The organism is Sandarakinorhabdus cyanobacteriorum (assembly GCF_002251755.1).
GTDB classification, from domain to species: Bacteria; Pseudomonadota; Alphaproteobacteria; order Sphingomonadales; family Sphingomonadaceae; genus Sandarakinorhabdus; species Sandarakinorhabdus cyanobacteriorum.
The window spans coordinates 1-54,950 of sequence record NZ_NOXT01000113.1; the positions used below are offsets into that span (position 1 = coordinate 1).

Here is a 54,950-nt window from a genome sequence, read left to right on the forward strand (position 1 = left end):
ACCCGAAATCACCCGGCCGGTGAATAATCCGGGCTAGACGGCGTCCCGATCCGTAACTGGGGGTCCGCTTTCGGGAGGTCGGCGGGGTTACGCTAATGGCCGAGTTTAGGGCGCTATCCCGCCACCCAGCGCTCCCGAAAACAAACGGGTGCAGGGTCCGCGACCTTGCCCGCCGGAGGCATTTTCTACCGCTGTCTTCTTCCAACCCCCTTCTACAGCCGCCCGCGCCGTACCCCCGGTAGCACGCGGGATTTGTCGGGTCTTGGGGTGAAGCCGCGGGGGCGGTTTTGGCGGGGGGTGGGGGCGGCGCCGCCTTCGGGGAATTCGTAGCGCAGGGCGCCGGTGATGGGGTTGGCGTCGGCGAGGCGCAGTTCGGGGCGGTGGCCGATTGCGGCGTGGGTGCCGGCGCGGGGCATGAGGCTTTGGCAATGGATGCTGCACTGCGACATAATGTGCTTGCTCCGCGGGCCGTCCGGGGCAAACATGGCGGCATGATCGAGACTTATCGCCAGCGCCTGGGTGAGTTGCACGCCCGCACCGCCGAAACGCCCTTGTTCAACCCGGTGTTCCAGTTGGGGCTGGAGATTTCCCGCGCGTTGGAGGCGGGCGAGGTGACGCTGGCCGGGTTGGCCGGGGTGATTGCCGAGCTGGGGCGGGAGGGGCTGCAGGCCCGGGCTGATCGGTTGGCCGGGTTGCTGGCGCCGATCGATGATGGGGCCAATCTGGCCGGGTTCCGCGCGCAGGTGGAGGCGAGTGCGGCGCAAGCAAAGGCGGCGGGGGATTTTGCGGCGTTCCGGGCGCGGTGGGAGGCGCCGCTGCTGCACATCGTGTTCACTGCCCACCCGACCTTTTTGTTGACGCCGGCCGAGTATGGCGCGGTGGCGGGCAGCGCAGTGACTGGGGTGCCGGTGGCGCTGGCCACGACGGTGGAGCGGCCGTCGCCTGCCCTGGAGGATGAGCATGGCGCCGTGCTGGCGGCGATCACCCGGGCGATGGCGGCGCGGGATCGGCTGCATGCCGTGGTGCTGGAGGTGGCGGCGGCGGCCTTTCCTGATCAGTGGCGCGATCTGACGCCCTGTCTGTTCCGGCTGGCGACCTGGGTTGGCTATGACATGGATGGCCGCACCGATATCGGCTGGGCCACCAGTCTGCGCTTCCGGGCCGAGGAAAAGGCGGTGCGGCTGGGCCATTATGCTGAGGCGGCGGCGGCCTTGGGCGAGGCGGCGCTGGCGCAGCGGCTGCGCCAAGCGGCGACGCAGGCGGCGGGCGTGGCGGCGCTGCTGGCTGGCGACACCGATGATCCGGCGGCGCTGTCGGCCATCGCCAACCGGGTGACGGCCGGCGATGCTGATGCCCTGACCAGCCTGACGCCGATCATCGCCGACTTGCGGACGCGCGGCCATCTGGGCCTGGCGGCGGCGATGGCGGCCGATGGGCTGGGCATGGGCCATATCCATTTCCGGGTGAACGCGGCGCAGCTCCACAACGCCATCCGCCGCCGCATCGATGGCGATGGCGGGCTGGATAGCGGGCTGGATTTGGGCAGTGGCCAGGCGCTGATCCGGCTGCGCCGCCTGCTGGCCGAGGTGAAGCCGCTGAGGAGCAATTTTGCCGCGCTGGCGGTGGAGAGCACCACGGCGGTGCGCCAGTTCCTCGCCATGGCGGCGATGCTGAAGCATATCGATGAAGATGCGCCGATCCGCCTGCTGATCGCCGAGTGCGAGCAGCCGCAGACGGTGCTGGCCGCGCTTTATTTCGCGCGGCTGTTCGGCATTGATCACAAGGTGGACGTGTCCCCGCTGTTCGAGACGGAGACAGCGCTGGAGCATGGCGGGCGGTTCCTGGACGCGCTGCTGGCCGAGCCGGCCTATCGGGCGCATGCCCGGCTGCGCGGGCGGGTGGCAATCCAGACCGGCTTTTCCGATGCTGGGCGCTTCGTGGGCCAGATCCCGGCGGCATTGGCCATCGAGCGGCTGCAGGGACGGCTGGCGCGCGCCATGAAGGCCAATGGCCTGGCCGATGTGGCGGCGCTGATCTTCAACACGCATGGCGAATCGATGGGCCGCGGCGCGCATCCGGCGAGCTTCACCGATCGGCTGGCCTGGCCCTTGAGCCGCTGGGCGCGGGCGCAATTTGCCGCCGCCGGCATCAGGGTGGAGGCCGAAGCCAGTTTCCAGGGCGGCGATGGCTTTCTGTTCTTTGGCGCCGATGCGTTGGCGCTGGCCACGTTGACCCGCATTGCCGACATCACGCCGGGGCTGGCGGAAGGCGGGGCGGCGGACGAATTTTATACCCGCACCGATCTTTCCCTCGATTATTACCGCATGATCCGCCGCCACCAGCGCGGCCTGTTCGAAGCGCGGCCCTATGCCCGCGCCATCACCGCCTTTGGCCTGGGCCTGATCCCCACGACGGGTTCGCGCCGGTTGAAGCGGCAATCCGATCTGGGCCGCGACCGGGATGCCAGCCTGCGATCGATCCGGGCGATCCCGCACAACGCGATTTTGCAGCAGCTGGGCTATCCGGTGAATGTGCTGGCCGGGGTGGGCACGGCGGCGGCCGGCGCGCAGGAAGGGCTGGGCGCGTTGATGAGCGGATCGGCGCGCGGGCGGCAGATTTTGGGCCTGGTGGGCGCGGCCAACGCCATCGCCAGCATCAAGACGCTGGCGGCCTATGGCGAGTTGTTCAACAGCGCCTATTGGGCGACCCGCCCCTATCGCGGCACCGAAATGGCGCTGGCGCGGCCGTGCCTGGCGCTGGCCGAACGGCTGGTGGAGGATGACCGCTCGGGCCAGTTCCGTCGCCTGGCATCGATGTTGCGCGTGGACAATATCAAGCTGCGCCAGCTGCTTGCCCATGTGCCGGAAGAAGCCGTTGCAGCGCCGGCCGCCGAGGCGACGCGGCGCACGCTGGGCGTGTTGCATGCGGTGCGGCTGGGCCTGATGCAGCACATGTTCCTGCGCGTGGTGGAGGTGCCGGCCTTTTCGGCGCGCAACGACATCAGCCGCGATGACGTGATCGAGATGATCCTGAGCCTGCGCGTGGACGAGGCGCTGGCGCAATTGCGCCGGGCCTTTCCGGTGTCAGCGCCCGATCTGGCCGATTATGCCATGGCCGAGCCGAGCGACTGGCCGGATGGCGACCCGGCGGCCTATGCCGGGATCCAGCGCCGCTTCATCGCGCCGATTGCCGAGGCGGCGCGGCTGATCCCGCTGACCAGCATCGCCATTGCCAATCATTTTGGCGCGCACGGTTAGTCGTCGCCCACCTCGGCGATGATCTGCCTGCGCGCGCGGGCGATGCGCAGTTCCACCGCCTTGCGGGTGATGCCCAGCACGGCGGCGGCCTCGCCATGGCTCATCCCTTCGATGCTGGTCAGCAATAGCGGGGCCGACAGGCTGGCGGGCAGGCGGGCGATGGCGGCAGCCACCGCACCCAGGCGCTGGCGGTCGGCGGCGCTGGCATCGGGCAACGGGGCGGGATCAGGCGGATCGGGGGCATCGGCCAGCGGCAGCCAGCCGGCCACCAGCTGGCGCACGCGTTGACGCCGCCGCCAATCGCGCACGCGGTTGATGGCGGCCCGCGTCGCCCAGGCGCCAAAATTGTGGCGATCATCATAGCCGGCGCGGGCGCGCCACAGATTGGCAAACACATCCTGCAGCAGGTCGATGGCGACATCGTCGCTGCCGGTCATGCGGCGGATGATCTGGAACAGGCGGCCCTTGTGCAGCCCCACCAGCCGGGTGAAGGCAGCGGTGTCGCCGCCCGCTGCCGCGCGGGCCAGCGCCTGCTCGTCGGCCGGGATCATCGCGCGGGCTGGTCGGTCAGGCTTTCGGCGATGATGCGATCAAATTTGGTCTGTTGGGCCGGATCGAGCACGGCGCGCATGGCGAACATGTGATCGATGCTGGCCTTTTGCAGCGCACCCATGGCGCTGTGAACATGATCAACCGCGGCCACAACGCCGGGGCCATAGCGGCCTTCGCGCACCATCGCGGCGGCCAGCCGGGCATCGGCGGCACGGATGGCGGCTTCGTGGCGGGTGCGGGTGGCAGCAAAGGCCACTTCCAGTTGGTGGATGCGTTTTTCTTGCCCGGCATTCAGTGCCAGCGCGTCATGCAGCCGATCGTGCATGGCCGGCGTGGAGTGGGGGGCGGCCAGGCGCTGCCCGGCAATGGCCCCGCCCAGCCCGGCCAGCAGCGAAAGCAGCACCGGGGCGATCCAGCTGCGCGACATCATGGCCGGGCCGACAGCAGCAGGGTGGAAGGCAGCAGCGCTGACCGGCTGCTGAAGGCATCGATTGGGGCCGTGCCGGGCCCGGCGGCCAGGCTGCCGGTGCCGCCCATGGCGAGGCCGATCGTCAGGCAGGCTGCGGCCAGCGCACCGCGCGCGGGCCAGCCCAGCCCCGGATCGGACCAATCGAGCCTGGCCCAGAGCGCAGTTTCGAGCCCGGCAAGTGCCGGTGGCACCGGGGCCGTCGCCAAGCGGGCCAGATCCTGATCGAGCGGGTCCATCATCATGCTCCTGTCTGCCGTTACGCAGGGTCGGGGCGCCGCCCTCAGCTGGGGGAGGGGGGCTGCGCGGCCGTGCGTAACATTGTGGGAGCCCAAATGCACCTTTCCCGGAGATGAGATGATGCGCCGTCACCTGATTGCCCTGTTTACCCTGGTTGCGGCGCAGGGCACGGCGGTTGCCCACCCGCGCCTGCTGTCGGCGGTGCCGGCGCAGGGCAGCACGGTCGCCCCGCTGCGCGAGATCAGCCTGGGTTTCAGCGAGGCGATGGTGCCGGCGATGACCAGCGTGACCCTGTCGCCGGCGGATGGCGGCGCGGCGCTGGCCGGCACGTTGCGCATGGCGGGTGATGGCCGCAGCCTGACCTATCGCCTGGCGGCGCCGTTGCCGCCCGGGCGGTACCGCCTGGTGTGGAAGGCGGTGGGCGCCGACACGCACAAGGTGTCGGGCCAACATGAATTTGCCGTTCGCTGATGTGGCACCACTGGCGGCGGCGCGCCTGGCGTTGCTGGCCAGCCTGGCCCCGGCCTTTGGCCTGATCCTGTTCCGGCCGGCGGCGCGGCGCTGGATCGTGGTGCTGGTATCGGCGGCGCTGGCGGCCAATCTGGCGCTGTTGCTGGCGATGGCCGCATCCTATGCCGAACGCCCGCCCTGGGCGTTGCGCACTGATGACGCGATGCTGGTGCTGGCCATGCCGCTGGCCGGGCCGGCCTTTGTGGCGCGCGCCGGCTTGATTCTGATCGTGCTGCTGGTGCCGGCGCGTCGGGTGCAATGGCCGGCGGCGGCGCTGGCGCTGGCCAGTCTTGCGCTCGCCGGCCATGCGGCGGCGGCGGCCCCGTGGCGGCTGGCGGCGGCGATGCTGCATCTGCTGGCGGCCGGGGCCTGGGCGGGGGGCATCATTGCCCTGTGGCTGGGCCTGCGCCGGGGGGAGGGCGATGCCGGCGCGCGCGCGGCGGCCTTCGCCGGGCCGGGGCTGGCCATCGTGCTGCTCCTTGCAGTCACGGGCGCTGTGGCGGCCGTGGCGCTGGCGCCCGGCCCGGCTGCGGCGCTTGGCACGGCCTGGGGGCGGCTGCTGGCGGCAAAGCTGCTGCTGGTGCTGGCCATGCTGGCGTTGGCCTGGCGGCACCGTGACCAACTGGTGCCCATGGTGCTGGCCGGCCGGGCCGGGGCACCGCGGCGGCTGATGGCCAGCCTGCGCATGGAAGGCGGACTGTGGCTGGCGGTGGCGGCGCTGGTGGCGCTGGCAGGCCTGATGGACCCGGCCGGCGGCTGACCATCAATGGCAGCCATGGCCGGTGAAGGTGGCGATGATCGGGCAGGGGCCGTCATCGCCTTCGGCACATTCGCGCAGCAGGGCGGCCAGCGCCGTGCGGGCAGCAGCCAGTTCGGCCAGACGGGCATCGATGGCGGCGATGCGTTCCCCGGTCAGGGCGCGCACCCGGGCCCGGTCGCGCCCGGCATCCAGCGCCAGCAGCTCGGCAATTTCCTTCAGGCTGAAACCGGCGGCCTGGGCCGTGCGGATGAAGGCGAGGCGGCTGACATCGGGATCACCATAATGACGCACCGCGCCACTGGCGGCGGGCACCGGCAACAGGCCCTTGCGCTGATAGAAGCGGATGGTTTCGACCCCGACCCCGGCGGTGGCGGCAAGACGGGCGATGGTGAGCGGGCGGGCCATGGCTTGACTCTGTACCATGATACGGAGGCTATGAACAGGCGACTCGATGGAATCGCAACAAGGACAAGACGACGATGGATGCCCAATTGCCCCGCACCGCCCTGCTGGTTCGCATGGCCCTGCCGGATCATGTCTGCTCCTGGGGGCTGAAGGCGCGCCACCTGCTGCGCATGGCCGGCTTCCGGTTCGAGGAACGGCTGCTGACCAGCCGGGCCGAGGTGGAGGCGTTCAAGGCCGCGCATGGCGTGAAGACCACCCCGCAGGTGTGGATCGCCGGCCAGCGCATCGGCGGCCATGATGATCTGCGCCAGTTCCTGGGCCTGAAGCTGCACGATCCCAAGGCGTTGACCTATCGCCCGGTGATCGCGCTGTTTGCCATGGCCGGCGCCATGGCGATGGCCTTCAGCCAGGCCAGCATGGGCAGCCCGTTCACCCTGCATGCCGTGGAATGGGCGGCGGCGCTGGCGATGTGCTTGCTGGCCTTTCTGAAGCTGAAGGATATCGAGGGCTTTGTGACCGGATTCCTGGGCTATGATCTGTTGGCCCGGGCCTGGCTGCCTTATGCCCATGTCTATGCCTGGGCCGAGGCGGCGGCAGGGCTGCTGATGCTGTCGGGCCAGCTGGTGTGGCTGGGCAGCGCCATCGCGCTGTTCATCGGCAGCATCGGCGCGGTTTCGGTGATCAAGGCTGTCTATATCGAGCGGCGCAGCCTGACCTGCGCCTGTGTGGGCGGTGGCAGCAATGTGCCGCTGGGTTTCGTGTCGCTGCTGGAAAATCTGATGATGCTGGCCATGGCCGGCTGGATGCTGGCGGCATGAGGGCGACGATGTTGCACGTGCGTAATGCGTGGCGTGGCCGTAAGGGCTGGTGGATGGTGATGATGAACTCCGTGCGTTTCTGGTTGCTGATGCTGGGCCTGCTGCTGCCGGTGGCGGTGCAGGCGGCGACGCATGACCTGGTGGTGGAACGCCGGGCGATGCAGATCGTGCCCGGCCGCACCGATCAGGTGATTGCCATCAACGGCAGCGTGCCCGGCCCCGTGTTGCGCTTTCGCGAGGGCGAAGAGGCGGTGGTGCGGGTGACGAACCGCCTCGATCGGCCGACCTCCATCCACTGGCATGGTCTGTTGGTGGATGGGCCCTTTGACGGCGCGCCGGGCTTCAACGGCTTCAAGGGCATCGCGCCGGGCGAGACCTACACCTATCGGATCCGCATCCGGCAGAGCGGCACCTATTGGTATCACGCCCATTCGGAAGGCCAGGAACAGGCCGGGCAATATGGCGCGCTGATCATCGATCCGGCCGGTGACGACCCCATCAAAGCCGATGCCGCGCAGGTGATATTGTTTTCCGACCACACGCGCGAAGAGCCTGGCCAGGTGATGAGGAATCTGAAGGCCGACAGCGGTTATTACAACTGGAACAAGCGCACGCTGCCCGATCTGCTGCGCGACGCGAAGAAGTTCGGGATGAAGGCGACGCTGGCCGAGCGCCGGGCCTGGGGCCAGATGCGCATGGATGCGACCGACATCGCCGATGTAACGGGATACGCGCTGCTGGCCAATGGCCAGCCGACGGCGGCGCGGCCGGTGGTGCGGTTCGTGCCGGGCCAGCGGCTGCGGCTGCGCCTGATCAACGGCAGCGCGATGAGCTTCATCGACGTGCGGATCCCCGGCGTGACGATGACGGTGGTGGCCGCCGATGGCCGGCCGGTTCAACCGGTGCTGGTGGATGAGCTGCGCATCGGGGTGGCTGAAACCTGGGATGTTATCGTGGAGCCGCAAGCCGGCGCCCATGCCCTTTGGGTGGAAACGCTGGACCGGCGGGCGAGTGTGCTGGCCGCCCTGACCAGCGATCCCGCCCTGCCGGTGACGGCACCGGCGCCGCGGCCAAAGCAGGTGCTGTTGCTGGCCGAGATGGGCCACAGCATGCCGGCCCCGGGCGAGGCCTGCTCGGCCGAACATGCCGCCATGGGCCATTGCCAGCCGGCCGGGGCCCAGCCGGCCGCTGCCGCTGACCCCGACTGCCCGCCCGAGCATGCCGCGATGGGGCATTGCACGCCGAAGGCGCCTGCGGTGGCGGCGGCAAGCGATCCGGACTGCCCGCCCGAACATGCCGCGATGGGGCACTGCACGCCGAAGGCGCCGGCAGTGGCGGCGGCAAGCGATCCCGATTGCCCGCCCGAACATGCCGCCATGGGCCATTGCACCCCCAGAATGGCGCCGCGCGTGGGCACGGCGGTGGCCCAGGCCAGCCGGCCTGAGGGCGGCACCCCCTATCCGGTGGTGGATTATGGCTTTGGCCGCGATCCGATGGCCGGCATGGACCACAGCAAGATGAAGGGCATGCACATGCCGGTGCTGGGCCGCGAAGGCGACACCGACGGCAGCGGCCGGGTGTTTGGCTGGGCCACCGGTGCCCCCTATGGCGCGCGGGTGCTCTCCATCCGCGATCTGGCGGCGCTGACGCCGAAGGACCAGCCGCCGCCGACGCGTGAGATCGTGCTGCGTCTGCAGGGCAATATGGAACGCTATATCTGGACGCTGAACGGCCAGAAGTTCGGCGAAGGGCCGCCGATCATGGTGAAATTCGGCGAACGGGTGCGCATCACCTTCATCAACGAGACGATGATGGCACACCCGATGCACCTGCACGGCATGTTCTTCGAGGTGGAGAATGGCCAGCCGGCTGGCCTGATGCCGGAAAAGAATGTGATCGCGGTGGCGCCGGGGCGCACGCAATCGATCGTCTTCACCGCCAACGAGGCCGGCGAATGGCCGCTGCACTGCCACCTGCTCTATCACATGAACAGCGGCATGATGGCCAAGCTGGTGGTGGCGCGGGCCGATGGCAGCCTGCCGGCAGGGCACGTGCATTGATGCGCGCATTGCTGATCGCGGCCGTGCTGGCAGCGCCGGCTGTGGCGAAGGAAGGCCATGGCCATGGCGATGCCATCAACAATTTCACCCTGGTGGAGGAGGCCGATCTCACCCGCTTTGACGGCAAGCTGGTCGCCAATTGGGAGGCGCAGGGCTGGATCGGCGGGGACATCAACAAATTCTGGTGGCGCACCGAAGGTGAGACCAAGGGGCCCAGATTGGAGCAGAGCGAGTTCCAGGCGCTGTACAGCCGCAACATCGCCATGTTCTTCGATCTGCAGGCCGGTGTGCGCCACGATATCCAGCCCGATGCCCGCACCTATGCGGTGCTGGGGGTGCAGGGGCTGGCGCCGCTGTTCTTTGAAACCGAAGCCCATATGTTCGTTGGCCTGAAGGCCGATGTGCTGTTTCGCCTGCGCCAGAGTTTCGACCTCAGGCTGACCAACCGGCTGGTGGTGCAGCCGCTGTTCGAGACCGACATTTACGCCACGCGGGTGCCGGAACGGCTGATCGCGCCCGGCCCGGCCATTGTCGAGGCCGGGGTGCTGACGCGATATGAGGTGACGCGGCGGGTGGCCCCCTATGTTGCGGTGATGTTTGAACGGCGACTGGGCGAATCGAGCCGGCTGGCGCGCGCGGCCGGCGAAAATCCCGGCGGCTGGTCGGTGCGAACGGGCGTGCGCTTCTGGCTGTGATCAGGCGGGTTGGGCCACGCGGCGCGGGCGCTTGCCGGCACGCCAGCCGAGCCAGCCCGCGGCCGCCCCGGCGGCGATGCCGATCGCGGCGGTGAGACCCAGCGGCAGGCTGGCATAGGCGCCAAAGGCCGGGCCCAGCTGCGGCACGAACGGCGCATACCACATGGCGATGGCCTAGGCCGCCATGAAGCCGGCGGCGACCAGCCACGGCGTGCCGTGCCGGCGGTTGGCGGCATAAAGGCCGAGCGCGAAGATCACGGCAATGCCGTCAGACAAGGCGATGGTGTCCAGCACCTCTTGCGGGCCGCTGCTGCCGATGATGTTCATCCACGGTGCGAACATGGCCATCACGCGGGAAAAGGGCGATTCGAACAGGATCAGCGGCGTGGCCAGCATGTATCCGGCGTGCAGATGCACGGTGCGGCGGTGGCGCAGCGCCTGGAAGAACAGCGTGAGATAGGCGGCGATGGCCAGCGCCATGCCGATCCCGAACGAGGGCCCGAGATAGACGCTGAAGGGGCTGCTGCCCTTGGCAAAGGCCTGCGCCGAGACGTTGATGATCATCGTGAAGCCGAGGATCAGCAGCGGAAACAGCGCGAAGCTGGCCCAGCCCAACTGCCGGTGCAGGCCGTTCTGGCGGCGGTGGATAGCGAGGTGCTGGACGATCAGCAGCAGCAGCCAGGCCGAAGCGCTGAGCGCGTGGACATGGAAGGCCAGCGGCACTGCCGCGGCGGTGAAATAGCTGAACCAGAAACCGGCGAGGATGACGAGCAGCACGCCGCCCACGAACCAGTGCGCCTGACGATATGGCATGGTGCAATCCCCCCGAAATGCACGAACAGGGAAGCACCCTATCACGCCGGGCGGGGACACTGCAAATTGCGCTTACTGCGGTGGGTCGGGCGGCGGCAATTGCTGTTCCAGCCGGCGGGCGAAGGCTTCGGCGCGATCAAGATCAAGGCGGACATCGATATCCTGATCGCCGATGCGGGTGGTGAGCACGGCCTCGCCATCTTCCAGCCGCAGCTCGGCATCGGGGCCGAGATCGAAGGCGGCATCGGGCGGATCGGCCGCATCCGGTTCGTCGGCCTCGTCATCATCGGCTGAGGGCGGCGGTATGGCGCGCCGCATGAAATCACGCCAGATCCGCGCCGGCAGGCCGCCGCCGGTGATGTTGCCCAGCGGCTGGTTGTCATCCCGGCCCACCCACACGCCGACCACCAGATCGCCGGCATGGCCGACGAACAGGGCATCGCGATTGTCTTGCGTGGTGCCGGTCTTGCCAAAGGCCGGGCGACCGGGATTGGCGGCGCGGCCGGTGCCGCGGGTGATGACGGCGCGCAGCATGGAGGCCATGTCGTCGTGCACGCCATCGGGCAGGGCGGCGGGGGCGTTGAACAGCCGGTCCCACAGGCTGGGCGGGGTCACCGGCAGGGCGGTGGGGCGCACCGGGAAGGCGTTGCCGGCAAAACCGGCATAGGCGCTGGTGAGCTCGATGAGGGTGAGGCCGGTGGTGCCGAGCGCCAGGCTGGGATCGCCGGCCGGCAGCGGCGTGCGCACGCCCATCCGCCGCGCCAGCGCGATCACCTTGCCGTCGCCCACCGCGTTCATCAGGCGGACGCTGGCGACATTGCTCGATTGGGCAAAGGCCTGGGCGAGGGAGAGGCTGTCGCTGTAGCGGTCGCCGGAATTGCGCGGGCGGTAACTGCCTTCGGTGATCGGCGTGTTGGCGATGCGGTCATCGGGTGACCAGCCGTTCTGCAGGGCAGCGAGATAGACGAACAGCTTGAAGGTGGAGCCGGGCTGGCGGCGGGCCTGGGTGGCGCGGTTGAAGGGGGAGGCGGCATAATCGCGCCCGCCCAGCATGGCCACCACCTCGCCATTGGGGCGCATGGCGACCAGCGCGACCTGGGCCCCCCTGGGCGCGACACCGGCCACGGCGCGGCGGGCGGCGCGCTGCAACCGGGCATCCAGCGTGGTGGTGACGGTGCGGCTGGCATAGGCGTTGTCGTCATCATCCTCCACTTCGGCCATGGCCCAATCGGCGAACCAGGTGCCGCTGGGCAGATCGGCCTCGCGCTGCACATCCAGGCGCGGCGCGCGGGTGCGGCGGGCGGTGGCGGCGCTGATCACGCCGGTATCGGCCATGGCGGCCAGCACCAGCTTCATGCGCGCTCGGGCGCCGGCATAATTGCGGGTGGGGGTGAGGCGCGAGGGCGCCTGCAGCAGCCCGGCCAGCATGGCGGCCTGGGCGCGGGTGAGGCGTTCGGGCTGGCGGTTGAAATAATGCAGCGCGGCGGCCCGCAGGCCATAGCAATTGTCACCGAAATAGGCGTTGGACAGATAGCGTTCGAGGATCTGGTCCTTGGTCAGCCAGGCTTCCAGCCACAGCGCGATCAGCGCTTCGCGCGCCTTGCGGGTGAGGCTGCGTTCGGGCGTGAGGAAGGTGAATTTCGCCAGCTGCTGGGTGATGGTGCTGCCGCCCTGGGTGCGGCCGGTGGTGATGTTGCTCCACACCGCACGGGCGATGGCCACCGGATCAAGGCCAAGATGCTGGCGGAAGCGGCGATCCTCGATGGCAATCACGGCGCCCGGCACATGGGCGGGCAGGGCGGCGATGCGCACCGGGGCTTCGATGCGGGCGCCCTTGCGGGCAATGGGGCTGCCATCGGCGGCGAGCAGGGTGATTTGTGGCCGGGCGATGGGCGCCAGCGATTTCGACAGTGGCGCGGTGATGGCCAGCCAGGCGAGCAGCGCCGCGATGAGTGCGAGCAGGCCCAAAGCGATGCGCCGGGCCCAGCGTCGGCGCGGGCGCACTGGGGCAGCAACCGGGGCCGCCACGGCCGGCGACAGCCCAAGGCCGGTGGCATAGGCATCGGCAAACGGACGGTCCAGCCGGTCCATGCGGTGCGCGTCTCCCCCCGGACGCGGCGTCATGCCCGATCCGGCTGCCGGCCGATGTGGGCGCGCTGTATCAATCTTGCAATACGGCAGTTGACGATTACATGCGTAATCAGTATGACGATTACAGACGTAGCCGAATCGGGTAGGCGGGAATGAGCGAGCGGATCAGCGAAGCCGAGTGGCAGGTGATGGAGGTGCTGTGGCACACCAGCCCGCTGACGGCGCAGGATGTGGCGGCCCGGCTGGTGGAAACCGGCTGGAGCCTGCCGACGGTGAAGACCCTGTTGTCACGGCTGGCGGCCAAGGGCGCGCTGGCGACGACCGAGGATGGCCGGCGTTATCTGTATGAACCGGCGGTGGAGCGGGCGGCGGTGGCCGCCGGGGAATCGCGGCGGCTGGTGGACCGGCTGTTTGGCGGCCGGGCAACGCCGCTGGTGGCGCATCTCGCTGAACGTGGCGAGCTTTCGCCTGCCGATATTGCCGAACTGGAAGCCTTGATCCGGGAGCTGAAGCAATGATGCATTGGCTGAACAGCGAGTGGCTGGTGGAGGCGCTGATTGGCGCCAGCCTGTTGATGCTGCTGGTGCTGGCGGTGCGCCGCACCGTGGCGCGGCTGTGGGGCGCTCATCTGGCCTATGCGCTGTGGGCGCTGCCGGCGCTGCGCATGGCGATGCCGGCGATCCCCGGCTGGCAGTCCCTGTATGTGCCGGTGGCGCAGACGAAACCCGATGGCGACATGGCATTGGCGCTGATGCGACCGGCCGATGCCGCGCTTTACACCCAGCCGCTGCCGGCGCCGGTGGTGCAGGCCGGGCCCGAACTTGGCCTGGTACCGGATTGGCCGACGCTGCTGCTGTGTCTGTGGGCGGCGGGGGCGGTTGCATTTCTGGCGGTGCAGTGGACCCGTCATGCCCGCTTCATCGGCAAGGCGGTGCGCGAGGGCGAATTGCTGACCCGGCTGGTCGGGGTGGACGTGATCGTCTCTGCCCATGTGCCGGGCCCGATGGCGGCCGGCATCATCAAGCGGCGCGTGCTGCTGCCGGCGGATTTCCTGAAGCGCTATTCGCCGGCCGAGCGCCGCATGGCCCTGTTGCACGAAGGCGCGCACCACGACCGTTTTGATCTGCTGGCCAACCTGGCCGGGCTGGTGGTGCTGGCCGCCCACTGGTGGAACCCCATCGCCCATGCCGCCTGGGCCGCCTTCCGGTCGGATCAGGAACTTGCCTGTGATGCCACGGTGCTGGCCGGCAGCGATGGCGAAACCCGTGCCGCCTATGGCCAGGCGGTGCTGAAATCGGCCTGCGTCGCGACCCCCATCGCGGGCTGCGCCATGAACCACAAGAGCCAGTTGAAGGACCGTATTGCCATGATGAAGGATCGCAAATTCGGGCTGTCGCGCCGCGTGCTGGGGGCCCTGACCGTTTCCGGCCTGGCCGTTGGCGGCCTGATCGCCACCGCTTCGGGTGCACAACCGGCCCCGCCCGCCCCGCCTGCGCCGCCGGCCCCGGTGTCGCCCGTTGCGCCCCCGGCCCCGCCGGCCCCGGCTGCGCCGCCGGCCGCCGTCTCGCCGCCGGCCCCGCCGGCTGCCCCCGATGCGCCCGATGCGCCGCGCGTGATGGTCTTCACCCACAAGATCGACGAAAAGGGCGACAAGGGTGCCAAGGGCGACAAGGGTACCAAGACCGTGATGCGAACCGTCATCATGAAGGATGGCAAGGTCATCACCAACGATGTCGCCGGTGGTGAACCTGGGCCGCACGTGATGATGTTTGGTGCCGATGCCAAGGCTGGCGCGCCGGGCGACGCCGATGTGCAGGTGACGACCTCCGCCGATGGCCGCAAGATGGTGATGGTGCGCCGGATGGAGATGGCGGCCGGGGCCCACAAGGCGGCTCAGGAGCATATGGCGGCGATGAAGGCCGACATGCGCGCGCGCTGCGAGAAGGAGGGCGTGAAGCTGCCTGCCGACGCCGATTTCCCGCAACTTGCCACCTGCGGCATGCAATTGCAGAAGATCCAGCGCGACGCCATGGCCTCGGCCCGCGCCGCCATCGAGGCATCGCGCGACCTGACCCCGGAACAGCGAGCCCAGGCCCTGAAGGGCATTGATGCCGCGATGGCCAACACCCGCCAGGAGTTCGTGGTGAAACTCAACAAATGATCTGACGCGGGCGCTGTCGGTCCTGGCCCCTTTGGGCTGGCAGCGCCCCGTTCAGACCAGTTGGCTGGCGGCCAGCAAGAGCCCCGCTGCCGCTTCCAGCCCGGCCCGGTCGTCTTCATCGAAGCGGCCGGGTTTCGGGCTGTCGAGATCAAGCACGCCGATCAGCCGGCCATCGGCGATCAACGGCACGACAATTTCGGAGCGGCTGTCGGCATCGCAGGCGATGTGGCCGGGAAAGGCGTGGACATCAGGCACGACCTGGGTGACGCGCGTTGCTGCCGCCTTGCCGCAGACGCCCTTGCCAAGCGGAATGCGGATGCAGGCCGGCTTGCCCTGGAACGGACCCAGCACCAGCTCCCCATCCTTCATCAGATAGAATCCGGCCCAGTTGAGATCGGCCAGCTGGTGAAAGAGCAGCGCGGCCATGTTGGCCATGTTGGCGGTGAAATCGCGCTCATCGCCGATCAGCAGGCCGATCTGCTGGTTCAGCTGGGCATATTGATCGGCTTTGGCGCCGGTGAGGGGCGGGGCAAAGAAGGACATGGCCGCCGGTTACCGCCGCGCGGCCGGAAACGCAAACGCCGCCGGCACAGGGCCAGCGGCGTTCAATGTCGCACGGCCGGTGGCCGTTACTTCGGCGCGATCACCATCAGCATCTGGCGGCCTTCCAGGCGGGGCAGCTGCTCCACCTTGGCGACATCGGCGGTTTCGTCGCGCACGCGCTCCAGCAGCTTAAGGCCAAGCTCGCCATGGGACAGCTCGCGGCCGCGGAAGCGCAGGGTGAGCTTCACCTTGTCGCCTTCCTCGAGGAAGCGCGCGATGGCCTTCATCTTGGTCTGATAATCATGCTCATCGATGTTGGGACGCATCTTGATCTCCTTGATCTCCTGCGTCTTCTGGTTCTTGCGTGCGGCAGCGGCCTTTTTCTGGGCCTCGTACTTGAACTTGCCGACATCGAGGATCTTGCACACCGGCGGGTCTGCGCCGGGAGAGACTTCCACCAGGTTGAGACCTGCTTCCTGGGCCATGGCAATGGCTTCGCGGGTGTAGAGGACGCCCAGATTCTCCCCGTCCTGATCGATCACGCGGACCTTGGGAGACTTGATGAACTCATCATAAAGCGGGCCGGAAATCGGGGCCGGCGTGCTCATGAAGCGGCGAGGGGGCGGTGGTATGGCGGTCTCTCCTGAGGTTGTTGTGCGCGCCTCATAGCGCGGTGGTGGGGGCAGCGGCAAGAGGCGGAGCGTTGCCGCCACCGGCCGCTGCGCCCCAGGCTATTTTTTCGCGGCCGCAGCTTCCAGCGCGGCCACGCCGGCCGCCGCAATCAGCCCGTCTTCCTGGCTGGTCGCGCCCGACACGCCGACCGCGCCCACGGTGCGGCCATTCAGCTTGACCGGTATGCCGCCTTCGGAGGCGACCATGGCGCCGGGGAAGGTGAGATAGCGCAGCTGGCCTTCCTTCTGCAGCCGTTGTTCGAACACGGCGGTGGGGTTGCCGAAGCGGGCGGCCGTTTGCGCCTTGCCGGTGGCGATTTCCGGGCCCGGTGCCGGGGCATCGTCCATCCGCCGCAGCGCGATGGGCACGCCGGCCGGGTCAACCACCACGATCGTGACCTTCAGGCCGCGCTTTTCGGCCTCGGCCTGGGCGGCTTCGGTGATGATGCGGGCGCCGGCCAGGGTGAGGGCCGGCCGATCCTGCACCAGCTTGTCCTGCACCAGTTGGGCGGCGGCCGGAGCCGCCAGCGCCAACAGGGTCACAAGCGCAAGGCCGCGCATCAGGCCGGCATCCGGTGCAGCGCGCACAGCTTGTTGCCGGCCGGATCGCGCAGATAGGCAAGATAGAGCGCGCCCATGCCGCCGGCGCGCACGCCGGGCGGATCCTCGATGGCGGTGCCGCCATTGGCGAGGCCGGCGGCGTGCCAGGCATCGGCCATCGCCGGGCTTTCCATGGCAAAGCCGATGGTGCTGCCGTTGCCACAGGTGGCGGGCTGGCCATCGATGGGCGGGGTGATGGCGAAGATGCCGGTGGGGGTCATCCAGAACACCCGGCCCTTGTCGTCGGCAAAGCCGGGCGCGATGCCCATGGCGGCGAAGGTGGCATCATAAAAGGCCTTGGATGCGGCGGTGTCATTGGCACCAACCATTATGTGGCTGAACATGGATCGTCTCCCCTGAATGGACCAGGCAATGGAAGCATGGCAGCGCGTGCGTGTCGAGCCGGTGGCGGGCCAGTCTGGTGCAAATGCGAGTATGTCCGTTCTGGCGCTATCTTGACTTCTCCAGACTGTTAGGAGGGTGTTAACCATTGCACCGGGTCAAGTGAGGGAAACAGCCGTGTATATTGCCAATGACGTGCCCAGCCGGCACGCCGGCTGCCACGAGGTGCGCAGTGTCTGGATTGATCTGCCGCCTGGGGATGAGCGCGACAAGCTGTGGTTGATGTTCGAGATCCTGGGATGGCAGGTGAGCGGACCGGCAGCAGCCGGGGGGCATGACAAGCCGGCGCAGGATTGCCGGCTGCAGCTGTGCAGCCGTGGCCGGGTGGTGGCGGTGGCGACGACGGACCATCAACTGGCCGCCGTGCTGGCCCGGCAGGGGCTGGACCGGTTGATCATGCCGGTGGCGCTGCCGGCGCTGGAACAGCTGATGGTTGTTGCCGGCTAACCATCAATATCGGCAAGGCCTTGGCCGGGCGGCCGTTTCGGGAGGCACGATGATGGTGCAGCCTCCCCCGATGCGGTGCAACGCCCGGCCGCCTGATCCGGGCCCGCCGTTGCAATTGGCGTTGATTGGCCTGCCCGTCCCGTTGGCGGAGCCGGTCACCATGCTGGCGGAGATCATGGGCTGGCAGATAATGCGGCTGCCCGGTGGCCCGGTGATGCGGCCGGCGGCGCAGCTGTGCCTGGCCATGATGCCGGCCGGGCCCGCAGACTATGCGCCGTTGGCGGCCTGGTCACCGGATAGAAAGCTGAATGAACATATTTCTCAGGCTGGACTGTCCATATTGGACCATCCTCCCTGCCTCTCCCGCCTGGAGTTGCTGTTAGGGCTCGCCGCCTCTCAACCAGGTAGCGGGGGCGTTCAGCATGATGCATTCCAGGGTGACGGGCAGGATGGGATCGCGGCCGGGCATGGCCCAGCCGGCGGTGAACCGGCCAGCTGGAACCGGGGTGCCTGATGCCGGCCCGGCCGAACCCGCGCCCGCATCCCTGCCGGCCGCACCCGGTGCGCTGGCCAGCCGTCAGGATCATGTGCTCATCGAACAGGCGCTGTCGGCCATTGTGGCCGACATCGGCGCGCTCGACCTGCCGGTCGGTCGCCCGGGCGGTGACGCGGCGCTGGCAGGCGATCCGGCCGTGACCATCGCGCGGCAGGTGGCCGACATGGCGCAGGGGCTGGCCGCCCTGGCCGATCGCCTGGTGGGGCAGGCAGCGGTGCCGCCCGACCATGGCATTTCGGAGGGCGATTGCATCGCCTTTCTGGAAACCCAGTTCCGCATCCGCCGGCTGCGCGGCCGGCATCTGCCCGGCCTGGCGCTGGGCGAGCCGGCGTGGGACATGCTGCTGGATCTGTCGGTGGCGCATTACTGGCGGCGCGAAACCTCGGTCAACAGCCTGTGCATTGCCGCCGATGTGCCGAGCACGACGGCGCTGCGCTGGATCAACAGCATGACCAAGGCCGGCCTGATCGTGCGCCGCCCGTGCCAGCGCGATGGCCGCCGCAGCTTTCTGGCCATCGCGCCAGACAGCTATGCCGCGATGCTGGCGCTGGCGGCCGATGCCTTGCGCACCGAACAGCGGGTGCGCAGCCGTTACCAGCGCCGCAACGCCGCCTGACAGGCTTGTGTGGCGGGGTGGCCAGCGGTTAAGCTGAGCCGGTGATTGCCCCCCAGCCGGGCCTGGCCCGCGCACCCGCCCTGTTCAACATTCCCCTGCACGTCGGCTTTGCCGATGCGCTGGCGGCTGGCCTGTTGGCGCGCTGTGGCAGCGATCCGCTGCGGCTGGCGCAGGCGCTGGTGCTGCTGCCCAACCGCCGCGCTGTCACCGCGCTCACCGAAGCCTTTGTGCGGCAATTGCCGGGCGGGGCGGGCGGGCTGCTGCTGCCGCGCATGGTGCCGGTGGGCGATCTGGATGATGGTGGCTTTGCCCGCCTGGTCGAAGGGCAGGCGCCGGTGGCCGCCGCCGTGCCGCCGCTGGTGCGCCGCTTCACCATGGCGCGGCTGGCCGAACGCCTGCCGGGCGGCGCCCGGACGGCGGTGGAGCGGCTGCGGCTGGGCGATGCGCTGGCCGGCGTGCTGGATGCGCTGCTGGCCGCCGAAATCCCGCCCGAAGCGCTGGCGGCCGCCGCCGATGGCCAGGATCTGGCCGATCATTGGCAGAAGACCCTGGCCTATCTGGAACTGATCATCGCGCTGTGGCCGGAAGCGCGGCAGCAGCAGGGCGGCGCCGAGGGCGTGACCCGGCTCGCCACGCTGATCGATGCCACCATCGCCCGCTGGCAGGCGGCGCCGCCGGCCGGGCTGGTGGCGGCGGCCGGTATCGCCAACCCCACCCCGGCGCTGGTGCGGCTGCTGGCGGCGATCCTGCGCCTGCCCGATGGCATGGTGGTGTTGCCCGGCCTGGATGATGATGTTTCGGCCGCTGGTGAGGCGCGCTGGCAGGCGATCCGGCTGGCAGATGCCGATGATCCGGCCAGCCGTGATGATGCCGGCCATCCGCAATGGGGGTTGAAGGCGCTGCTCGCCGGCCTGGGGCTGGACCGGGCCGATGTGCAGCGCTGGCCGCACGGGGCCGGGCCGCTGGATGGCCCGCCCGAACGCGCGGCGGCCCTGCTGGCGGCGCTGGCCCCCGCAGCGGCCCCGCCCGGCGATGCGCCCGAAGCGGCGGCGCGCGCCGGGCTGATGCTGGCCGAATGCGCCACGGCGGCCGAAGAGGCGCAGCTGGTGGCGCTGGCCCTGCGCGAGGCGCTTGAGGTGCCGGGCCAGCGCGCCGCGCTGGTGACGCCCGATCCGGTGCTGGCGCGGCGGGTGGCGGCGCATTGCCGTCGCTGGGGTGTCTTGGTGGACAGCAGCGCCGGGGAACCGCTGGCGCTGCGCCCGCCCGGCGCGCTGGCGCTGGCGCTGGCCGCGGCGCTGGCCGAAGGCTTTGCCCCGGCCCGCCTGCTTGCCGTGTTGAAGAACCGGCTGGTGCGGGCTGGTGATGCCGGCTTTGCCCGGGCGCTGCTGCTGGCCGATCTGGGCCTGCGCGGGGTGCGGCCGCCGCCGGGGCTGGATGCCGTGGGCGAACATGTCACCCGCTGGGTGGGGGAAAAGCGGCCGGCCGACGCTGCCGCCATGGACCTGTGGTGGGAGGATGTGGCCGCTGCGTTGGCTCCGCTGGAAAAGCTGCGCGACCGGGCGGATTTCACCCTGCCCGATCTGGCCGCTGCCCTGCGCCAGGCAATTGGCGCGCTGACCGGGGATGACGGCTGGGCCGGGCCGGATGGACGGCAATTGGCCGGGTTGATTGCCGATCTGGAGCGCGATGGCGGGCATTTCTGCGCCTTGTCGGCCGACGAGGCGCCGGCGCTGCTGGCCGCGTTGATTGATGGGGTGGCGGTGCGGGTGCCGGGCCAGGGCCATCCGCGCCTCGCCATCCTGGGCCCGGTGGAGGCGCAGCTGGCCCGCGCCGATCTGATGATCCTGGCTGGCCTGAACGAGACGAGCTGGCCGGGCCGGCCCAGCCCCGATCCCTGGCTGGCGCCGGCCATCCGCGCCCGGCTGGGACTGCCCGGCACGGCGCGGGCGCAGGGGCTGGCGGCGCAGGATTTCCTGCGCGCCGCCTGTGGCCCCAAGGTGCTGATCACCCGGGCGCGCCGCGATGCCGGCGGCCCGCAGCTGCCATCGCGGCTGTGGCTGCGCCTGATCGCCCAGTTTGAGCGAGCCGACGCCCCGCCGTTGCCGCGCCGCGATGATCTGGTGGCGCTGGCCCGCTGGCTGGATGGCGCGCCGGCCGGGCCGCAGCCAGCGGCGCTGCCCGAACCCAACCCGCCGCTCGATCTGCGGCCCAAGGGCCTGAGCATCACCGAGATCGACACGCTGATCGCCGATCCCTTTGCCTTTCATGCCCGCCGCATCCTGGAGCTGGAGCCGCTCGACCCGCTGGATCAGGACCCGACGCCGGCGATGCGCGGCACGCTGGTGCACAAGGTGCTGGAACGCTGGGTGCGCCGCCAGCACGGCACATTGCATGATCTGGATCGCATCATCGCCGAGGAGCTGGAAAGCGAGGCCCGGCATTTCCCGCTGCTGGAGGCGACCTGGCTGCCGCGCATGCGCGTGGCGCTGCACTGGGCCGGCGCGCTGATCCTGGCCGAAGAACAGGCCGGTTGGCGCCAGATGCTGGCCGAGGTGAAGCTGCGGCTGCCGCTGGCCGGCGGCCTGATCCTGAGCGGCAAGATCGACCGCATCGACCGCCACGACGATGGCCGGGTGCGCGTGGTGGATTACAAGACCGGCGGCGTGCCTTCGGGCAAGCGGGTGCAGGCGCTGGAGGCCAACCAGCTGGCGCTGGGCCTGGCGTTGGCGCTCCAGGGCCAGGCTGCCGATGGCACGGCGGCGCTGCCGCCCGGCAAGCCAGGCGGGATCGAATATTGGCAGCTGCGCGGCAGCCACAAGGAAGCCGGCAAGGTGACGGCGCCGCTGGGCAAGGATGGTGATGCGGCGGCGCACATGGCAAGCGTGCTGGATTTTGCGACCGAACTGGCCGGCCGCTATCTGCTGGCCGAAACGCCGTTTGTGCCCAAGCTGCGCCCGCAATGGGCATGGACGGACTATGATCATCTGGCGCGCGTCGCCGAATGGATCAACCGGCCGAGGCGCATGCTGTGAAGCGGCTAGACCCCCTGTTGCCGGAACAGGCCGATGCCGCCGATCCGGATGTGCATGCCTGGGTGGCGGCATCGGCCGGCACCGGCAAGACCCAGGTGCTCACCGCCCGGGTGCTGCGGCTGCTGCTGGCCGGCGCGGCGCCACCATCGATCCTGTGCCTGACCTTCACCAAATTGGCCGCCGCCGAAATGCAGGCGCGCGTGATGGCGCGGCTGGCGCATTGGGCCGGCTGCCCGGACGATGATCTGGCCCATGATCTTGCTGCCATCCGCGCGCCGGTGGATGCCGAAACCTGCCGCCGGGCGCGTGGCCTGTTTGCCGCCGTGCTGGAAACGCCAGCCGGCCTTGCGATCCAGACCATCCACAGCTTTGCGCAGGGGCTGATCGCCAGTTTTCCGGTGGAGGCGGGGATCACGCCGGGCTTCCAGACGCTGGATGACCGGGCCGCCGCCCTGCTGCGCCGCCGGGTGTTGACCGATGCCCTGTCGGACCGCAGCGACCGGGGCTTCCGCCGCGATGTCGAGGCGATTGCGCTGGATGGCGGCGAAGCCCGGCTGCACGCCATCATGGCCGGGCTGGGCAAATATGGCGAGGCGCTGGCGGCGCTGCGGGTGGAGGGGGTGGACCCGTTGCTGCGCCGCATGCTGGGGATGGCCGATGGCGGCAGTGCGGCCGCGACGCTGGCCGCTGGGCTGGCCGGTCTGCCCTGGGATGCACTGGCCGACATGGCGCGGGCGCTGGGCCAGCAGAGCGGGGTGAATGCGCTGAAACTGGCCGATGGCTTGGCCCAGGTGGTGGGCGCGGCGGACCGCAATGGCTTGTGGCCCAAACTGTGGGGGCTGTTTTTCACCGGCAAGAACGAGGCGCGCAAACCGACTGGCCTGATTCCCAAGGCGCTGGACGAGGAGGAGCCGGAGCTGCGCGAGTTCTGTGTGCATGTGCAGAATCAGTTGCTGGCCATCCGGGCGGAGCAGGAGCGCTGGCAGATCCTGGAGCATGCCGGCCGGCACCTGCGCGTGGCGGTGCGGCTGGCGCGCGATCTGGCTGCTGCCAAGCATCGCGCCGGGGTGATTGATTATGACGACATGATCGCCGCCGCCGCCCGCCTGCTGGCCGGTGCCGGTGCCGCCGATTGGGTGCGCTTCAAGCTCGACAGCCGGATCGACCATGTGCTGGTGGACGAGGCGCAGGACACCAACCTGCTGCAATGGGATGTGGTGCAGGCGCTGGTGGAGGAATTTTTCGCCGGCAAGGGCCAGCGCGACCGGTTCCGCAGCCTGTTCGTGGTGGGCGACTTCAAACAATCCATCTTTGGGTTCCAGGGCGCCGATCCGCTGATCTATCGCGCCAAGAAGGAGCAGTTCCATCTGCTGTGCGAGGCGGAGCCGGACAGATGGAAGGAATTGCCGCTCAGCACCAATTTCCGTTCGGTGCCGCTGATCCTTGATGTGGTGGACCGGGTGATCGACCATGTCGGCCCCGAGCAGTTTGACCGGGATGCGATCCCGGCGCATGTGCCGCACAAGCAGGGGGCGGGCACCGTGCTGCTGTGGCCGCCGCTGCTGGCCAAGGCTGACAATGGCGCGGCCGATGATGCCGCCGCCGAGGATGATGGCGACAGCGACGAGCCGCCGCTGGCGCAGGATATTGAACTCGCCCGGCGCATTGCGGCCAGCATCGCCGGCTGGCTGGGCGATGCCGATCCGTTGATCCTGCCGGCCAGTGGCCGCCGCGCCCGCGCGCAGGACATATTGGTGCTGCTGCGCCGGCGCGGCAGGCTGATGAACGCGCTGGTGGGGGCGCTGCACGATGCCGGTGTGCCGGTGGCCGGCGTTGACCGGCTGAACCTGGCCGAGCCGCTGGCCGTGGCCGATCTGGTGGCGCTGGTGCGCTGGGTGCTGCAGCCGGGCGATGATCTGACGCTGGCGGCGCTGCTGCTGTCGCCCTTCTGCAATCTGGATCACCAGCATCTGACCGCGCTCGCCGCCCAGCGCGAGGGCAGCCTGTGGGCCGAGGTGCAGGCCAGCCCGGACCTTGACGTGGCGGCGGCACGTGACTGGCTGGCGGAGTTGCTGCGGCTGGGCCGCAATGTGTCGCCCTATCGCTTCCTCGAAGCCGTGCTGTCAGGCCCATTGGCTGGCCGCCGCCGCCTGCTGGCCCGGCTGGGGGAAGAGGCGCGCGACGCCATCGACACGGTGCTGGACCAGGCGCTGGCCTGCGAGGCGGCGGGTGCGGCGAGCCTTCAGGCCTTCCTCACCTGGATGGCGGCCGAAAATCTGGAGGTGAAACGCGATCCCGAAGCGGCACTGGATGCGGTGCGGTTGATGACGGTGCATGGCGCCAAGGGGCTGCAGGCGCCGATCGTCATCATGGCCGATGCCTGCGGCACGCTGCGCACCGAAGCCGGGGCGCTGATCATGCCGGTCGCCAATGGACCGGAATTGCCGCTGTGGCTGCCGCCGGGGCTGGTGCAGCCGCCGCCGGCGCTGGCCGATGCGCTTGCCGCCCGGCAGGAGGATGCGCGGCGCGAATATCATCGCTTGCTCTATGTCGCCTTGACCCGGGCGGAGGAGATGCTGTGCCTGGCCGGTGCGGCCAAGGCCAACAAGGATGGCGGCCTGCCTGATGGCACCTGGTTTGGCATGGTGGCCGGCGCACTGGCCGATGCCGGATTGGTGGCGGTGGATGATCCCAACTGGCCCGAACCGGTGCAGCGCCTGCATGCCGGGCCGCCGGTGGCGGTGCAGCCGGCCAGCCTCGCGCCCGCCAGCATCAGCCTGCCCACCGACCCCTGGTGGCAGCGCGCCGCGCCGGCCGAAGCCCGGCCGCCACGGCCGTTGAGCCCATCCGCACTTGGCCCCGATCCGGTGGCCGCGCCGCCGCCCGATGCCGGGCGCCAGGCCGCCGCCCGGCGCGGCACCGCGCTGCACCGCTTGTTCGAAACGCTGCCGGGGCTGGATGCGGCGGTGCGGGATGTGGTGGCGCGGCAATGGTGCGCGCTGAACGTGCCTGATCTTGATGCCGATGAATTGTTGGCGACTGTGAGCGCTGTGCTGGATGATCCGGCCTTTGCGGCGGTGTTCGCGCCCGGCGCCTTGACCGAAGCGCCGGTGGCCGCCGTGGTGGGGCAGGTGGTGATTGCCGGCAGCATCGACCGGCTGCTGGTGACCGAGACCGACGTGCTGGCGGTGGATTTCAAGACCGGCGCGCGCGTGCCGGCCGATCTCGCCGCCGTGCCGCCGGCGCATGTGGCGCAGATGGCGGCCTATGCCGCGGCGCTGGCGGCGGTGTTTCCGGGCCGCAGCGTGCGCGCGGCCTTGCTCTATACCGCTGGCCCGCGCCTCATCGAACTGGATGCCCATGCGCTCAGCACATGGCAGCCATCGGCCGCATTGCCGCCGGCCGATCCAATCACTATCTTGACGCAGTGAACCCGAATTTGGAGTGCAAGCGATGACCAAGGCCGTGACCGATGCCAGCTTTGAAGCCGATGTGATCAACGCCGACAAGCCGGTGCTGGTCGATTTCTGGGCGCAGTGGTGCGGCCCCTGCCGCATGATCGCCCCGGCGCTGGAAGAACTGGATGCCGAGATGGCCAATGTCGATATCGTGAAGGTCGACATCGACGAGAATCCGGAAGCGCCTGGCCGTTATGGCGTGATGTCGATCCCCACGATGATCCTGTTCAAGGGCGGCAAGCCGGTGGCGATGCAGGTGGGTGCCAAGCCGAAGGGCGAGCTGAAGAACTGGCTGGAAGGCGCGCTGGCCTGAGCTTTTGGGCGCCTCCCCCGCTGGGGGAGGTGGCACCCGAACGGTATCGGTGCGGGGCTGCAAGGCCGGCCTTACAAGCCCCCTCCGCCCTGCGGGCACCTCCCCCAGAGGGGGAGGNGATCATGCCGGTAGCACCAACTGGCCGAGCCGTGGGAAGTGGACGTGGACGGTGAGGCCGTCCTCCACCTCCCGGGCGATGCTGATCCCGTCTGGGCAGCAGCGCAGCAGCCGGCCGATGCTGGGCGCGTCCTTCGTGCCTTCCTGGGTGACGCCCACCAGCATGCCTGGCTGATAGGGCGCGTCCACCTTGCCGGTGATGGGCGCCGGCGGGGCGGCGCGGGCGGCGGCGAGCGCGTCGTCACCGCTCACCTCTTGCCGGTCGCCATGGCCGAGCGCAGCCATGCGGGCAACCCAGTCGGCAACGCCGGGCATTGCCAGCATGGCCTGGGCGTTGGCGGCGGCCGTCGGCACTGCGTTGACGAACCATATGTTTGAATAGAGCGCCAGATCGCCAGCCCCCGGCGCGTCGCCGCCGATGAAGGCACGGCCATCAGCCAGGCTGAGCGACAGCCAGTGCGCGGCGACCATGGCCTTGCCGGCCAGGTGCGGCGCGGCCTTGCCCAGCGCAGCCAGATCCATGCCAAAGCGCGCCTGCCGATCCTTGATGAAGCCTTCTCCCATCATCTCCGGCGTCATCCCGCCCATTGCGGCGCCGACATGGGCGAAGAATTGCGGCCCGTTGGCCCAGCTGGCGACCAGCCGGTGCAGCGGGCCCAGGGGCGCCGGGTAGAGACTGGGGCCGGGCAGGGCATCAAGCGCCGGCAGGATGGCGCCGGTGTCGCAATAGATGTCGGCCCCCAGCTGCACCACCGGGGTGCGGCCATAGCCGCCGGTCAGCCTTGTCTGGTCCGGCTTGGGCAGGATGTTGGAGACGATCAGGCTGCCCCAGGCCAGGCGCTTCAGCCCCAAGGCGGCGCGCACCAGTTCGGCAAAGGGCGAGGCGGGGTAGTGATAGAGGATGGGTGTCATGGCCGCGATGATGCCGCTCAAAGCTGATCCTCCCCATTCTCTGAATGGGGAGGTGCCGAGCGCAGCGAGGCGGAGGGGCAGACAAGATGCCCCGGCCAGCATGCCACCGCCCCTCCGTCGCGGCCCCTCCGTCAGCCTGCGGCTGCCACCTCCCCAAACAAGTTTGGGGAGGATCGGATCAGCTGCGATAATCGGCGTTGATGCTGATATAGCCGTGGGTGAGATCGCAGGTCCACACGCGGGCGCGGCCGGGGCCGAGGCCGAGATCGACGGTGAGGCGCACCTCCTGCCCGTCGAGATGGGCGGCCACCGGTGCTTCATCATAGCCGGGCACGACGCCGCCGGCCTGTGCCACCAGCGTGTCACCAAAGCGGATGGAGAGAAGATCGCGCTCGGCCGGTTCGCCGGCCTTGCCCACCGCCATCACCACCCGGCCCCAATTGGCGTCGCCGCCGGCGATCGCGGTTTTCAGCAGCGGCGAGTTGGCGATGCTCATGGCGACCCGGTGGGCGCTGCCATCGTCGACCGCGCCGGTCACCGTCACCTCGATCAGCTTTTGCGCACCTTCGCCGTCGCGCACCACCAATATGGCCAATTGCCGGCACAGATCGGCCAGCGCGGCGGCCAGGGCATCGGCACCGGGATCATCCATGCTGGCCAGCATGGCATGGCCGGCGGCACCGGTGGCAAAGGCCAGCACCGTGTCAGACGTGCTGGTGTCGCTGTCGACGGTGATGCAGTTGAATGTGGTGGCCACCGCAGCGCGCAGCATCTGCTGCCACAGCGCCGGGCTGACGACGGCATCGGTGAAGATGAAGCCCAGCATAGTCGCCATGTCGGGCGCGATCATGCCGCTGCCCTTGACGATGCCATTCAGCGTCACGCGGGCGCCGCCGATCATGGCGCTGCTGGTGGCGGCCTTGGGGAAGGTGTCGGTGGTGCCGATGGAATGGCAAGCGGCCAGAAAATCGGCCTGGCCCAGGCGGGCGTGGGCCTGATCAACGCCGGCCAGCGCCAGATCAACCGGCAGCGGCACGCCGATCACGCCGGTGGACGCGCTGAACACCCGATCGGCGCTGCAGCCCAGCCGCTCAGCGACGCGGGCGGCCTGCGCCTCGGCAGCCTGGCGGCCAGCCATGCCGGTGAAGGCGTTGCTGTTGCCGGCGTTGACGATCAGGCCGCGCGCCTGCCCGCCCGGCAATTTGGTGCGGCACAATTCCACTTCGGGGGACGGGCATTTCGATTGGGTGGTCAACCCGGCCACCACCGTGCCCTCGGCCAGTTCCACCAGCGTGACGCAATCGCGCGTCCAGCGCTTGTAGGGCACGCTGGCGGTGCCGATGCGCACGCCGGCGATGGGGGCAAGGGCGGGAAAGGGCAGGGCGAGCGGCGAGATGTCCATGGCCCTCGCCTTTGCCAGCAGATTCCGGCTTGTCCAGTCACAACTGGCCACAACGGCCCCACAAGTCCCCCCACAAGCTGGTTGACTCTGGGGCGCGGCCACATTATCCGCACCCATCTTTCGGCGCGCAGGCAACTGGCGCCAGCCAGACTCTATTGTTCAGGACGTTTGCCATGAAGCGCACCTATCAACCCTCCAAGCTCGTTCGCGCCCGCCGCCACGGCTTCCGCGCCCGCATGGCGACCGTTGGTGGCCGCAAGGTGATCGCGGCCCGCCGCGCCCGTGGCCGCAAGAAGCTGACGGCCTGATCCTGATGCGCGCGCCGGAGACCATCCGGCAGCGGCGGGATTTCATGGCTGCAAATCAGGGCCGGCGGGTTCCATCCGCCGGCTTTGTGCTGCTTGTGCGCCAGCGCGATGATGGCAACCCGGCAATGCGGGCCGGCTATACCGTTACCAAGAAGATCGGCAACAGTGTCACCCGCAACCGGCTGAAGCGGCGGCTGCGGGCGATTGTGCAACTGGTGCTGCCGGCCCATGGCCATGTTGGCGCCGATCATGTGCTGATCGGCCGGGACAGCGGCCTGACCCGCGATTTCGCCCAATTGCGCGCCGATCTGGAAAAAGCGCTGGCCAAGGCCCATCTCCCGCCCAAGCCCAAGGGAGACAGCGGCCCATGAAGCGCCTTATCAAGCAGTTGGTTATTGGGCCGATCCGGCTGTGGCAGCTGACCTTTTCGGCCGTGCTGCCGCCGAGCTGCCGCTTCACGCCCAGCTGCTCTCACTATGCCATCACCGCCATCGAGCGTCACGGCCCGGCCCGTGGCAGCTGGCTGGCCGCCCGCCGCATCGCCCGCTGCCACCCATGGGGGGGTTCGGGCTATGACCCGGTGCCTTGAACGGCTATAGCAGCGCCCGACAACACGAATCCCAACGGACGGACCTTCCCTTTGCCTCAGGACAATCAATCCCCCGACACGAAGAATATCGTGCTTGCGGTGGTGCTTTCATCGCTGGTGCTGATCGGCTGGACCTTCCTGTCGGACCGCTTCCTGCCGGCCCCCGCCGCGCCAGCGGCTACTGCCACGGCTGTGCCGGCAGCGGCCGCACCGGCGGGCAGCGCCCCGGCCGTTACCGGGCAGGGCGCAATTGTCAGCCAGGCTGCGGCGCTGGCGGCGTCCCCGCGCGTGGCCATCGACACGCCGCGCCTGAAGGGCTCGATCAATCTGGTTGGCGGGCGTTTCGATGATCTGGTGTTGCCCGGTTATCGGCAGACGCTGGACAAGGCCTCGCCGCCGGTGCGGCTGTTTGCGCCGAGCCGCACGGCCGATGCGCAGTTTGCCCAGTTCGGATGGACCGGCGCGGTGGCACCGCCGGCCGGCGCGCTGTGGACGGCCGATCGCCCGACTCTGACCCCGGCCACCCCGGTGACCCTGACCTACACCAGCCCGCAGGGCCTGACCTTCCGCCAGAAGATCAGCGTGGACAGCGACTATCTGTTCACCGTCGAACAGAGCATCGAGAACCGCAGTGCAGCCCCGGTCAGCCTGGCGCCCTATGGCCTGGTGTCGCGCCGGGGTGAGGCGGCGGCGGCCGAGACCAATGTGCATGTCGGCCCCGTCGCCGTGCTGGATGACATGCTGAAAGACACGGATCTGGAATTTGCCAAGCTGAAGGATGAAGGCCCGCAGCGCTTCAATGCCACGGGCGGCTGGCTGGGCCTGACCGAAAAATATTGGCTGGCCGCCAGCGTGCCGGATCAGAAGGCGAAGATTGCGGCGAGCTTCCAATATGCTGCGGGCCAGTATCAGGCCGATTGGCTAGCCGGGGCCATCACCGTGCCGGCCGGCGCCCGCATTGCCACCACCAGCCGGCTGTTTGCCGGCGCCAAGGAGGTGAACCTGCTTGACCGCTATACCGAAGCGGGCATTCCGCGGCTGGACAAGGCGGTGAGCTGGGGCTGGTTCGAGATCATCGCCAAGCCGATTTTCACCCTGCTCGATTTCCTGTTCAAGCTGACGCAGAATTTCGGCGTGGCCATCATCGGGCTGACGCTGATCGTGCGGGCGTTGATGTTCCCGGTTGCCAACAAGCAATATGAATCGATGGCCAAGATGCGGCTGATCGGGCCGCGCATGAAGGCGATCCAGGAAAAATATGGCGATGACAAGCTGCGCGCCCAGCAGGAGATCATGGCCATCTACAAGACCGAGAAGGTCAATCCGCTTGCCGGCTGCCTGCCGATCCTGCTGCAGATCCCCATCTTCTATGCCCTCTACAAGACGCTGCTCATTTCCATCGAGATGCGCCACCAGCCGTTCGTGCTGTGGCTGCACGATCTGTCGGCGCCCGATCCGTTGACGCCCTTGAACCTGTTCGGCCTGATCGCCTGGCAGCCGCCGGCCTTCATCGCGCTCGGCGTGCTGCCGATCTTCCTGGGCTTCACCATGTGGCTGCAGCAGAAATTGAGCCCGGCGACGATGGACCCGGTGCAGCAACAGGTGTTCGCGCTGATGCCCTGGCTGTTCATGTTCTTCATGGCGCCGTTCGCGGCCGGCCTGCAGCTCTATTGGTGCGTCAACAACCTCGTGTCGATCGCCCAGCAGCTCTACATGAACCGCAAATATCCCACCCCGGCGACACCGCCGGCCGCCGCCGTGATCGATGTGAAACCGAACCCGGCGCCGCGCCCCACGCCCAATCCCCCAGCCAACCGGCGGCGCAAGAAGTGAGCGACGCCGCCGAACAGGATGATCTGATCGAGCTGGCCCGGCGGCGTTTTGCCGGGCCGGTGGCCTTTCAATTGTCTGCGCCGGAGCTCAAGTTCCTGCCCGCCCCCGATGTGCCGGAAATCGCCTTTGCCGGCCGCTCCAACGTGGGCAAATCCTCGCTGCTGAATGCCATCACCGGTCGCAACGGGCTGGCGCGCACCTCGGTCACGCCGGGGCGCACGCAGGAATTGAACGTGTTCAATGTGGGCGAACCCACCGCCTTTCGGCTGGTCGACATGCCAGGCTATGGCTTTGCCGAGGCGCCCAAGGATGTGATCCGGCAGTGGAAGCATCTGGTGTTCGATTATCTGCGCGGCCGTGCCGTGCTGAAGCGGGTGCTGGTGCTGATCGACAGCCGCCACGGCATCAAGCCGGTGGACCGCGAGATCATGAGCCTGCTCGACAAGGCCGCTGTCAGTTTCCAGGTGGTGCTGACCAAGGCCGACAAGATCAAGCCGAGCGCGCTGGAAGCGTTGACCGAAGCGACGCTGGGTGCCAGCCGCATCCACCCCGCCGCCTATCCGCAGGTGATTGCCACCAGTTCGGAAAAAGGCCTGGGCATCCCCGAATTGCGCGCCGCCGTGCTGGCCGCCGCCACCGATTTATGACGATGACCATCACCCTCAATGGCGAACCCCACCGCATCGCCGCCGGCAGCCGCATCAGCGATCTGCTGGCCAGCCTTGACCTGCCGGCCAAGAAGGTCGCCGTGGAGCGCAACCGCGAAATCGTGCCGCGCTCGACCTATGCCGATGTGACGCTGGCCGACGGGGATGCGCTGGAAATCGTGCATTTCGTGGGCGGCGGGCAGGATGATGACGCCAAGGACACGGATCATTGGGAGGTCGCCGGCCGCCGCTTCACCAGCCGGCTGATCGTCGGCACCGGCAAATACAAGGATTATGCCCAGAACGCCGCCGCCGCCGAGGCGAGTGGGGCGGAGATTGTCACTGTGGCGGTGCGGCGGGTGAATGTGATGGACCGCAGCCAGCCGATGCTGACGGATTTCCTCGATCCCAAGCGCTTCACCTATCTGCCCAACACCGCCGGCTGCTTCACCGCCGATGATGCCATCCGCACGCTGCGGCTGGCGCGTGAGGCAGGCGGGTGGAATCTCGTCAAGCTCGAGGTGCTGGGCGAAGCGCGCACGCTTTACCCTGAGATGGCCGAAACGCTGAAGGCGACGGAAATCCTGGTGAAGGATGGCTTCGACGTGATGGTCTATTGCGCCGATGATCCCATCGCCGCCAAGCGGCTGGAAGAGGCGGGCGCGGCGGCCATCATGCCGCTGGGCAGCTTGATCGGCAGTGGGCTTGGCATCCAGAACCCGGTGACGCTGCGGCTGATCATCGAGAATGCCAAGGTGCCGGTGCTGGTCGATGCCGGCGTCGGCACCGCATCAGACGCGGCGGTGGCGATGGAGCTGGGCTGCGCCGGCGTGCTGATGAACACGGCGATTGCCGAGGCGAAGGACCCGATCATGATGGCCCGCGCCATGAAGCTGGCGGTGGAAAGCGGCCGCCTCGCCTATCGCGCCGGCCGCATGGGCAAGCGCCGCTATGCCGACCCGTCGAGCCCGCTGGCGGGACTCATCTAGCCGGGGTTGCGGGCAAAGCCGGGGACGCCGGCGATCTCCACCCAGTGCTGCTTGCTGTCGGTCCAGAACTGCAGCTGCGGCGTGAACTGGCTGGTGTCATCCAGCGTGCCGGCCTTGATGAACACCAGATCGGGCGCGGCCGATACCCGGCTGAACAGCGGGGAGCCGCACGCGGGGCAGAACTGGCGCAGCACCTCGCCGCCGGAGTCGCCGTGGTCGGCATAGGTCTTCACCTCGCCAGAAACCGCCAGCGCCGCAGCCGGCACGCCCATGATCATCGACCAGCCGCTGCCGGCCTGTTTCTGGCAGTTGCGGCAATGGCACACCGCCTGCATCACCGGTTCGGCCGCGATGCCGTAGCGCACCGCGCCGCACAGGCAGCCGCCCTCCCTGTTGGCCATGATCGTCCCTCCCTGTCTGGCGGCCAAGTCTATCGCAGCCGTCCTCCCCCCACAATTGCTCCACACGGTTGCCGGGCCCGTGCTTGACAGGGCACCGGCCGCCGCCCAGGCTGGCCATTGGGGGACGGCGATGGCGCAGGCGGGGTCGCAAGCACGGGCAGTGACGGCGCTGGTCTGGCTGATCGGGCTGGCGGTGTTCATCAACTGTGTCGATCGCGGCACGCTGGGCATCGCGGCGCCGCGGCTGAAGGCCGATCTGGGGCTGACGGCCACCGAATATGGCATGGCCGCCTCGGCCTTTTTCTGGGTTTATGCCCCTGGCCAGTTGGTGGCCGGCTGGCTCGTCGGGCGCAGCAACGCCGGCTGGGTGCTGGCGGCCGGTCTTGGCCTGTGGGGCGTGGCCACGGCGCTGACCGGCCTGGCCAATGGCCTGCTGGCGCTGGTGCTGCTGCGGCTATTGCTGGCGGTGGGGGAGGCGGTGACCTTCCCGGCGCTGTTCAAGCTGATTGTCGATCATGTCGATGCTGCCCCGCATGGCGTTGCCAATGCGGCCACGTCGGTGGGCTTGGCGCTGGGGCCGGCCTTTGGCACGCTGGCCGGTGGTCTGCTGCTGGCGGCGCTGGATTGGCGCTGGCTGTTCGCCATAGTCGGTGGGGTCACCTTGTTGTGGCTGCTGCCGTGGGTGGCAACCATCCGCCGCCTGCCGACGCCGGCCGATCATGGCGCGGCCGGCGGCGAGGGGCCCACCTATCTGCAGATATTGTTCACCCGGGCGGCGCTGTCGCTGTCGCTGGCGCAGGTGTGCTGGGGCTTTGGCCTCTATTTCCTCGTCACCTGGCTGCCGTTGTGGCTGGTGGAGGTGCGCCACTACAGCCTTGCTGACATGGCGTGGATCGGCGCGCTGGCCTTTGCCGCGCAGGCGGTGGCGGCGATGATCGGCGGGCAGGTGAACGACCTGTTGTTGCGGCGCGGTCTGGCGCCCGGCCCGGTGCGGCGAGGCGGTGCCATGCTGGGCACGGTGATGACGGCGGCGGGCCTGGCCGGCATCCCGCTGTCAGACAGTCAGGGCGCGCTGATCGCGGCGCTGCTGCTGGCCGGGTTCGGCATCGGCATCATGCACGTCTGCGTGAACATGATGGCCCAGATGTTTGCCGGCCCCAGCGCGGTGGGCAAATGGACCGGCGTGCAGAACGGCTTTGGCAATATCGCCGGCATCGTGAACCCACTGATCACCGGGGCGATCATCGATGCGACCGGCAGTTACAATGCCGCCTTCGCGCTGGCGGCCGGCATGCCGCTGGTGGCGCTGTTCAGCCTTGCCGTGCTGGTGCCGCGGGTGGTGCCGATTGCCTGGGCTCAGAGAGAGGGGCCGAGCACCGTGATCACGTCGGCATAAAGCTCCCGCTTGAAGGGGGCGGCCATCTCGACCAGCGTGTCGAGCGGGCTCCAGCGCCAGTGGCGGAATTCGGGATGCTCGGTGGCGATGTTCACATCGGCATCGGTGCCATGGAAGCGCAGGGCATACCATTTCTGGCGCTGGCCGGCATATTTGCCCTTCCAGATGCGGCCGATCAGTTCATCGGGCAGATCATAATAATGCCAGTCTGGCGTTTCGCCGAGCAGGGACGTCAGCTTCGGGTCAACGCCGGTTTCCTCCCACAGCTCGCGCAGGGCGGTTTCATAGGGGTCTTCGCCGGGATCGATTCCGCCCTGCGGCATCTGCCAGGCCTCCACCATCTGATCGAGGCGCTGGCCGGTGAACACCAGCCCATCGGCATTGACCAGCATCACCCCCACACAGGGGCGATAGGGCAGGCCGGAGGGATGTTCGCGCGGGATGGAGGAGGGCGTCATGCGCCCGCCAGAAGCAGCTTCAGATCGGTGATGCAAGCGGTGAGATCATCCTGGGCGCTGGGGATGCCGGCGCGCAGGGTAATGCAGCCGTGGATCTGGCCAGCGGCCTCGCGATAGATGGTGCGCACGCCATGTTCGATCAGGCGAGCGGCATAGGCACGGCCCTGATCGCGCAGCGGATCCAGCCCGCAGGTGAACACCAGCGCCGGCGGCAGGCCGGCCAGGGTTTCGGCGTGCAGCGGGCTGGCCCAGGGGTGCAGCAACTTGCCTTCCGAACCCTTCATGAAATGGGCGTGGAACCAGTCCATCGAATCCTTGGTGAGCAGATAGCCTTCGGCAAATTCCACCATCGAACCTTCGGTGGCGGTCATGTCGGTGGCCGGGTAGATCAGCCATTGCGCCAGGATCGGCACCGGCAGTGTTCCGACCAGTTCGCTGGTGACGGCGGCGGCGAGGTTGCCGCCCGCGCTGTCCCCGGCCGGGATGATGCCCGAAACTGCTCCGCCCAGTTCCGCCGGGGAGCCGGCGACCCAGCGGGTGGCGGCTATGCAATCCTCGGTGGCGGCCGGGAACACGGCTTCGGGCGCCAGGCGATAATCGACCGAAACGACCCGCAGGCCCAACTGGCGCGCGATTTCGGCACACACGCTGTCATAGACGCCGAGATCGCCAATCACCCAGCCGCCGCCGTGATAGAAGACGACGACGGCGCTGCCGGCGTTTTCCGGCGTGTAGAGCCGGGCCGGGATGCTGCCGGCCGGGCCGGGGATGGCCAGATCGGCCATGGCCATCTCGCCGATCGGGCGCTCCATCAACTGGCCCATGCCCTGCATCATGGCACGCCCTTCGGCGGGCGATATTTCGGACAATTTGGGGCCCGGCTGGGCGGCGAGCATGGCCAGGATATTGGCGACATCGGGCCTGACAAAGGGTTTGGCGAACGGCATGGCGAGGCTCTCCCAGGAATGATTTTGGGAGATGTTTTAGGGCGGCGGGCCGAGCGGGCAACCGGTTATTTGGGTGGGTTTGGCCTGAACATCCTCCCCCTCTGGGGGAGGTGCCGGCCGCAGGGCGGCGGAGGGGGCTGGCGAGCGCGGTCCTCTCTGCCCCTTCCGCCCTCCGGGCACCTCCCCCAAAGGGGGAGGATCCGTTCGGTCAGCCCTTCACCCAGGCGGCAACCTCGGTGGCGAGGCGATTGGCGGCGCGGTTGAGCGCGCCTGCGACGGCTTCGGGTTGCTGGCTCGCCACCGCTTCTTCGGCGACAAAGCTGCGCAGTGCCACGGTGCCGCCGCCGCGCGGGCCGGCGAGCTGGGCATCATAGCGCACGCGCACCACTGGGCCCCCACGCACATCCAGGCCGAATTCGCGCAAATGGCCGGTCAGCGCCCGGGCCGGGGAGACGGTGCCGGAGCGCGTATCGAGCACTGGCACGCCGGCGCCGGCCAGTGTGTCGGCCAGCAGGCGCTGGAACTGGCGGTTGGGTTGTTCGGTCCAGCTGGCGCCGGCCAGATATTGCACGCCGGCCGCCCCCACCTGCACAGGCAGGCGCAGCGTCTGCAGTTCGGCCGGCACATCGGGCACGGCAACGCTGAGCGTTTCGGCCAGCGGCGTGGGGCCGGCCCAGCTCGGCGGCGGCGCGGCGGCGCGCAGCACCAGCAGCGTGGCCGGGGCCGGGCTGTTGCCGCCCAGTTGCACCAGCGGGCCACAGCCGGCCAGCAGCAGCGCCGCCATTGCCGGCACAAATAGCTTCGTCATGGGCGCGGTTCCTTCGGGGGCTGATATTCGGGCAGGCGGCGGCCGCCGAGCAGAGCGCCGGCCGGATCTTCATCCAGCTTGGCGGCGATGGCGCCCAGCCGGCTGGTGGCCTCGCGCAGCTCGCGGATCAGCTGGGTGGTTTCGGGCACCGTCTGGTTCGAGAGCATCTCCACCCCCGGCTGTGCGCTGGCGGCCAGCGCCTCCACACGGGCCAGCGTGGTTTCGGTGCGGGCCACAGTGCGCCTGAGGTCGCTGGTCAGCGGACGGATCTCGCTGTCGACCAGGCTCTGCCCGGATTGGGTAAGCGCCTCGATCCGTTGCAGCGTGGCGGTGGCCTGGGTCATGGTGGTGCGCGCTTCGGACAGGGCCGCGGCCAGATCGGGCGCACCCTTGGCCAGCGCGGCGGTGGCAACATCAGTGTTCTTCAGGATGCCCGACAGCGCGGCGCGGTTTTCATCCTTCAGCACGTCGTTGAGCCGCTCGGTCAGGCGGGCGACGTTGGACAGGACCACAGGCGCGGTGGTGAGCAGATCATTGAGGCCGCCTCCGCGTGGCGGGATCAGCGGCACGCCCCAGGGGCCGGCCCTGGTGATGGCCGCGCTGCCCGACATGGCACCCTGCAGCTGCACCTGCGACACGCCGGTGAAGCCCACGCCCTCGATGCCGGCGGTGGTGCCCTGCAGCACCGGCACGGAGGCATCAATGGCAATCCGCACCCGCACCACGTCGGGCTGGTCGGGCAACAACCGGATTTCGTTGATCTTGCCAACGCTGACACCGTTGAATTGCACCGGGGAGCCCAGCGCCAGTCCGGAAATCGATTGGTGGAACAGGATATCGTACTGCTTGCGCTCCACGCCCGAATAGCGGGACAGCCACAGGATCATGACCAATATGCCAACCACCATGGCCAGCGCCACGCTGCCGACGATCAGCTGATTGCTGCGATTTTCCATCAGGCCTGCTTTCCGATTGCCGCCCGCCCGCGCGGACCGCCAAAATATTGCTGCACCCAAGGATGGTTGAACCGGCGCAGTTCGTCCACCGTGCCACAGGCCAGCACCCGTCCTTCGCCCAGCACGGCCACCCGGTCACAAATGCTGACCAGCGTGTCGAGATCATGGGTGATGAGGAACAGGGTGAGCCCCAGCGTGTCGGCCAGCAAGCGCACCAGCGTGTCGAAGGCGGCGGCCGAGATCGGATCGAGCCCGGCGGTGGGTTCATCAAGGAACAACAGCGGCGGATCCAGCGCCAGGGCGCGGGCAAGACCGGCGCGTTTGCGCATCCCGCCCGACAGTTCGGATGGATATTTGGGGCAGGCATCGGGCGGCAGGCCCACCTGCCGCAGCCGCGCGGTGGACAGCGCCGCCATGATCGATTCGGGCAGGCGCAGATATTCGCGCATCGGCACCTGGATGTTTTCCGACACAGTGAGGCCGGAAAACAGCGCGCCATCCTGGAACAGCACGCCCCATTGCCGGCGCAGGGCACGGCGCAGCACCGGATCGGGATCAAGCGCATTCTGGCCAAAGATTTCGACATGGCCGGCGCGCACCGGCTGCAGCCCGATGATGGCGCGCAGCAGCACCGATTTGCCGCTGCCCGAACCGCCGACCAGCCCGAGGACCTCGCCGCGGCGGACATCGAGATCGAGCCCCTTGTGCAGCAGCTGATCGCCAAAGCCAGTGACCAGCCCGCGGATGCGCAGCGCCACATCCTCTCCATCGGGCAGGGTCGGGCTGAGCATCAATTATACCCCAGCGTGCTGAAGAACACCGCGAAGAAGGCATCGAACACGATCACCACGAAGATGGCTTCCACCACCGCCTGGGTGGTGCGCTGGCCCACCGATTCGGCGTTGCCGGTGACCTGCATGCCCTGGAAACAGCCCATCAGCGCGATGATGAAGCCAAACACCGGTGCCTTGATCATGCCGACCACGAAATCGGACATCATGATCACCTCCTGCAATCGGGTGACATAGGCCGACGGCGGCATCTTGAGATCGACCCAGGCAAACAGGCCGCCGCCCACCAGCGCCCACAGCCCGCCATAGAAGGCGAGGCCGAGCAGCATGAGCGAACAGGCGATGACGCGCGGCACCACCAGCACCTCGATCGGATCAAGGCCGATGGTTTTCAGCGCATCCACCTCCTGGTTTAGCTTCATCGAGCCGATCTGGGCGGCAAAGGCCGATCCGGACCGGCCGGCGACCATGATGGCGGTGAGCAATATGCCCAGTTCCCGCGTGGTGGCACGGCCGATGAGGTTGACGGTGAACACCTCCGCCCCGAACTGGCGAAGCTGCACGGCGCCCTGCTGCGCGACGACCAGGCCGACCAGGAACAGCAGCAGCGCGATGATGCCCAGCGCGTTGACACCAACCGCTTCGGCCTGGTGCACCACGGCATGCCAGCGCAGCCGTCGGCGGCCGGTCAGCGTGCCGCCGAGCACCTGCAAGGTTTGCCCCAGAAAGGCCAGGAAGGCGCCAATGTTGCGGGCCTGGTGGATCAGGGCCGCGCCGACGCGGGCCACGCGCGCCAGCACCGGATTGCCAGGATCGGGCCGAACCGGCATTGGCGGCGGCGGGGCCTGCAGGCTTTGCACCAGCCGGTCGATGGCCGGCGCGGCGCCGGTGATGCGGGCGCTGTGGCCGGCCGCCTGCCAGAGCATGGCGGTGCTGTTCACCGCCCAGGCCCCGGCGGTATCGATGGCGGTGACGCCGGCCAGATCGATCACTAGGCCGGGCGCGGCTGGTGGTGTGGCGGCCAGATCGGCGGCCAGTGTCGCCACATCATCGATGGTCAGCCGGCCAGACAGCCGCGCCAGCGCGCAACCATCCTCTGCTTTTGCCCAGCTCATGCTGCCCATGGCGGCCAAACTGGGCTATGGCACGGCAAATGCCAAGGGGAACAATGACCTCCAATCGCACCGAAATTGCGGTTTATGATCTGGACCGCACGCTGACCGACACCGGCAGCTGGGCGCATTTCATCCGCTTCTGGCTGCGCACGCAGGCGCCGTGGCGGGTGCTGCTGCTGCCGCTGGTGGCGCTGGGCGGCCTGGCCTATGCCTTGGGGCTGATGTCGCGCGGGGGCATCAAGAGCTGGTCCCACCGCTGGTTGATCGGCGGCCGGGTGCGGGCGGCGGACATGGCGGCGGTGGCGGCGGCCTTTGCCGATACATTCGTTGCGGCCCATGCGCTGGAGCCGGCACGCGCCGCACTGGCCGCCGATGCCGCCGCCGGCCGCCGGCTGCTGATCGCATCGGCCAGCCATGGATTCTATGTCCGCGCCATCGCCGCCCGGCTGGGCGTGGCGGATGTGGTGGCGACCGAGGCGGTGCGGGATGGCGACTGGCTGCTGAACCGGTTGGATGGCGACAATTGCTATGGCGCGGCCAAGCGGGTGGCGGTGGAGCAGTGGCTGGGCCGCCAGGCGCAGGGCGACGCCGTGGTGCATTTCACCAGCGATCACCACAGCGATCAGCCCTGTTTCGACCTGGCGCTGGAACGCGGTGGGCGGGTGTTGTGCGTGAACCCGTCGAACGAACTGGCCGCCATCGCAGCGGTGCGCGGCTGGCCGGTGGCGCAATGGGGCCGGATCAAGGGCAGCCTGTTCGAACGCGCCTAGACCTTGCGACGGGCGAGGGTGACGATGGCGATGCCGCACCAGATGATGTTGAGCACCATCGACGGGATGGCGCCATGATATGCGGTGTTGATCACGAACCCGGCGGCACCGACGAGGTTCAACCACTGGAACAGCGGCGAGCGGCCGTCGAGGCGGCCGGCACTGGCCAGGCCATAGCCCGCCAGCACCAGCACCGCCCCGATCCAGCCCGCCGCCTCGATGCCCAGCGTTTGCCAGTCCATCAGGCCGCCAGGTTGCGCAGCACGTAGGGCAGGATGCCGCCAGCGTAATAATATTCCAGCTCCTGTTCGGTATCGATCCGGCACAGCGCCTGGAAGCTGCCCGACGAGCCATCGGCACGGGTGAAGCGCACCTCGATGGTCTGGCGCGGCTTCAGGCCCGACAGGCCGGTGATCTCGAACAGCTCATCGCCGGTGAGGCCCACGGTCTTGCGATCGGTGCCGGAGGCGAATTCCAGCGGCAGCACGCCCATGCCGACCAGGTTGGAGCGGTGGATGCGCTCGAAGCTTTCGGCCACCACGGCGCGCACGCCCAGAAGCGTCGTGCCCTTGGCCGCCCAGTCGCGGCTGGAGCCGGTGCCATATTCCTTGCCGGCGATGACGACGAGCGGCGTGCCATCGGCCTTGTAGGCCATGGCGGCATCATAGATCGCCATCTGCGCGCCGGTGGGCACATGGCGCGTCACGCCGCCTTCCACGCCCGGCACCATCTCGTTCTTGATGCGGATGTTGGCGAAGGTGCCGCGCATCATCACCTCGTGGTTGCCGCGGCGGGCGCCATAGGAATTGAACTCGGCCTTGGTCACCTGGCGTTCGGTCAGATATTTGCCGGCCGGGCTGGCTTCCTTGATGCTGCCGGCCGGGCTGATGTGATCGGTGGTGATCGAATCGGCAAACATGGCCAGCGCGCGGGCACCCACGATGTCGGCCACCGGGCTGGGCGTCATCGTCATGCCTTCGAAATAGGGCGGGTTCTGCACATAGGTGCTGCTCATGTTCCACTTGTAGGTGGCGCCGCCTTCCACCTGCACCGCCTGCCAGCGCGCATCGCCGTCGAACACATTGGCATAACGGCTGGCGAACATTTCCGGCGTGACATTGGCCATCACCATGCCGGCAACTTCGGCATTGGTCGGCCAGATATCCTTCAGATAGACGGGGCCATTGCTGCCTTCGCCAATCGGTTCCTTGGTCAGGTCCTTGCGCATCGTGCCGGCCAGGGCATAGGCGACGACGAGTGGCGGGCTCGCCAGATAATTGGCCTTCACGTCCGGGCTCACCCTGCCTTCGAAGTTGCGGTTGCCCGACAGCACGGAGGCGGCGACGATGTCATTGCCGTTGATCGCGTCTGAAATCGGTTCCGGCAGCGGGCCCGAATTGCCGATGCAGGTGGTGCAGCCATAGCCAACCAGGTTGAAGCCCAGCGCATCCATGTCGGCGGCAAGGCCCGATTTCTCGAAATAATCAGTCACCACCTTGGAACCGGGGGCAAAGCTGGTCTTCACCCAGGGCTGGTTCTTGAGGCCGAGGGCGCGGGCCTTGCGGGCCACCAGGCCGGCGGCGACCAGCACGCTGGGGTTGGAGGTGTTGGTGCAGCTGGTGATGGCGGCGATCACGACATCGCCATGGCCGATGTCATAATTGGCGCCGGCAACGGCCGCGCGCTGATCCATCTTGTCGGCCTTGCCATAGCCGCCGGCCAGTTCCTTTTCGAACGCCGGCTTGGCATCCGACAGCAGCACCTTGTCCTGCGGGCGGCGCGGGCCGGCGAGGCTGGGCAGCACGGTCGACAGATCCAGTTCCAGCACATCGGTGAAGACGGGATCGGGCGTGTCCGCCTCCCGCCACAGGCCCTGCGCGCGTGCATAGGCTTCGACCAGCGCCACGGTGTCGGCATCGCGGCCCGACAGCACCAGATAATCGATCGTCTTGGCATCGACCGGGAAGAAGCCGCAGGTGGCGCCATATTCGGGTGCCATGTTGGCCAGCGTGGCGCGATCGGCGAGGGTGAGGGCATCAAGGCCGGGGCCGAAATATTCGACAAAGCGGCCGACCACGCCCTTCTTGCGCAGCATCTGGGTGGCGGTGAGCACAAGATCGGTGGCGGTCACGCCTTCGGGCAGCGTGCCGGTGAGCTTGAAACCGACAACTTCGGGGATCAGCATGGAGACCGGCTGGCCGAGCATGGCGGCCTCCGCCTCGATCCCGCCCACGCCCCAGCCCAGCACGCCGAGGCCGTTGATCATCGTGGTGTGGCTGTCGGTGCCCACGCAGGTGTCGGGATAGGCGACCATCGCGCCAGAGGCGTCTTCGCTGCTCCACACGGTCTTGGCCAGATATTCCAGGTTCACCTGGTGGCAGATGCCGGTGCCGGGCGGCACCACGCGGAAGTTGCGCAGCGATTTCGAACCCCAGCGCAGGAATTCATAGCGTTCCAGGTTGCGGGCATATTCCAGCGCCATATTGTCTTCAAACGCGGTGGGGTTGCCGAATTCATCGACCATCACGCTGTGATCGATCACCAGATCCACCGGCACCAGCGGGTTGATCTTCATCGGATCGCCGCCCAGCTTGGTGATGGCATCGCGCATGGCGGCAAGATCGACGACGCAGGGCACGCCGGTGAAATCCTGCATCAGCACGCGCGCCGGGCGATAATTGATCTCGTGGGTGGAGGTGCGGGTGGCCTGCCAATCCACCACGGCCTGCACATCGGCGGTGGTGACCGTGCTGCCATCTTCAAAGCGCAGCAGATTTTCCAGCAACACCTTCATCGAATAGGGCAAGCGCGACACATCGCCCAGCGTGGCGGCGGCCGCCTCCAGGCTGTAATAGGCATATTCCTTGCCGCCGGCCTTCAGGGTGCGGCGGGTGTTCAGGCTGTCCTGGCCGATGGCGGTCATGTGCGGTCTCCACTTTGTGCGGGTTTTTTGACAAGTTGTCGCAGGTCTAGCCCAGTTGGTGCAGCGCGAAAAGCCCGTCCCCTGCGCAATTCGTGTCAAAATCCAGACCGGTTGCGCCGGTAAAAATCTGTCACCATAAGGGGCCATGGCCTCGCCCGAGATTGATGCCCTCACCGCCGCCCTGGCCCGCCTGCCGGGGCTGGGCCCGCGTTCGGCGCGGCGGGCGGTGCTGCACCTGATCAAGCGGCGCGAAGTGGCGCTGTTTCCGCTGCTCGAAGCCTTGCAGGCGGTCACCGCCAATCTGGTGGTGTGTTCCACCTGCGGCAATGTCGAAACCAGCGACCCGTGCGCCATCTGCCGCGATCCGCGCCGCGATGCCGGCCTGCTGTGCGTGGTGGCCGATGTGGCTGATCTGTGGGCGCTGGATGGCAAGCATCTGTTTTCCGGCCGCTATCATGTGCTGGGCGGGCGGCTTTCGGCGCTGGATGGCATCGGGCCCGAGGATCTGGCCATTACCTCGTTGGTGATGCGTGCCAGCGATGGGCTGGTGCGGGAGGTGGTGCTGGCGCTATCGGCCACGATGGAAGGCCAGGCGACCATGCACTATGTCGCCGACGCGCTGCGGCCCACGGGGGTGAAGGTCAGCCAGCTGGCCCAGGGCCTGCCGATGGGCGGCGAGCTGGATTATCTGGATGAAGGCACGCTGGCGCTGGCGCTGAACGCCCGGCGGCCTGTGGGATAACCCGCCAAACCATCACGATCCGCTCATGCCGAGCTTGTCGAGGCACCGACCAGCTTTGGTGCCTGCCTCGACAAGCTCGGCATGAGCGGCATTGGTCCTGGTCTGAACTGCCCTTACAGCTTCACCACCATCTTGCCGGTGTTCTTGCCCTCGAACAGGCCGATGAAGGCGGCCGGGGCATTCTCGATCCCCTCCATCACCGTGTCCTGCCACTTCAGCTGGCCGGAAGCGATCCAGCTGCCCACTTCGGCGGCGAATTCGGCCTGCAGGCCCTGGAATTCGATCACGATGAAGCCGCGCATGGTGAGCGACTTGCCGACGACCTGGATGATGTTGCGCGGGCCGGGCGTGGGTTCGGTGTCGTTGTAGCTGGCGATCATGCCGCATTCGACCAGCCGGGCGAACGGCCGGGCGACTTCGATGGCCACTTCCAGATGTTCGCCGCCGACATTGTCGAAATAGACATCGATGCCCTTGGGTGCGGCGGCCTGCACGGCGGCCAGCAGGTTGCCGCAGGTGCGATAGTTGATGACATGATCGATGCCGAGGCTCCGGAGCCAGTCGCACTTGTCATCACTGCCGGCGCTGGCCACCACGGTGCAGCCCTTCAGCTTGGCGACCTGCGCCACGATGCTGCCCACAGCGCCGGCGGCGCCCGAAACAAACACCGTGTCGCCGGGCTTGGGCTTGCCGATCTGGGTGAGGCCGGCCCAGGCGGTGAGGCCGGGCATGCCGAGCACGCCAAGGAATGCCTGCAGCGGCACGCCGGGCGGCACGTCCAGTTTTTGCAGCGCGGCGGCCGGCGCCACGAACGCCTCGCGCCAGCCAAACATGGAGGAGACGACATCGCCCACCTTGAGCGCATCCGAATTGCTGGCCGTCACCACGCCGAGGGCGCCGCCCTGCAGCGCCTCGCCAATGGCGAACGGCGGCACATAGCTGGGCCGGTCATACATGCGGCCGCGCATATAGGGATCGACGGACATCCACTTGTTTTCCACCAGCACCTCGCCGGGGCCGGGGGCGGGCAGTTCGCGTGTCGCCAGCTCAAAATTGGCAGCGGCGGGCACGCCAACCGGGCGGCTGGCCAGGCGGATTTCGCGGGATATGGTCATGTGGGCAGGCTCCTTTGTGACCAGCATAGGCACACAAATGCGCTGGCGACCCCTCCCGCAAGCGGGAGGGCAGCCGGATCAGCCGGCCTGCACGGTGCGCTTGAACGCGGCCACCACATCGGGATCATAATGGGCGCCGGCGCTTTGTTCGAGCAAGGCCAGGGTGGCCGGCATGCCGCGGGCGGCGCGATAGGGGCGGTGGTTTACCATGGCATCCACGGTATCGGCCACGGCCAGGATGCGCGCTTCCAGCAGGATCTGATCGCCGGCGAGGCCATGCGGATAGCCCGATCCATCCAGCCGTTCATGGTGCTGGCGCATGATATCGGCCACCGGCTGGGCGAATTCGATGCGGCTGAGCACGTGATAGCCGGCCTCGACATGCTGTTTGACCATGTCAAATTCCAGCGGCGACAGGCCGGTGGGCTTGACCAGCAGATCAATCGGTATGGCGTTCTTGCCGATGTCATGCACCAGGGCGGCGAGGCGGATCATCCGGCAGCGATCTTCGCCCAGGCCCATTTCGCGGGCGATGCGATCGGCCAGCTGGGCGACATTCTGCTGATGCCCGGCGGTGTAGGGATCGCGCATTTCGATCATTTCGGCCATGGCCAGCAAGGTCTGTTCCAGGGCGCGATCCAGCTGCCGCATCTGGGCGATGGTCTGTTGGCGCAGTTCCTGCTGTTCGGTCACATCCTGGAAGCAGACGACCAGATTTTCCACAGCATCGCCGGCCGTGCGGCGGACAGGCCGGCCGCTGAGGCGGATCCAGCGGCGCCGGCCATCGGGATGGGGTATGCCGAGCAGCTGGTTGTCCACGCCGATGCCGGTGCGCACCACCTCCATGATCGGATGTTCGGCCCCGGCAAACACACTGCCATCTTCGCGGATGACATCCCATTTGCTGCGCAACGGGCTCCAGCCGATCATGTCGGCTTCCTTGTAACCCAGGATCGCTTCGGCGGCGGGGTTCACCCGGATCACCCGGCCGTCTGCCTGATGATAGACGACGCCCGTGCTCATGGTCTCGAACAATGTGCGATAATGAAGATCGCTGTTCTGCAACTGGTCGCGGACACTGGCCAGCGCGGTCATGTCGGTGGCGGTGATCGTGATGGCGGTGCATGGTCCCTGCCGCGGCTCACGCTGCAAGCGCAGATGCCAGCTGCGCCCCTTCACGCCGGTATGAAGCTGGTCGCAACTGCCGGTGGCCAGAGTCCGGTCGAAATACTCATTCCAGCGGTCGATCACCGATTTGTCGAGCGCCGACCGCAGATTGAGCCCAGCAAGATCGCTCCGACCCAATATGAATGCCAATTGTTCATGGCCAGCCGCATTGGCGTAAATCAACTCGAAGCCGGGATAGGTGACCACCATCACCACGTCGGCCATATTGGCGATGAGATCATTGGCCAATGATTTTGCCAATGCCGGTTGCGTACGCGTTTGAGGCATGAATCCTCCTGTGAAACACCACACGCCGTTCATCCGCTTGCTGCGGCTCAAGACCAGCGCCATGCAACCCGTGGCGCGCGCCGTATCACGAAGCCCATGCAAATGACACAACTTTCACCTTTGTTTGGGTGTGGGAGGGGAATTGGGCTGAGTTTGCTGAAATCCTGTCGCATTTCGCAAAATTATGGATAGGAAAGGGAGGACAAATTGCATTAATTTGCATTCTCTTGGTCCGCGCGCCGCCAGCGGGTCCGATCCGTCCGAGTCGTTTGCAGCCATGGCCCCCTCCCAGCCGCGACAGCTTGACCTTTGGGCCGGGCATGGCAGGGCAGGGGAAACGACCAGTTGGGGAGAGTGACATGGCCGGGCCATTGCAGGGGATCAGGATCATCGAATTGGCCGGGATCGGGCCGGGGCCGTTTGCCGGCATGATGCTGGCCGATCATGGGGCCGAGGTGATCCGGGTGGATCGGCCGGGCGCGCGCATCGATGCCCGTGATCCGCTGCTGCGCGGGCGGCGGGTGATCGGGGTGGATCTGAAAAGCGCGGACGGCCGCGCGCTGGTGCTGGACCTGGTGAAATCCGCCGATGCGTTGTTCGAAGGCTTTCGCCCCGGCGTGACCGAGCGGCTTGGCCTGGGGCCCGCCGATTGCCATGCCGTGAACCCGGCGCTGGTTTATGGCCGGATGACCGGCTGGGGCCAGTTCGGGCCTTATGCCAACGCCGCCGGGCACGACATCAACTATATTGCGCTGGCCGGCGCCCTGCATGCCTATGGCCGGGCGGGGGACAAGCCGACGCCGCCGATCAACATGGTGGGCGATTTTGGCGGCGGCGGCATGATGCTGGCCTTTGGCATGGTGGCGGCGCTGCTGCACGCCAAGGCGACCGGGCAGGGCCAAGTCATTGATTGTGCGATGACCGATGGCGCGGCGGCGCTGATGGCGATGATCTGGGGCTTCCGCGCCAACGGCATCTGGAAGGATGAGCGCGGGGTCAACCTGCTCGACACCGGGGCGCATATGTATGACACATATGAATGTTCGGATGGGAAATTCATCAGCATTGGCAGTCTTGAACCGCAATTTTATGCATTGTTGTTGGAAAAGACCGGATTGAAGGATGATGCCGACTTTGCCCAGCAGATGAACGCGGCCAACTGGCCGGCGCTGAAGGGGCGATTGACTGCGCTGTTCAAGATGAAGTCGCGCGTTGAATGGTGCGAAATCATGGAGATGACCGATGTGTGCTTCGCGCCGGTGCTGTCGATGAGCGAGGCGCCGCATCATCCCCACAATGTCGCCCGGCAGACCTTTGTGGAGGCCGATGGCGTGATGCAGCCGGCGCCGGCACCGCGCTATTCGGCCACCGTCACCGACAGTCCGCGCATGACCAAGTCACTGGAAACCGATGCGATTCTGGCTGATCTGGGCTATGATGATGCCAGGGTTGCGGCGCTGAAGGCGGCCGGGACGGTTCGTTGAGCCGGGCCCCCTACGCCACGTTCTGGGAGGCATCGCGCGGGCGGCTGCATGCGGAGGCGGCTTCGGCCACCCGCAGCCCGTTCGCGCGGGATCGGGATCGCATCATCCATTCGGGCGCGTTCCGGCGATTACGCTATAAAACTCAAGTGTTTGTGGCGCCGGATGGTGACCATTTCCGCGTGCGGCTGACGCACAGCCTGGAGGTGGCGCAGATCGCCCGCAGCCTGGCGCGGGCGCTGGGGGTGGACGAGGATCTGACCGAGGCGCTGGCGCTGGCGCATGATCTGGGCCACCCGCCGTTCGGGCATAGTGGCGAGGATGCGCTGGAGCGGGTGATGGCGCCATGGGGCGGCTTTGATCACAACGGCCATGCCCTTCGAATCCTGACGAAATTGGAGAATCGCTACCCCGGCTTCGATGGGCTGAACCTGTGCTGGGAAACGCTGGAAGGGATGGCCAAGCACAATGGGCCGATCTTCGAACCGGGTTGGGCGCTGGCCGGGGTGGATGCCGCCTGGCCGCTCGACCTGGCCAGCCACGCCGGGCTGGAGGCGCAGCTGGCGGCGATTGCCGATGACATCGCCTATGACAATCATGATCTGGATGACGGCATCCGTGCCGGGCTGTTTTCGGTGGAAGACGTGGCCGCACAGGTGCCGTTCGTGGCCGATTGCTGGGCCGCGGTGACCGCGCGCTGGCCGGCGGTGACCGCGCGGCGGCGGCTGGTGCCCGAATTGGTGCGCGAACAGATTGGCCGCATGGCGAGCGATCTTCTGGCCACCACCCGCGCCCGGTTGGCGGCGATTGATGCGCGGAGCGTGGCCGATGTCCGCGCCGCCGGCCGCACCCTCGCCGGCCTGTCGGACGGGTTGGGATCGCAAGTCAGGGTGCTGAAGGATTTTCTGCGCGCCCACATGTATCGCGCGCCGGCGGTGGCGCGGCTGCGCGATCCATCCGAACAGGTGGTGGAAGGCCTGTTTGCCGCCCTGCATGATGATCCCGGCCGCCTGCCCGGCGATTGGGCGGCCACCTGCCCGGCCGATGAGCCGGCGCGGGCCCGGCATGTCGGCGATTTCGTGGCTGGCATGACCGACCGTTATGCGCTGAAACTCTACAAGACATTGGTGGGGCCATCGCCCCTGCCTGAGGAGATGGTGTCATGAGCGACGTCCACGGCTTTGTACAGCCGCGCTTTGAAGGGGTGAAGCAGGCCATGGCGGCCAGTCTGGCCAGCGGCGCTGATCTGGGCGCCTGCTTTGCCGCCACGCTGAACGGCGAACCGATAATCGATATCTGGGGCGGCTGGGCCGATGCGGAGCAGAGCCGCCCGTGGGAGAAGGACACGATCGTCAACGTCTATTCCACCACCAAGACGATGACGGCGCTGACGGCGCTGTGGCTGGCGGATCAGGGCCTGCTCGATTTCGCGCGCCCTGTGGCGCATTACTGGCCGGAGTTTGCCGCGAACGGCAAGGCGGATGTGACGGTGGCGATGCTTATGAGCCATTCGGCCGGCCTGTCGGGCTTTGCCGAGCCGATGGCGCCGACCGATCTTTATGACTGGGATCTGTGCGTGACGCGGCTGGCGGCCCAGGCGCCGTTCTGGCAGCCGGGCACGGCGCCGGGCTATCACGCACTGACCCAGGGCTATCTGGTGGGCGAGGTGGTGCGGCGCATCACCGGCAAATCGCTGGGCACGGCATTCCGCGAAATTTTTGCCGAACCCCTGAAGGCGGATTTCCACATCGGCCTGCCCGCCAGCGAGGATGACCGGGTGGCGCATCTGGTGCCGCCGCCCAAGGGCGCGGCCATCGCCGATGTGTCGCAATCGGAATTGACCCGCAACATGGCGACCAACCCCGCCATCGATCCGATCGCCACCCGCACGCGCGCCTGGCGCGGGGCGGAGATTCCGGCTGGCGGCGGCACCGGCAACGCCCGCAGCGTGGCGGCGGTGCAGACGATCATGGCCAATGGCGGCATGGCCGGGGGCAAGCGGTTCCTGTCGGAAGCCGGGGTGGCGCGGGCGCTGCAGGAGCAGATTGCCGGCATGGACATGGTGCTGAACATGCCGGTGCGGTACGGCATGGGTTATGGCCTGCAGGGCGCGCTGCGCATGTTCCCCAACGAACGCACCATTTTCTGGGGCGGTTATGGCGGCAGCCTGGTGGTGTGCGACATGGATGCGCGGCTGTGCATGGCCTTTGCCATGAACAAGATGGCCGGCACCACCACGGGCGACATGCGCGCCGGCATGCTGATGGCCAGCGTTTATGCCGGGCTGGCGGCGTGAGGCGGCTGTTCATCCTGGCGACCCTGCTGGCGGCGCCGGTGGCGGCGCAGACCGCGCCGGATCCGCACCGGCTGGCCCTGGCGGCAGGATACAAGGCGGCGTTCACCTGTTCCGGGCGGTGGAATGCCGGGCAGGGCGAGGCGGCGATCGCGCGCGATGATCTGACCGGAATCTATGCAGAATATCAGCCGCTTGTGAACGGCCTGACGGCAGCGGTGGATGAGGCGGCGCGTACGGTTTCGGTGAAGTTTGCGACCAATCTGCCGCCGCGCATCGCGGTGTGGCGGCCGCTGCTGGGCTGCGCCCAATTGCCGGTGGGCGCCACATCGGCGGCCGATGTGGCGCGGCTGGTGCCCGGGCTGGCCGTGCCCGATCTGGCGGCGATGGATGCCAAGCCCTGGCCGCTGGGCGATGCTGGTGCGGTGTTGCCGCTGAAGCGCAAGCGGGACCGGGCGGCGCTGGATGCGGTGGTGGCAAAGGCGTTTGAATCGGATCGCACCACGGCGGTGATCGTGCTGAAGGACGGCAGGATCATTGCCGAGCGATACCGCGCCGACTGGAGCATGCACACGCCGCAGCGCACTTGGAGCGTGGCGAAATCCCTGACCGCGACCTTGGTGGGCCGGGCGGTGCAGAAGGGATTGGTGGATGTGGCGCAGCCGGCGCCGGTGCCGCAGTGGCAGGTGGCCGGCGATCCGCGGGCCGCCATCACCTGGACGCAGTTGCTGCGCATGAAGAGCGGGCTGTGGACCGCCGGGCCGGGCAATCGCACCGACGAGGTGTATCTGGGCGGGGCGACGGTGGCGGAAACCGCCCCGGCCATGCCGTTGGAACATGGACCGGGCACGCATTTCAATTACAGCAACAACGACATCATGCTGGCGGCCCTGGCCCTGTCGCGCGTGGTGGCAGCGCAGGCGCCGGCCGGGCAGGCTGGCCAACATGCCGCCATGGCCTTTCCGTTCACCGAATTGCTGTGGCCGCTGGGGATGACACGCACCACGCCGGAGACGGACTGGCGCGGCGATTTCGTGCTGTCCAGCCAGGTGTGGATGACGGCGCGTGATCTCGCCCGGCTGGCGCTGCTGTATCAGAACGGCGGCAGAAGCGGCATCGGGGCAGGCGGCGAGCAGCTGCTGCCGCCGGACTGGCCGGCCTTTGTGGAGCGGGCGGACGGGCCGCAGCCGGACAATCGCCCGGAAGGTTATGGCGCCGGTTTCTGGCGATGGGGCGGATTGGGCGGGCATGACGGCGTGCCGCCGCTGCCGGCCGGCACCTATGCGATGAACGGCAATCGTGGCCAATATGCTGTGATATCAGGAAATTTCATCGTGATCCGGCGCGGATTCGATCTGCCGGCGGCGCCCTTTGCCATGCACCGCTTTGCCGCCGAGGTGGTGGCGACCCTGGAGAAAATAACCAAATAGGCACATTTTGCTTGACGAGCGTGACGCTATTGGTTATAGATGCGGCATGCCTGCGGAATCGGCCTGAAGGGAACACCCGGACGGGCCCGGTCAAGCGAAAGGGCCTTCTGACCATGGTGACCGAATTGATGCTGGCCGCGCCGCCGGCCCCTGCAACTGCGCCGAACCGGGTGCGGGCCAGTGGGCGGCGGCCGCGCACGCGGCTGGGGCGGCGGCCGCGCACGCGGCTGGGGCGGCGGGTGTTTGGCACGCGGGCCAAGCGGCTGGTGTTTCTGGATGCACTGGCGCGCTGTGGCGATCCGGCGGTGGCGGCGCGGGAATTGGGTGTTTCGGTGTTTGATGCCTATCGCGTGCGTGATGCCGATGCCGAATTTGCCGCCCAGTAGCAGGAGGCGATCACCATTGCCTGGGAACGGGTGGAAAACCGCCTGCTGTCGGAATTGTTGAGCGAGGCCGAAGCCAAGGATGGCAAGACCGGCAATCTGCGCGACAGCAAGCTGGCGCTGGCCATATTGGCGCGGCGTGACAGCGGGGTGACGCGGGCCGGCGGCACGGCCGGGCGGCCGGTGGATGGCGCCCATGTGGCGCGGCTGAGGGCCGAATTGCGGGCGCTGGCCGATCCGGCCTGAGCCGACCAACCACGGGGGTGACCACCGGCCGTTTGCGGCTGTTTGCTGATCCGGTGCCGCACCAGCCCTTGTGGCCGGCGCTGCGCCGCTGCGGGAGCCGCCGCCGATGGCCAAGGGCAAGCTGGCAGCGTCGCTGCTGGAGAAGTTTCGGGCGCTGCCGCGGGACGTGCAACGGCACTGGCTGAACCGATATGGTGAAGATGCCGTGCTGGCCATGTTGGCCGGTGCCGGCGCGCTGCGTCCGCCGCAATTGGCCCCGGCCGGGGATTGGGGCATCTGGGTGATCCTGGCCGGGCGCGGGTTTGGCAAGACGCGTGCCGGCGCGCAGTGGGTGCACGATCTGGCCGCGGCCGGCGGACGCCGCTTTGCGCTGGTGGCGCCCAGCCTGGATGCCGCGCGCGCCGTGATGGTGGAGGGCGAATCCGGCCTGCTGGCGCTGTTGCCGCCGGGTCAGCGCCTGAGCTGGCAACCGGCTTCCAAGCGCCTGATCTGGTGCAATGGCAGCGAGGCGCGGCTCTATTCCGGGGCGGAGCCCGATGGCCTGCGCGGTGGCCAGTTCGATTATGCCTGGGGGGATGAATTTGCCCATTGGGCGCATGGCGAAGAGACGGTGATGAACCTGCGCATGGCGACCCGGCTGGGGCCCGCCCCGCGCATCATGCTGACGACAACGCCACTGCCGCTCAACTGGCTGAAGGCGCTGCTGGCCGAACCGGGTGTGGTGGTGACGCGCGGGCGGACGCGGGACAATGAACGAAATTTGCCAAAAGGGTTCGTTGGCGCGCTGGAGCGCCGCTTTGGCGGCAGCATCACCGGCCGGCAGGAACTGGAGGGCGAGATTGTCGAGGATCTGGACGGCGCCTTGTGGACCCGCGCGCTGATCGACCGGCAGCGCGGGCAGCGCCCGGCCGATCTGGTGCGGGTGGTGGTGGGGGTGGATCCGCCGGCTGGCGGCGGCACCTGCGGCATCATCGTGGCGGCGCTGGCCGGCGATGGCCGGGCCTTTGTGCTGGCGGATGCCAGCATCGCCGCAGCACGGCCGGAGGATTGGGCGCGGGCCGTGGTCGCCGCGGCAGACAAATGGCAGGCCGACCGGGTGGTGGCCGAAGTGAACCAGGGCGGCGCCATGGTGACGGCGATGCTGAAATCGGTGGATGCGGCGCTGCCGATCACCGCCGTGCGCGCGGCGCGGGGCAAGGTGGCGCGGGCCGAGCCGGTGGCGGCGCTCTATGCCGAAGGGCGGGTGTGCCATGCCGGGGTGTTTCCGGCGCTGGAGGATGAGCTGTGCGGCCTGCTGGTGGGCGGGCGTTATGCCGGGCCGGGGGCATCGCCTGACCGCGCCGATGCGGCGGTGTGGGCGTTGACCGCGCTGTTGCTGGGCGACCGGCCGGCGGTGCCGGGGATTCGGGAATTGTGAGGCGGTGATCTTCTCCCCTCGGGGGGAGGTGCCTGCAGGACGGCGGGGGTTTGCATGCGGTGAGGGCTCGCCCCCTCCGCCGCCCTTCGGTCGGCACCTCCCCCAGAGGGGGAGGATCTTTGGGGGTGCGCGGTGTTTGCCGGCCCCCTCCGTCAGCCTGCGGCTGCCACCTCCCCCAAAGGGGGAGGATCTTGAAGCGTTGAACATGAAGGGGTTGCGCCATGCGATTGCCGTTTTTGCGGACCAAATCCGCCAGCCCGCCCGTGGCCCGTGGCATACCGGCCTGGGCCAGCCCCCTGGCAGATGAGGCGCAGGATTATGGCGCGCAGGTGCGAAGCGCCTTTCTGGGCAATCCGGTGGCGGCGCGGGCGATCCGCATGATCACCGAAGGGGCGGGCGGGGCGCCGGTGGAGAGCCGACCGGGCGACCATCCGGCGCTGGCGTTGCTGGGCAGCAGCGGCAGCGGGCCGTCGGGGCCCGGCCTGATCGAGACTGTGGCGGGGCATCTGCTGCTGCACGGCAATGCTTATCTGCTGGCCGGCTGCGGCGGCGATGGCCTGCCGCGCGCGCTGTTCGCGCTGCGGCCGGAGCGGGTGCGGGTGGAGACGGACAGCCAGGGCTGGCCGGTCGCTTATGTCTATCGCGCCGGCGGGCAGGAGCGGCGCTATCCGGTGGAGGGCGAGGGCAGCCTGCTGCATTTGCGCAGTTTTCATCCGCTGGATGACCATCTGGGGGCGGGTTGCCTGTCGGCAGCGGCGGGGGCGGTTGCCATCCACAATGCGGCGGCGCGCTGGAACCGGGCACTGCTCGACAATGCGGCGCGGCCGAGTGGCGCGCTGGTGTACCAGCCTGGTGACGGATCGGTGCTGAGCCCCGACCAATATGCCCGGCTGAAGGCCGAGATGGAGGCGGCCTTTGCCGGCGCGGCCAATGCCGGGCGGCCGATGCTGCTGGAAGGCGGCCTCAGCTGGCAGGCGTTGAGCCTGTCGCCGGCCGAGATGGATTTTGCCGGCATGCGCGAGGCGGCGGCGCGCGACATTGCGCTGGCGCTGGGGGTGCCGCCGCTGCTGATCGGGCTGAAGGGGGACAACACCTATGCCAATTATCGCGAGGCCAATGTGGCGCTGTGGCGGCTGACGCTGCTGCCGCTGCTGGCGCGCATATTGGGTGGGCTTTCGGCCTGGCTGGGCTGGTGGTGGCCCGGCCTTTCCCTGGTGGTGGCCAGGGATGACATTCCGGCGCTGGCCGAGGATCGCGCCCGACTGTGGGAACAGGTGCGCGGCGCCGATTTCCTGGATGCAGCGGAAAAGCGCCGGATTCTGGGCCTTTCTGAAGGGGATGGCCAATGAGCACGATCCTGGAAGGGCTGTTGGCGCAGGCCGAGGCCCAGGGCGCGGCGCGGGTGACGCTGCAGGCGGTGATCGAGGAGGCGGCGGAAGCCGGTGCGGCGCGGGCGCTGGCCCGGCTGGGCCTGACCGATGACCATGCCGGGGCCGATATCGGCGAACTGCGCCAGCTGGTGCAGGGCTGGCGCGATGTGAAGAAATCGGCGCTGAAGAG

General features: G+C 68.3%; 56 protein-coding genes (1 of these 56 running past the window's edge). 32 read left to right on the plus strand and 24 right to left on the minus strand.

What is annotated here, in order from left to right; all coding sequences use genetic code 11:
* Positions 1-491 precede the first annotated feature (491 nt).
* Positions 492-3,257 carry a phosphoenolpyruvate carboxylase gene (locus tag CHU93_RS10120; protein ID WP_094473935.1) on the plus strand — a complete coding sequence of 922 codons (2,766 nt, stop codon included), beginning with the start codon at positions 492-494 and terminating at the stop codon, positions 3,255-3,257.
* Here CHU93_RS10120 and CHU93_RS10125 read toward each other — a convergent pair.
* From CHU93_RS10125 to CHU93_RS10135, 3 genes are read right to left on the minus strand one after another with little or no spacing between them, the layout of a single operon-like run.
* A complete protein-coding gene (locus tag CHU93_RS10125) occupies positions 3,254-3,808 on the minus strand; it encodes an RNA polymerase sigma factor (protein ID WP_094473936.1) in 555 nt (184 codons plus the stop codon). The two genes, CHU93_RS10120 and CHU93_RS10125, sit on opposite strands and share 4 nt — an antisense overlap.
* Positions 3,805-4,239, minus strand: coding sequence for a periplasmic heavy metal sensor (locus tag CHU93_RS10130; protein ID WP_094473937.1), 435 nt, complete (start codon positions 4,237-4,239; stop codon positions 3,805-3,807). The genes CHU93_RS10125 and CHU93_RS10130 overlap by 4 nt, the downstream gene beginning before the upstream one ends.
* Entirely contained in the window at positions 4,236-4,520 is a 285-nt protein-coding gene (locus CHU93_RS10135; protein ID WP_133064374.1) for a hypothetical protein, read from the minus strand. The genes CHU93_RS10130 and CHU93_RS10135 overlap by 4 nt, the downstream gene beginning before the upstream one ends.
* Before the next feature lie 112 nt (positions 4,521-4,632).
* Here CHU93_RS10135 and CHU93_RS10140 point away from each other — a divergent pair, with 112 nt between their 5' ends.
* Complete coding sequence (locus CHU93_RS10140; protein WP_165768684.1) at positions 4,633-4,986, plus strand: copper resistance protein CopC; 354 nt, start codon at positions 4,633-4,635, stop codon at positions 4,984-4,986.
* On the plus strand, positions 4,967-5,785 hold the full coding sequence (locus CHU93_RS10145) for a CopD family protein (RefSeq protein WP_086117029.1): 819 nt from the start codon (positions 4,967-4,969) through the stop codon (positions 5,783-5,785). Before CHU93_RS10140 ends, CHU93_RS10145 begins: the two co-directional genes overlap by 20 nt.
* 3 nt (positions 5,786-5,788) lie before the next feature.
* Here the strand turns inward: CHU93_RS10145 and CHU93_RS10150 are convergent, their stop codons facing one another.
* Entirely contained in the window at positions 5,789-6,208 is a 420-nt protein-coding gene (locus CHU93_RS10150; RefSeq protein WP_094473941.1) for a MerR family transcriptional regulator, read from the minus strand.
* Positions 6,209-6,264: 56 nt separating this feature from the next.
* On the opposite strand from CHU93_RS10150, the gene CHU93_RS10155 reads away from it, so the two are divergent.
* The 3 genes from CHU93_RS10155 to CHU93_RS10170 are packed head-to-tail and all read left to right on the plus strand — an operon-like array spanning position 6,265 to position 9,763.
* Complete coding sequence (locus CHU93_RS10155; RefSeq protein WP_094473942.1) at positions 6,265-7,008, plus strand: MauE/DoxX family redox-associated membrane protein; 744 nt, start codon at positions 6,265-6,267, stop codon at positions 7,006-7,008.
* Between the two features lie 59 nt (positions 7,009-7,067).
* Positions 7,068-9,068 (plus strand): multicopper oxidase domain-containing protein, encoded by a 2,001-nt coding sequence (locus CHU93_RS17750; protein WP_207759262.1) that lies wholly within the window; start codon positions 7,068-7,070, stop codon positions 9,066-9,068.
* Positions 9,068-9,763, plus strand: coding sequence for a copper resistance protein B (locus CHU93_RS10170; protein ID WP_165768685.1), 696 nt, complete (start codon positions 9,068-9,070; stop codon positions 9,761-9,763). The genes CHU93_RS17750 and CHU93_RS10170 overlap by 1 nt, the downstream gene beginning before the upstream one ends.
* Here the strand turns inward: CHU93_RS10170 and CHU93_RS17555 are convergent, their stop codons facing one another.
* From CHU93_RS17555 to CHU93_RS10180, 3 genes are all read right to left on the minus strand, one after another.
* Complete coding sequence (locus CHU93_RS17555) at positions 9,764-9,928, minus strand: hypothetical protein (protein WP_165768686.1); 165 nt, start codon at positions 9,926-9,928, stop codon at positions 9,764-9,766.
* Between the two features lie 9 nt (positions 9,929-9,937).
* Positions 9,938-10,576 (minus strand): hypothetical protein, encoded by a 639-nt coding sequence (locus CHU93_RS10175; RefSeq protein WP_094473944.1) that lies wholly within the window; start codon positions 10,574-10,576, stop codon positions 9,938-9,940.
* Between the two features lie 72 nt (positions 10,577-10,648).
* On the minus strand, positions 10,649-12,700 hold the full coding sequence (locus tag CHU93_RS10180) for a transglycosylase domain-containing protein (RefSeq protein ID WP_243375520.1): 2,052 nt from the start codon (positions 12,698-12,700) through the stop codon (positions 10,649-10,651).
* Positions 12,701-12,819: 119 nt separating this feature from the next.
* Here CHU93_RS10180 and CHU93_RS10185 point away from each other — a divergent pair, with 119 nt between their 5' ends.
* Positions 12,820-13,185 carry a BlaI/MecI/CopY family transcriptional regulator gene (locus CHU93_RS10185; protein ID WP_086117036.1) on the plus strand — a complete coding sequence of 122 codons (366 nt, stop codon included), beginning with the start codon at positions 12,820-12,822 and terminating at the stop codon, positions 13,183-13,185.
* Positions 13,182-14,828: a M56 family metallopeptidase gene (locus tag CHU93_RS10190; RefSeq protein WP_094473946.1), complete on the plus strand. Its 1,647-nt coding sequence runs from the start codon at positions 13,182-13,184 to the stop codon at positions 14,826-14,828. The genes CHU93_RS10185 and CHU93_RS10190 overlap by 4 nt, the downstream gene beginning before the upstream one ends.
* 51 nt (positions 14,829-14,879) lie before the next feature.
* On the opposite strand, the gene CHU93_RS10195 is transcribed toward CHU93_RS10190, so the two are convergent.
* The 4 genes from CHU93_RS10195 to CHU93_RS10210 all read right to left on the minus strand — a co-directional run bounded on the left by CHU93_RS10195 (position 14,880) and on the right by CHU93_RS10210 (position 16,986).
* Positions 14,880-15,371: a GAF domain-containing protein gene (locus CHU93_RS10195; protein ID WP_094473947.1), complete on the minus strand. Its 492-nt coding sequence runs from the start codon at positions 15,369-15,371 to the stop codon at positions 14,880-14,882.
* Positions 15,372-15,457: 86 nt separating this feature from the next.
* Positions 15,458-15,979, minus strand: a complete 522-nt coding sequence (gene infC / locus CHU93_RS10200) for a translation initiation factor IF-3 (RefSeq protein ID WP_086117039.1) — start codon at positions 15,977-15,979, stop codon at positions 15,458-15,460.
* A gap of 123 nt (positions 15,980-16,102) precedes the next feature.
* On the minus strand, positions 16,103-16,630 hold the full coding sequence (locus CHU93_RS10205) for a GlcG/HbpS family heme-binding protein (protein WP_094473948.1): 528 nt from the start codon (positions 16,628-16,630) through the stop codon (positions 16,103-16,105).
* Positions 16,603-16,986 carry a VOC family protein gene (locus CHU93_RS10210; protein ID WP_086117041.1) on the minus strand — a complete coding sequence of 128 codons (384 nt, stop codon included), beginning with the start codon at positions 16,984-16,986 and terminating at the stop codon, positions 16,603-16,605. Before CHU93_RS10210 ends, CHU93_RS10205 begins: the two co-directional genes overlap by 28 nt.
* A 175-nt stretch (positions 16,987-17,161) precedes the next feature.
* Between CHU93_RS10210 and CHU93_RS10215 the strand changes: the two genes are divergently transcribed.
* From CHU93_RS10215 to trxA, 6 genes are all read left to right on the plus strand, one after another.
* Positions 17,162-17,491, plus strand: coding sequence for a hypothetical protein (locus CHU93_RS10215; RefSeq protein WP_094473949.1), 330 nt, complete (start codon positions 17,162-17,164; stop codon positions 17,489-17,491).
* Between the two features lie 160 nt (positions 17,492-17,651).
* Complete coding sequence (locus CHU93_RS17560) at positions 17,652-18,005, plus strand: hypothetical protein (protein WP_165768687.1); 354 nt, start codon at positions 17,652-17,654, stop codon at positions 18,003-18,005.
* Positions 17,941-18,663 carry a MarR family winged helix-turn-helix transcriptional regulator gene (locus CHU93_RS10225; RefSeq protein WP_133064375.1) on the plus strand — a complete coding sequence of 241 codons (723 nt, stop codon included), beginning with the start codon at positions 17,941-17,943 and terminating at the stop codon, positions 18,661-18,663. The genes CHU93_RS17560 and CHU93_RS10225 overlap by 65 nt, the downstream gene beginning before the upstream one ends.
* Before the next feature lie 41 nt (positions 18,664-18,704).
* Complete coding sequence (gene addB / locus CHU93_RS10230; protein ID WP_094473952.1) at positions 18,705-21,695, plus strand: double-strand break repair protein AddB; 2,991 nt, start codon at positions 18,705-18,707, stop codon at positions 21,693-21,695.
* On the plus strand, positions 21,665-25,126 hold the full coding sequence (addA, locus tag CHU93_RS10235) for a double-strand break repair helicase AddA (protein ID WP_094473953.1): 3,462 nt from the start codon (positions 21,665-21,667) through the stop codon (positions 25,124-25,126). The genes addB and addA overlap by 31 nt, the downstream gene beginning before the upstream one ends.
* A 22-nt stretch (positions 25,127-25,148) precedes the next feature.
* Positions 25,149-25,466 (plus strand): thioredoxin, encoded by a 318-nt coding sequence (gene trxA, locus CHU93_RS10240; protein WP_086117047.1) that lies wholly within the window; start codon positions 25,149-25,151, stop codon positions 25,464-25,466.
* A 120-nt stretch (positions 25,467-25,586) separates the two neighbouring features.
* Here trxA and CHU93_RS10245 read toward each other — a convergent pair whose 3' ends face one another.
* Both CHU93_RS10245 and argJ read right to left on the minus strand, forming a co-directional pair.
* On the minus strand, positions 25,587-26,516 hold the full coding sequence (locus tag CHU93_RS10245) for a glutathione S-transferase family protein (protein WP_165768688.1): 930 nt from the start codon (positions 26,514-26,516) through the stop codon (positions 25,587-25,589).
* A gap of 157 nt (positions 26,517-26,673) precedes the next feature.
* Positions 26,674-27,897, minus strand: a complete 1,224-nt coding sequence (argJ, locus tag CHU93_RS10250; RefSeq protein ID WP_094473955.1) for a bifunctional glutamate N-acetyltransferase/amino-acid acetyltransferase ArgJ — start codon at positions 27,895-27,897, stop codon at positions 26,674-26,676.
* 173 nt (positions 27,898-28,070) lie between these two features.
* Between argJ and rpmH the strand changes: the two genes are divergently transcribed.
* Genes rpmH through thiS form a run of 6 tightly spaced genes read left to right on the plus strand, consistent with a single transcriptional unit; the run spans position 28,071 to position 32,263 of the window.
* Entirely contained in the window at positions 28,071-28,205 is a 135-nt protein-coding gene (gene rpmH / locus CHU93_RS10255; protein ID WP_094473956.1) for a 50S ribosomal protein L34, read from the plus strand.
* Between the two features lie 5 nt (positions 28,206-28,210).
* A complete protein-coding gene (gene rnpA, locus CHU93_RS10260) occupies positions 28,211-28,576 on the plus strand; it encodes a ribonuclease P protein component (RefSeq protein WP_094473957.1) in 366 nt (121 codons plus the stop codon).
* Positions 28,573-28,794 carry a membrane protein insertion efficiency factor YidD gene (gene yidD, locus CHU93_RS10265; RefSeq protein ID WP_086117052.1) on the plus strand — a complete coding sequence of 74 codons (222 nt, stop codon included), beginning with the start codon at positions 28,573-28,575 and terminating at the stop codon, positions 28,792-28,794. The genes rnpA and yidD overlap by 4 nt, the downstream gene beginning before the upstream one ends.
* Before the next feature lie 51 nt (positions 28,795-28,845).
* Positions 28,846-30,627, plus strand: a complete 1,782-nt coding sequence (gene yidC / locus CHU93_RS10270; RefSeq protein WP_094473958.1) for a membrane protein insertase YidC — start codon at positions 28,846-28,848, stop codon at positions 30,625-30,627.
* Positions 30,624-31,274 (plus strand): ribosome biogenesis GTP-binding protein YihA/YsxC, encoded by a 651-nt coding sequence (yihA, locus tag CHU93_RS10275; RefSeq protein WP_094473959.1) that lies wholly within the window; start codon positions 30,624-30,626, stop codon positions 31,272-31,274. The genes yidC and yihA overlap by 4 nt, the downstream gene beginning before the upstream one ends.
* 2 nt (positions 31,275-31,276) lie before the next feature.
* Positions 31,277-32,263 (plus strand): sulfur carrier protein ThiS, encoded by a 987-nt coding sequence (thiS, locus tag CHU93_RS10280; RefSeq protein ID WP_423825903.1) that lies wholly within the window; start codon positions 31,277-31,279, stop codon positions 32,261-32,263.
* On the opposite strand, the gene CHU93_RS10285 is transcribed toward thiS, so the two are convergent.
* Positions 32,260-32,664 (minus strand): GFA family protein, encoded by a 405-nt coding sequence (locus tag CHU93_RS10285; RefSeq protein WP_094473961.1) that lies wholly within the window; start codon positions 32,662-32,664, stop codon positions 32,260-32,262. The two genes, thiS and CHU93_RS10285, sit on opposite strands and share 4 nt — an antisense overlap.
* A gap of 79 nt (positions 32,665-32,743) precedes the next feature.
* Here CHU93_RS10285 and CHU93_RS10290 point away from each other — a divergent pair, with 79 nt between their 5' ends.
* Positions 32,744-34,060, plus strand: coding sequence for an MFS transporter (locus tag CHU93_RS10290; RefSeq protein ID WP_165768689.1), 1,317 nt, complete (start codon positions 32,744-32,746; stop codon positions 34,058-34,060).
* Here CHU93_RS10290 and CHU93_RS10295 read toward each other — a convergent pair.
* The 6 genes from CHU93_RS10295 to CHU93_RS10320 form a co-directional block, all read right to left on the minus strand.
* A complete protein-coding gene (locus CHU93_RS10295) occupies positions 34,021-34,518 on the minus strand; it encodes an RNA pyrophosphohydrolase (RefSeq protein ID WP_094473963.1) in 498 nt (165 codons plus the stop codon). The genes CHU93_RS10290 and CHU93_RS10295 overlap by 40 nt on opposite strands.
* A complete protein-coding gene (locus CHU93_RS10300) occupies positions 34,515-35,465 on the minus strand; it encodes an alpha/beta hydrolase (protein ID WP_094473964.1) in 951 nt (316 codons plus the stop codon). The genes CHU93_RS10295 and CHU93_RS10300 overlap by 4 nt, the downstream gene beginning before the upstream one ends.
* A 208-nt stretch (positions 35,466-35,673) precedes the next feature.
* Positions 35,674-36,273, minus strand: coding sequence for an ABC-type transport auxiliary lipoprotein family protein (locus CHU93_RS10305; RefSeq protein WP_094473965.1), 600 nt, complete (start codon positions 36,271-36,273; stop codon positions 35,674-35,676).
* Positions 36,270-37,229 carry an MlaD family protein gene (locus tag CHU93_RS10310; protein WP_094473966.1) on the minus strand — a complete coding sequence of 320 codons (960 nt, stop codon included), beginning with the start codon at positions 37,227-37,229 and terminating at the stop codon, positions 36,270-36,272. Before CHU93_RS10310 ends, CHU93_RS10305 begins: the two co-directional genes overlap by 4 nt.
* Positions 37,229-38,020, minus strand: a complete 792-nt coding sequence (locus CHU93_RS10315) for an ABC transporter ATP-binding protein (protein ID WP_094473967.1) — start codon at positions 38,018-38,020, stop codon at positions 37,229-37,231. The genes CHU93_RS10310 and CHU93_RS10315 overlap by 1 nt, the downstream gene beginning before the upstream one ends.
* Positions 38,020-39,135, minus strand: a complete 1,116-nt coding sequence (locus CHU93_RS10320; RefSeq protein WP_243375527.1) for an ABC transporter permease — start codon at positions 39,133-39,135, stop codon at positions 38,020-38,022. The genes CHU93_RS10315 and CHU93_RS10320 overlap by 1 nt, the downstream gene beginning before the upstream one ends.
* Before the next feature lie 53 nt (positions 39,136-39,188).
* On the opposite strand from CHU93_RS10320, the gene CHU93_RS10325 reads away from it, so the two are divergent.
* The gene (locus CHU93_RS10325; protein WP_165768690.1) at positions 39,189-39,905 is read left to right on the plus strand and encodes an HAD family hydrolase; all 717 of its coding nucleotides are present in this window, start codon (positions 39,189-39,191) and stop codon (positions 39,903-39,905) included.
* Here the strand turns inward: CHU93_RS10325 and CHU93_RS10330 are convergent.
* On the minus strand, positions 39,902-40,147 hold the full coding sequence (locus CHU93_RS10330; protein WP_094473970.1) for a CBU_0592 family membrane protein: 246 nt from the start codon (positions 40,145-40,147) through the stop codon (positions 39,902-39,904). The genes CHU93_RS10325 and CHU93_RS10330 overlap by 4 nt on opposite strands.
* The gene (acnA, locus tag CHU93_RS10335) at positions 40,147-42,828 is read right to left on the minus strand and encodes an aconitate hydratase AcnA (RefSeq protein ID WP_094473971.1); all 2,682 of its coding nucleotides are present in this window, start codon (positions 42,826-42,828) and stop codon (positions 40,147-40,149) included. Before acnA ends, CHU93_RS10330 begins: the two co-directional genes overlap by 1 nt.
* A gap of 145 nt (positions 42,829-42,973) precedes the next feature.
* On the opposite strand from acnA, the gene recR reads away from it, so the two are divergent.
* Positions 42,974-43,570: a recombination mediator RecR gene (gene recR, locus CHU93_RS10340; protein WP_086117067.1), complete on the plus strand. Its 597-nt coding sequence runs from the start codon at positions 42,974-42,976 to the stop codon at positions 43,568-43,570.
* Between the two features lie 113 nt (positions 43,571-43,683).
* Here recR and CHU93_RS10345 read toward each other — a convergent pair whose 3' ends face one another.
* Entirely contained in the window at positions 43,684-44,685 is a 1,002-nt protein-coding gene (locus CHU93_RS10345; protein ID WP_094474014.1) for an NADP-dependent oxidoreductase, read from the minus strand.
* Between the two features lie 78 nt (positions 44,686-44,763).
* On the minus strand, positions 44,764-46,140 hold the full coding sequence (locus tag CHU93_RS10350; protein ID WP_165768691.1) for an HD domain-containing phosphohydrolase: 1,377 nt from the start codon (positions 46,138-46,140) through the stop codon (positions 44,764-44,766).
* A 359-nt stretch (positions 46,141-46,499) separates the two neighbouring features.
* Here CHU93_RS10350 and CHU93_RS10355 point away from each other — a divergent pair, with 359 nt between their 5' ends.
* The 9 genes from CHU93_RS10355 to CHU93_RS10395 all read left to right on the plus strand — a co-directional run.
* The gene (locus CHU93_RS10355) at positions 46,500-47,624 is read left to right on the plus strand and encodes a CaiB/BaiF CoA transferase family protein (protein WP_094473973.1); all 1,125 of its coding nucleotides are present in this window, start codon (positions 46,500-46,502) and stop codon (positions 47,622-47,624) included.
* Entirely contained in the window at positions 47,621-48,787 is a 1,167-nt protein-coding gene (locus CHU93_RS10360) for a deoxyguanosinetriphosphate triphosphohydrolase (protein ID WP_094473974.1), read from the plus strand. The genes CHU93_RS10355 and CHU93_RS10360 overlap by 4 nt, the downstream gene beginning before the upstream one ends.
* Complete coding sequence (locus CHU93_RS10365; protein ID WP_094473975.1) at positions 48,784-49,917, plus strand: serine hydrolase domain-containing protein; 1,134 nt, start codon at positions 48,784-48,786, stop codon at positions 49,915-49,917. The genes CHU93_RS10360 and CHU93_RS10365 overlap by 4 nt, the downstream gene beginning before the upstream one ends.
* Entirely contained in the window at positions 49,914-51,344 is a 1,431-nt protein-coding gene (locus CHU93_RS10370) for a serine hydrolase domain-containing protein (RefSeq protein WP_094473976.1), read from the plus strand. Before CHU93_RS10365 ends, CHU93_RS10370 begins: the two co-directional genes overlap by 4 nt.
* A 113-nt stretch (positions 51,345-51,457) precedes the next feature.
* Positions 51,458-51,730, plus strand: coding sequence for a hypothetical protein (locus CHU93_RS17565; protein ID WP_094473977.1), 273 nt, complete (start codon positions 51,458-51,460; stop codon positions 51,728-51,730).
* Between the two features lie 30 nt (positions 51,731-51,760).
* Complete coding sequence (locus CHU93_RS10380) at positions 51,761-51,973, plus strand: hypothetical protein (protein ID WP_094473978.1); 213 nt, start codon at positions 51,761-51,763, stop codon at positions 51,971-51,973.
* A 106-nt stretch (positions 51,974-52,079) separates the two neighbouring features.
* A complete protein-coding gene (locus CHU93_RS10385; protein ID WP_243375530.1) occupies positions 52,080-53,390 on the plus strand; it encodes a DNA-packaging protein in 1,311 nt (436 codons plus the stop codon).
* 221 nt (positions 53,391-53,611) lie between these two features.
* Positions 53,612-54,739: a phage portal protein gene (locus CHU93_RS10390; protein ID WP_094473979.1), complete on the plus strand. Its 1,128-nt coding sequence runs from the start codon at positions 53,612-53,614 to the stop codon at positions 54,737-54,739.
* Positions 54,736-54,950: the 5' portion of a DUF6127 family protein gene (locus tag CHU93_RS10395; protein ID WP_086117075.1), read on the plus strand. The gene runs 91 nt beyond the window's last position; the window shows 215 of its 306 coding nt (coding positions 1-215); its start codon is at positions 54,736-54,738; its stop codon lies beyond the right edge, outside the window. Before CHU93_RS10390 ends, CHU93_RS10395 begins: the two co-directional genes overlap by 4 nt.

Coding starts and splice junctions, on each gene's coding strand:
- argJ (WP_094473955.1), bottom strand. CDS start 27,897: ATGGACATCTCGCCGCTCGCCCTGCCCTTTCCCGCCCTTGCCCCCATC.
- CHU93_RS10225 (WP_133064375.1), top strand. CDS start 17,941: ATGGGATCGCGGCCGGGCATGGCCCAGCCGGCGGTGAACCGGCCAGCT.
- CHU93_RS10120 (WP_094473935.1), top strand. CDS start 492: ATGATCGAGACTTATCGCCAGCGCCTGGGTGAGTTGCACGCCCGCACC.
- CHU93_RS10310 (WP_094473966.1), bottom strand. CDS start 37,229: ATGGAAAATCGCAGCAATCAGCTGATCGTCGGCAGCGTGGCGCTGGCC.
- CHU93_RS10195 (WP_094473947.1), bottom strand. CDS start 15,371: ATGTCCTTCTTTGCCCCGCCCCTCACCGGCGCCAAAGCCGATCAATAT.
- trxA (WP_086117047.1), top strand. CDS start 25,149: ATGACCAAGGCCGTGACCGATGCCAGCTTTGAAGCCGATGTGATCAAC.
- CHU93_RS10185 (WP_086117036.1), top strand. CDS start 12,820: ATGAGCGAGCGGATCAGCGAAGCCGAGTGGCAGGTGATGGAGGTGCTG.
- CHU93_RS10155 (WP_094473942.1), top strand. CDS start 6,265: ATGGATGCCCAATTGCCCCGCACCGCCCTGCTGGTTCGCATGGCCCTG.
- CHU93_RS10130 (WP_094473937.1), bottom strand. CDS start 4,239: ATGATGTCGCGCAGCTGGATCGCCCCGGTGCTGCTTTCGCTGCTGGCC.
- CHU93_RS10350 (WP_165768691.1), bottom strand. CDS start 46,140: ATGCCTCAAACGCGTACGCAACCGGCATTGGCAAAATCATTGGCCAAT.
- CHU93_RS10315 (WP_094473967.1), bottom strand. CDS start 38,020: ATGCTCAGCCCGACCCTGCCCGATGGAGAGGATGTGGCGCTGCGCATC.
- CHU93_RS10135 (WP_133064374.1), bottom strand. CDS start 4,520: ATGATGATGGACCCGCTCGATCAGGATCTGGCCCGCTTGGCGACGGCC.
- CHU93_RS17565 (WP_094473977.1), top strand. CDS start 51,458: ATGGTGACCGAATTGATGCTGGCCGCGCCGCCGGCCCCTGCAACTGCG.
- rpmH (WP_094473956.1), top strand. CDS start 28,071: ATGAAGCGCACCTATCAACCCTCCAAGCTCGTTCGCGCCCGCCGCCAC.
- CHU93_RS17555 (WP_165768686.1), bottom strand. CDS start 9,928: ATGTGGTATGCGCCGTTCGTGCCGCAGCTGGGCCCGGCCTTTGGCGCC.
- CHU93_RS10145 (WP_086117029.1), top strand. CDS start 4,967: ATGAATTTGCCGTTCGCTGATGTGGCACCACTGGCGGCGGCGCGCCTG.
- CHU93_RS10320 (WP_243375527.1), bottom strand. CDS start 39,135: ATGAGCTGGGCAAAAGCAGAGGATGGTTGCGCGCTGGCGCGGCTGTCT.
- thiS (WP_423825903.1), top strand. CDS start 31,277: ATGACCATCACCCTCAATGGCGAACCCCACCGCATCGCCGCCGGCAGC.
- acnA (WP_094473971.1), bottom strand. CDS start 42,828: ATGACCGCCATCGGCCAGGACAGCCTGAACACCCGCCGCACCCTGAAG.
- CHU93_RS10345 (WP_094474014.1), bottom strand. CDS start 44,685: ATGACCATATCCCGCGAAATCCGCCTGGCCAGCCGCCCGGTTGGCGTG.
- CHU93_RS10385 (WP_243375530.1), top strand. CDS start 52,080: ATGGCCAAGGGCAAGCTGGCAGCGTCGCTGCTGGAGAAGTTTCGGGCG.
- CHU93_RS10355 (WP_094473973.1), top strand. CDS start 46,500: ATGGCCGGGCCATTGCAGGGGATCAGGATCATCGAATTGGCCGGGATC.
- CHU93_RS10180 (WP_243375520.1), bottom strand. CDS start 12,700: ATGACGCCGCGTCCGGGGGGAGACGCGCACCGCATGGACCGGCTGGAC.
- CHU93_RS10295 (WP_094473963.1), bottom strand. CDS start 34,518: ATGACGCCCTCCTCCATCCCGCGCGAACATCCCTCCGGCCTGCCCTAT.
- CHU93_RS10150 (WP_094473941.1), bottom strand. CDS start 6,208: ATGGTACAGAGTCAAGCCATGGCCCGCCCGCTCACCATCGCCCGTCTT.
- CHU93_RS17560 (WP_165768687.1), top strand. CDS start 17,652: ATGCTGGCGGAGATCATGGGCTGGCAGATAATGCGGCTGCCCGGTGGC.
- CHU93_RS17750 (WP_207759262.1), top strand. CDS start 7,068: ATGATGAACTCCGTGCGTTTCTGGTTGCTGATGCTGGGCCTGCTGCTG.
- yidD (WP_086117052.1), top strand. CDS start 28,573: ATGAAGCGCCTTATCAAGCAGTTGGTTATTGGGCCGATCCGGCTGTGG.
- CHU93_RS10305 (WP_094473965.1), bottom strand. CDS start 36,273: ATGACGAAGCTATTTGTGCCGGCAATGGCGGCGCTGCTGCTGGCCGGC.
- recR (WP_086117067.1), top strand. CDS start 42,974: ATGGCCTCGCCCGAGATTGATGCCCTCACCGCCGCCCTGGCCCGCCTG.
- CHU93_RS10175 (WP_094473944.1), bottom strand. CDS start 10,576: ATGCCATATCGTCAGGCGCACTGGTTCGTGGGCGGCGTGCTGCTCGTC.
- CHU93_RS10170 (WP_165768685.1), top strand. CDS start 9,068: ATGCGCGCATTGCTGATCGCGGCCGTGCTGGCAGCGCCGGCTGTGGCG.
- rnpA (WP_094473957.1), top strand. CDS start 28,211: ATGCGCGCGCCGGAGACCATCCGGCAGCGGCGGGATTTCATGGCTGCA.
- addA (WP_094473953.1), top strand. CDS start 21,665: ATGGATCAACCGGCCGAGGCGCATGCTGTGAAGCGGCTAGACCCCCTG.
- CHU93_RS10285 (WP_094473961.1), bottom strand. CDS start 32,664: ATGGCCAACAGGGAGGGCGGCTGCCTGTGCGGCGCGGTGCGCTACGGC.
- CHU93_RS10300 (WP_094473964.1), bottom strand. CDS start 35,465: ATGCCGTTCGCCAAACCCTTTGTCAGGCCCGATGTCGCCAATATCCTG.
- CHU93_RS10140 (WP_165768684.1), top strand. CDS start 4,633: ATGATGCGCCGTCACCTGATTGCCCTGTTTACCCTGGTTGCGGCGCAG.
- infC (WP_086117039.1), bottom strand. CDS start 15,979: ATGAGCACGCCGGCCCCGATTTCCGGCCCGCTTTATGATGAGTTCATC.
- CHU93_RS10390 (WP_094473979.1), top strand. CDS start 53,612: ATGCGATTGCCGTTTTTGCGGACCAAATCCGCCAGCCCGCCCGTGGCC.
- CHU93_RS10210 (WP_086117041.1), bottom strand. CDS start 16,986: ATGTTCAGCCACATAATGGTTGGTGCCAATGACACCGCCGCATCCAAG.
- CHU93_RS10125 (WP_094473936.1), bottom strand. CDS start 3,808: ATGATCCCGGCCGACGAGCAGGCGCTGGCCCGCGCGGCAGCGGGCGGC.
- CHU93_RS10325 (WP_165768690.1), top strand. CDS start 39,189: ATGACCTCCAATCGCACCGAAATTGCGGTTTATGATCTGGACCGCACG.
- CHU93_RS10190 (WP_094473946.1), top strand. CDS start 13,182: ATGATGCATTGGCTGAACAGCGAGTGGCTGGTGGAGGCGCTGATTGGC.
- CHU93_RS10330 (WP_094473970.1), bottom strand. CDS start 40,147: ATGGACTGGCAAACGCTGGGCATCGAGGCGGCGGGCTGGATCGGGGCG.
- CHU93_RS10365 (WP_094473975.1), top strand. CDS start 48,784: ATGAGCGACGTCCACGGCTTTGTACAGCCGCGCTTTGAAGGGGTGAAG.